General features: G+C 46.3%; 50 protein-coding genes. 22 read left to right on the forward strand and 28 right to left on the reverse strand.

The genetic code is table 11. The features are described from left to right. Window positions 1-192: 192 nt before the first annotated feature. Window positions 193-2,010 (reverse strand): ferrous iron transporter B, encoded by a 1,818-nt coding sequence (gene feoB / locus AWU56_RS09990; protein WP_286682425.1) that lies wholly within the window; start codon window positions 2,008-2,010, stop codon window positions 193-195. A 30-nt stretch (window positions 2,011-2,040) separates the two neighbouring features. After that, window positions 2,041-2,277 carry a FeoA family protein gene (locus tag AWU56_RS09995; RefSeq protein WP_286682426.1) on the reverse strand — a complete coding sequence of 79 codons (237 nt, stop codon included), beginning with the start codon at window positions 2,275-2,277 and terminating at the stop codon, window positions 2,041-2,043. Between the two features lie 171 nt (window positions 2,278-2,448). On the opposite strand from AWU56_RS09995, the gene AWU56_RS10000 reads away from it, so the two are divergent. Beyond that, on the forward strand, window positions 2,449-3,390 hold the full coding sequence (locus AWU56_RS10000) for a D-2-hydroxyacid dehydrogenase (protein ID WP_286682427.1): 942 nt from the start codon (window positions 2,449-2,451) through the stop codon (window positions 3,388-3,390). On the opposite strand, the gene AWU56_RS10005 is transcribed toward AWU56_RS10000, so the two are convergent. Further along, window positions 3,372-3,914: a DUF6436 domain-containing protein gene (locus tag AWU56_RS10005; protein ID WP_286682428.1), complete on the reverse strand. Its 543-nt coding sequence runs from the start codon at window positions 3,912-3,914 to the stop codon at window positions 3,372-3,374. The genes AWU56_RS10000 and AWU56_RS10005 overlap by 19 nt on opposite strands. Window positions 3,915-4,033: 119 nt before the next feature. Here AWU56_RS10005 and AWU56_RS10010 point away from each other — a divergent pair, with 119 nt between their 5' ends. Further along, on the forward strand, window positions 4,034-4,504 hold the full coding sequence (locus AWU56_RS10010) for a DUF4199 domain-containing protein (RefSeq protein WP_272977339.1): 471 nt from the start codon (window positions 4,034-4,036) through the stop codon (window positions 4,502-4,504). A gap of 129 nt (window positions 4,505-4,633) precedes the next feature. After that, the gene (locus AWU56_RS10015) at window positions 4,634-4,864 is read left to right on the forward strand and encodes a helix-turn-helix domain-containing protein (RefSeq protein WP_006955608.1); all 231 of its coding nucleotides are present in this window, start codon (window positions 4,634-4,636) and stop codon (window positions 4,862-4,864) included. Here the strand turns inward: AWU56_RS10015 and AWU56_RS10020 are convergent. Then, window positions 4,861-5,088 (reverse strand): YgaP family membrane protein, encoded by a 228-nt coding sequence (locus AWU56_RS10020; RefSeq protein WP_286682429.1) that lies wholly within the window; start codon window positions 5,086-5,088, stop codon window positions 4,861-4,863. The genes AWU56_RS10015 and AWU56_RS10020 overlap by 4 nt on opposite strands. A gap of 105 nt (window positions 5,089-5,193) precedes the next feature. On the opposite strand from AWU56_RS10020, the gene AWU56_RS10025 reads away from it, so the two are divergent. From AWU56_RS10025 to AWU56_RS10035, 3 genes are read left to right on the forward strand one after another with little or no spacing between them, the layout of a single operon-like run. Beyond that, window positions 5,194-5,445, forward strand: coding sequence for a YqaA family protein (locus tag AWU56_RS10025; protein ID WP_286682430.1), 252 nt, complete (start codon window positions 5,194-5,196; stop codon window positions 5,443-5,445). An 8-nt stretch (window positions 5,446-5,453) separates the two neighbouring features. Continuing rightward, the gene (locus tag AWU56_RS10030; protein ID WP_286682431.1) at window positions 5,454-6,035 is read left to right on the forward strand and encodes a heme NO-binding domain-containing protein; all 582 of its coding nucleotides are present in this window, start codon (window positions 5,454-5,456) and stop codon (window positions 6,033-6,035) included. Then, complete coding sequence (locus tag AWU56_RS10035; RefSeq protein WP_286682432.1) at window positions 6,028-7,899, forward strand: EAL domain-containing protein; 1,872 nt, start codon at window positions 6,028-6,030, stop codon at window positions 7,897-7,899. Before AWU56_RS10030 ends, AWU56_RS10035 begins: the two co-directional genes overlap by 8 nt. Here the strand turns inward: AWU56_RS10035 and AWU56_RS10040 are convergent. Both AWU56_RS10040 and AWU56_RS10045 read right to left on the reverse strand, forming a co-directional pair. Further along, on the reverse strand, window positions 7,896-9,689 hold the full coding sequence (locus tag AWU56_RS10040; protein WP_286682433.1) for a phytase: 1,794 nt from the start codon (window positions 9,687-9,689) through the stop codon (window positions 7,896-7,898). The genes AWU56_RS10035 and AWU56_RS10040 overlap by 4 nt on opposite strands. A 24-nt stretch (window positions 9,690-9,713) precedes the next feature. Beyond that, entirely contained in the window at window positions 9,714-12,137 is a 2,424-nt protein-coding gene (locus AWU56_RS10045; protein ID WP_286682465.1) for a TonB-dependent receptor, read from the reverse strand. A 313-nt stretch (window positions 12,138-12,450) separates the two neighbouring features. Between AWU56_RS10045 and AWU56_RS10050 the strand changes: the two genes are divergently transcribed. Both AWU56_RS10050 and AWU56_RS10055 read left to right on the forward strand, forming a co-directional pair. Continuing rightward, window positions 12,451-13,362 (forward strand): GGDEF domain-containing protein, encoded by a 912-nt coding sequence (locus AWU56_RS10050; RefSeq protein WP_286682434.1) that lies wholly within the window; start codon window positions 12,451-12,453, stop codon window positions 13,360-13,362. Then, on the forward strand, window positions 13,340-14,344 hold the full coding sequence (locus AWU56_RS10055) for a helix-turn-helix domain-containing protein (protein ID WP_286682435.1): 1,005 nt from the start codon (window positions 13,340-13,342) through the stop codon (window positions 14,342-14,344). Before AWU56_RS10050 ends, AWU56_RS10055 begins: the two co-directional genes overlap by 23 nt. A 4-nt stretch (window positions 14,345-14,348) precedes the next feature. Here the strand turns inward: AWU56_RS10055 and AWU56_RS10060 are convergent, their stop codons facing one another. From AWU56_RS10060 to AWU56_RS10080, 5 genes are all read right to left on the reverse strand, one after another. Next, window positions 14,349-15,197, reverse strand: a complete 849-nt coding sequence (locus AWU56_RS10060; protein WP_286682436.1) for a TraB/GumN family protein — start codon at window positions 15,195-15,197, stop codon at window positions 14,349-14,351. A gap of 31 nt (window positions 15,198-15,228) precedes the next feature. Further along, a complete protein-coding gene (locus AWU56_RS10065) occupies window positions 15,229-15,570 on the reverse strand; it encodes a helix-turn-helix domain-containing protein (RefSeq protein ID WP_272977256.1) in 342 nt (113 codons plus the stop codon). Window positions 15,571-15,573: 3 nt separating this feature from the next. After that, window positions 15,574-15,969, reverse strand: coding sequence for a hypothetical protein (locus tag AWU56_RS10070; RefSeq protein ID WP_272977257.1), 396 nt, complete (start codon window positions 15,967-15,969; stop codon window positions 15,574-15,576). A 110-nt stretch (window positions 15,970-16,079) separates the two neighbouring features. Next, window positions 16,080-17,156, reverse strand: a complete 1,077-nt coding sequence (locus AWU56_RS10075) for an MBL fold metallo-hydrolase (protein WP_272977258.1) — start codon at window positions 17,154-17,156, stop codon at window positions 16,080-16,082. Window positions 17,157-17,230: 74 nt separating this feature from the next. Further along, the gene (locus AWU56_RS10080) at window positions 17,231-18,427 is read right to left on the reverse strand and encodes a benzoate/H(+) symporter BenE family transporter (RefSeq protein ID WP_272977259.1); all 1,197 of its coding nucleotides are present in this window, start codon (window positions 18,425-18,427) and stop codon (window positions 17,231-17,233) included. A gap of 67 nt (window positions 18,428-18,494) precedes the next feature. On the opposite strand from AWU56_RS10080, the gene AWU56_RS10085 reads away from it, so the two are divergent. From AWU56_RS10085 to AWU56_RS10110, 6 genes are all read left to right on the forward strand, one after another. After that, window positions 18,495-19,019 carry a helix-turn-helix domain-containing protein gene (locus tag AWU56_RS10085; RefSeq protein ID WP_286682438.1) on the forward strand — a complete coding sequence of 175 codons (525 nt, stop codon included), beginning with the start codon at window positions 18,495-18,497 and terminating at the stop codon, window positions 19,017-19,019. A gap of 60 nt (window positions 19,020-19,079) precedes the next feature. Then, window positions 19,080-19,529: a MarR family winged helix-turn-helix transcriptional regulator gene (locus tag AWU56_RS10090; protein WP_286682439.1), complete on the forward strand. Its 450-nt coding sequence runs from the start codon at window positions 19,080-19,082 to the stop codon at window positions 19,527-19,529. Window positions 19,530-19,645: 116 nt separating this feature from the next. Then, window positions 19,646-20,065: an organic hydroperoxide resistance protein gene (locus tag AWU56_RS10095; protein WP_286682440.1), complete on the forward strand. Its 420-nt coding sequence runs from the start codon at window positions 19,646-19,648 to the stop codon at window positions 20,063-20,065. Between the two features lie 99 nt (window positions 20,066-20,164). Then, window positions 20,165-20,989: a DUF547 domain-containing protein gene (locus AWU56_RS10100; protein ID WP_286682441.1), complete on the forward strand. Its 825-nt coding sequence runs from the start codon at window positions 20,165-20,167 to the stop codon at window positions 20,987-20,989. Window positions 20,990-21,069: 80 nt separating this feature from the next. Continuing rightward, window positions 21,070-22,203, forward strand: coding sequence for an EAL domain-containing protein (locus tag AWU56_RS10105; protein ID WP_286682442.1), 1,134 nt, complete (start codon window positions 21,070-21,072; stop codon window positions 22,201-22,203). 77 nt (window positions 22,204-22,280) lie between these two features. Next, entirely contained in the window at window positions 22,281-23,198 is a 918-nt protein-coding gene (locus AWU56_RS10110) for an NAD-dependent epimerase/dehydratase family protein (RefSeq protein ID WP_286682443.1), read from the forward strand. A gap of 239 nt (window positions 23,199-23,437) precedes the next feature. Here AWU56_RS10110 and AWU56_RS10115 read toward each other — a convergent pair whose 3' ends face one another. The 4 genes from AWU56_RS10115 to AWU56_RS10130 form a co-directional block, all read right to left on the reverse strand. Continuing rightward, window positions 23,438-23,647, reverse strand: coding sequence for a cold-shock protein (locus AWU56_RS10115; RefSeq protein WP_006955633.1), 210 nt, complete (start codon window positions 23,645-23,647; stop codon window positions 23,438-23,440). 252 nt (window positions 23,648-23,899) lie between these two features. Next, entirely contained in the window at window positions 23,900-24,640 is a 741-nt protein-coding gene (locus AWU56_RS10120; protein WP_286682444.1) for a copper resistance protein B, read from the reverse strand. Between the two features lie 10 nt (window positions 24,641-24,650). After that, the gene (locus AWU56_RS10125) at window positions 24,651-26,384 is read right to left on the reverse strand and encodes a copper resistance system multicopper oxidase (protein WP_286682445.1); all 1,734 of its coding nucleotides are present in this window, start codon (window positions 26,382-26,384) and stop codon (window positions 24,651-24,653) included. Window positions 26,385-26,446: 62 nt separating this feature from the next. Next, window positions 26,447-26,770, reverse strand: a complete 324-nt coding sequence (locus AWU56_RS10130; RefSeq protein WP_006955639.1) for a hypothetical protein — start codon at window positions 26,768-26,770, stop codon at window positions 26,447-26,449. A gap of 180 nt (window positions 26,771-26,950) precedes the next feature. On the opposite strand from AWU56_RS10130, the gene AWU56_RS10135 reads away from it, so the two are divergent. Beyond that, window positions 26,951-28,270 carry a methyl-accepting chemotaxis protein gene (locus tag AWU56_RS10135; RefSeq protein ID WP_286682446.1) on the forward strand — a complete coding sequence of 440 codons (1,320 nt, stop codon included), beginning with the start codon at window positions 26,951-26,953 and terminating at the stop codon, window positions 28,268-28,270. On the opposite strand, the gene AWU56_RS10140 is transcribed toward AWU56_RS10135, so the two are convergent. The 3 genes from AWU56_RS10140 to AWU56_RS10150 form a co-directional block, all read right to left on the reverse strand. Next, window positions 28,267-28,965, reverse strand: coding sequence for a GOLPH3/VPS74 family protein (locus AWU56_RS10140; RefSeq protein WP_286682447.1), 699 nt, complete (start codon window positions 28,963-28,965; stop codon window positions 28,267-28,269). The two genes, AWU56_RS10135 and AWU56_RS10140, sit on opposite strands and share 4 nt — an antisense overlap. Before the next feature lie 74 nt (window positions 28,966-29,039). Next, window positions 29,040-29,450 (reverse strand): alternative ribosome rescue aminoacyl-tRNA hydrolase ArfB, encoded by a 411-nt coding sequence (arfB, locus tag AWU56_RS10145; protein ID WP_071462462.1) that lies wholly within the window; start codon window positions 29,448-29,450, stop codon window positions 29,040-29,042. 60 nt (window positions 29,451-29,510) lie between these two features. Further along, on the reverse strand, window positions 29,511-31,403 hold the full coding sequence (locus tag AWU56_RS10150) for a GGDEF domain-containing protein (protein ID WP_286682448.1): 1,893 nt from the start codon (window positions 31,401-31,403) through the stop codon (window positions 29,511-29,513). A 190-nt stretch (window positions 31,404-31,593) separates the two neighbouring features. Here AWU56_RS10150 and AWU56_RS10155 point away from each other — a divergent pair, with 190 nt between their 5' ends. Beyond that, complete coding sequence (locus AWU56_RS10155) at window positions 31,594-32,865, forward strand: DEAD/DEAH box helicase (protein WP_286682449.1); 1,272 nt, start codon at window positions 31,594-31,596, stop codon at window positions 32,863-32,865. Here the strand turns inward: AWU56_RS10155 and AWU56_RS10160 are convergent, their stop codons facing one another. Then, on the reverse strand, window positions 32,866-35,022 hold the full coding sequence (locus tag AWU56_RS10160; protein WP_286682450.1) for a TonB-dependent siderophore receptor: 2,157 nt from the start codon (window positions 35,020-35,022) through the stop codon (window positions 32,866-32,868). Window positions 35,023-35,185: 163 nt separating this feature from the next. On the opposite strand from AWU56_RS10160, the gene AWU56_RS10165 reads away from it, so the two are divergent. Then, window positions 35,186-35,794, forward strand: coding sequence for a DUF938 domain-containing protein (locus AWU56_RS10165; RefSeq protein ID WP_286682451.1), 609 nt, complete (start codon window positions 35,186-35,188; stop codon window positions 35,792-35,794). A gap of 114 nt (window positions 35,795-35,908) precedes the next feature. Then, window positions 35,909-38,038: a TonB-dependent siderophore receptor gene (locus tag AWU56_RS10170; RefSeq protein WP_286682452.1), complete on the forward strand. Its 2,130-nt coding sequence runs from the start codon at window positions 35,909-35,911 to the stop codon at window positions 38,036-38,038. 69 nt (window positions 38,039-38,107) lie between these two features. Here the strand turns inward: AWU56_RS10170 and AWU56_RS10175 are convergent, their stop codons facing one another. The 7 genes from AWU56_RS10175 to AWU56_RS10205 all read right to left on the reverse strand — a co-directional run bounded on the left by AWU56_RS10175 (window position 38,108) and on the right by AWU56_RS10205 (window position 43,019). Beyond that, the gene (locus AWU56_RS10175) at window positions 38,108-39,127 is read right to left on the reverse strand and encodes a zinc-dependent alcohol dehydrogenase family protein (protein WP_286682453.1); all 1,020 of its coding nucleotides are present in this window, start codon (window positions 39,125-39,127) and stop codon (window positions 38,108-38,110) included. 103 nt (window positions 39,128-39,230) lie between these two features. Then, the gene (locus tag AWU56_RS10180) at window positions 39,231-39,770 is read right to left on the reverse strand and encodes a DUF924 family protein (RefSeq protein WP_286682454.1); all 540 of its coding nucleotides are present in this window, start codon (window positions 39,768-39,770) and stop codon (window positions 39,231-39,233) included. Between the two features lie 11 nt (window positions 39,771-39,781). After that, on the reverse strand, window positions 39,782-40,648 hold the full coding sequence (locus tag AWU56_RS10185; protein WP_286682455.1) for an AraC family transcriptional regulator: 867 nt from the start codon (window positions 40,646-40,648) through the stop codon (window positions 39,782-39,784). 74 nt (window positions 40,649-40,722) lie between these two features. Further along, window positions 40,723-41,862 (reverse strand): TraB/GumN family protein, encoded by a 1,140-nt coding sequence (locus AWU56_RS10190; RefSeq protein ID WP_286682456.1) that lies wholly within the window; start codon window positions 41,860-41,862, stop codon window positions 40,723-40,725. A 50-nt stretch (window positions 41,863-41,912) separates the two neighbouring features. Further along, window positions 41,913-42,278 (reverse strand): cupin domain-containing protein, encoded by a 366-nt coding sequence (locus AWU56_RS10195; RefSeq protein ID WP_006955661.1) that lies wholly within the window; start codon window positions 42,276-42,278, stop codon window positions 41,913-41,915. A 29-nt stretch (window positions 42,279-42,307) separates the two neighbouring features. Then, entirely contained in the window at window positions 42,308-42,646 is a 339-nt protein-coding gene (locus AWU56_RS10200) for a tRNA-binding protein (RefSeq protein WP_286682457.1), read from the reverse strand. A gap of 49 nt (window positions 42,647-42,695) precedes the next feature. After that, a complete protein-coding gene (locus tag AWU56_RS10205; RefSeq protein WP_286682458.1) occupies window positions 42,696-43,019 on the reverse strand; it encodes a hypothetical protein in 324 nt (107 codons plus the stop codon). A gap of 231 nt (window positions 43,020-43,250) precedes the next feature. On the opposite strand from AWU56_RS10205, the gene AWU56_RS10210 reads away from it, so the two are divergent. Then, a complete protein-coding gene (locus tag AWU56_RS10210; protein ID WP_286682459.1) occupies window positions 43,251-43,610 on the forward strand; it encodes a hypothetical protein in 360 nt (119 codons plus the stop codon). A gap of 198 nt (window positions 43,611-43,808) precedes the next feature. After that, window positions 43,809-44,279 carry a hypothetical protein gene (locus tag AWU56_RS10215; protein WP_286682460.1) on the forward strand — a complete coding sequence of 157 codons (471 nt, stop codon included), beginning with the start codon at window positions 43,809-43,811 and terminating at the stop codon, window positions 44,277-44,279. Between the two features lie 326 nt (window positions 44,280-44,605). Here the strand turns inward: AWU56_RS10215 and AWU56_RS10220 are convergent, their stop codons facing one another. Next, the gene (locus AWU56_RS10220) at window positions 44,606-50,905 is read right to left on the reverse strand and encodes a DEAD/DEAH box helicase (RefSeq protein WP_286682461.1); all 6,300 of its coding nucleotides are present in this window, start codon (window positions 50,903-50,905) and stop codon (window positions 44,606-44,608) included. 9 nt (window positions 50,906-50,914) lie between these two features. Next, entirely contained in the window at window positions 50,915-54,256 is a 3,342-nt protein-coding gene (locus AWU56_RS10225; protein WP_286682462.1) for an STY4851/ECs_5259 family protein, read from the reverse strand. 260 nt (window positions 54,257-54,516) lie between these two features. Here AWU56_RS10225 and AWU56_RS10230 point away from each other — a divergent pair, with 260 nt between their 5' ends. Beyond that, on the forward strand, window positions 54,517-56,037 hold the full coding sequence (locus tag AWU56_RS10230) for a type I restriction-modification system subunit M (RefSeq protein WP_286682463.1): 1,521 nt from the start codon (window positions 54,517-54,519) through the stop codon (window positions 56,035-56,037). After that, the gene (locus tag AWU56_RS10235) at window positions 56,027-57,283 is read left to right on the forward strand and encodes a restriction endonuclease subunit S (protein ID WP_286682464.1); all 1,257 of its coding nucleotides are present in this window, start codon (window positions 56,027-56,029) and stop codon (window positions 57,281-57,283) included. Before AWU56_RS10230 ends, AWU56_RS10235 begins: the two co-directional genes overlap by 11 nt. The last annotated feature ends 178 nt before the right edge of the window (window positions 57,284-57,461 follow it).

Raw genomic sequence — 57,461 nt, forward strand, 5'->3', positions numbered from 1 at the left:
TTTTTTTGGTCGAAAAGTAAGACTACCACATGTGGGTAGCTGACCTCCTTCCGACCTATCCCATTACATGAGTGTTGCGGTTATTATCTGAATTCAGGATTACCAACTGTATTTTCGCTATCATTTCAACGGTGATGGGAACGCATTCAGACCGCCGAACCCACCATCGCGTTACGTTGATTTTTAATTTCATTAAAAAATGTGGGCTGCGATTACAGCAATGAGATAAGCTAAAATGCCGTAGCCTGCATATAACCCCCACGCGATTCGACTTTTACCCGTTTCAGCACGTAGCATCGCGACCGTTGCAACACATTGCAACGCAACAACATAAAATAGCAGCAAGCCAATGCCGGCACCTAAGGTCAATCCATCAGCCTGGATCTGCGCCGCTAAGCCGGCAATATTTTCCTCGGCACCCGACATACCAAACATCGTGCCCAGCGCACCGACAAACACTTCACGCGCTAAAAACGACATGATCATCGCCACGCCATAGCGCCAATCTAAACCCAGCGGTTCAAAGATAGGCTCAATAAAATGACCAATTTTACCCAGTAGTGAGTTTTCTAGACCTGCCCCTTGAGGAAAATAGCCCAACGTCCATAAGCATAAGGAAATAACAAAAATAACCGGCGCCGCGCGTTTGATGAATTGCAAGCCGCTGTTAATAACGCGTTGAAATAGCGGTTTCCAATGCGGTAAGCGATACGAAGGCAGTTCCAATATAAACGGCATGTCTTTGAGTTCTTTGCTTTTGCGCGTAAACACGTTCATCAAGGTACTCACGACGAGTGCCATCAGAATCCCGAAGAAATACAGCCCAAAAAAGGCAGCACCCTGCAGGTCAAACACGCCTAAAAACGTTGCATCTTTTGGAATAAGCACGGCTATCAGTAAGGCATATACTGGCAATCGCGCTGAGCACGACATCAGAGGAATGGTGAGCATCGTAATCAGGCGTTTGCGTGGCGACTCAATGGTACGTGCCGCCATAATTGCAGGGATAGCACACGCATGCCCCGTTAAATAGGGGATAAAGCTACGCCCAGACAAACCAAATAAACTCAATGGCTTATGGCATATGAGCGCGGCTCGCGCCAAATAGCCGCTATCCTCTAATACACCAATAATAAGCGTCAAAACCATGATTTGCGGAACAAACACTAAAAACGCGCCGACGCCGCCAAATATAGCATCATTTAAAAAGTCAGAAACGATACCTGGTCCTATCACTCCCGTTAGTGTGCTGGCGATCCAACCTATTGCCGCCTCGGTACCATCCATGAGTGGCTGCGCCCAAGTAAAAATACTTTGAAATAAGAAAAACATAATCGCTAGAAACGCAATACCACCCAGCACATTATTCAGCAGAAAGGTATCAATACGGTTCTGATTTTTTAGCACCACATCGGAGCGAATACCATACTCCGCGTTAATCTCACGCGCGCGCTCGATGAATTTTCTTTGCTCCCCAAGCTGAATGTTTAGCTCAGTAGGCGCTTGTGCTTGTTTCGCCAAGCTTGGCAAAGCCTCCTTAAAGGCGGCAACGCCCTTAAGCGTTTTTGCAGAGAGCGCGTAGACCGGCGCACCAAGTTCCTTTTGCAACGCTTTGATATCAATATTCAAACCATAACGCTCAACCTCATCGATCATATTCAGCACAAAAACGACGGCTTTGTTATTTTTACGCGCCAAAGCTTGAACTTGAAGTGCAAAGACTAAACTACGCTCAAGTCGCGCCGCGTCTAAGACACATACGACGAGTTGCGTATCATCATCGTCTACAGCGAGGTTTAACTTTTCGACAGCGATTTCTTCGTCTTTTGATAGGCTATGTAGTGAATAAGTACCAGGAAAGTCGACCACTTCAAACTGATCAAACTGACCCGTCTTCAGCTCGACGGTGACACCGGGAAAATTTGCGACCTTTTGTCGTAAGCCGGTTAATTGGTTGAACAACAAGCTCTTACCACAGTTGGGTTTCCCCACTAAGACAATGCGTTCCATATACGACCCAAGTTGTTTTAAATGATAGGCTTAACTGGCCAAGGCAAGATTAATTTTTTCAGCAACCGCTTGTTCGAGTGAGTAAACACAATCACCGACTTGCACCACCAAAGGACCTTTAAAGGGCGAGCGGCGGACGCACACGACTTGTTGTCCCTCACTGAATCCCATTTCTTGCAATCGGCTAATAACCGATACTGTCAGCTGCGAGTTAATTGTTTCAACGACAGCCGCTTGCTTAGCTTTTAATTCCCAAAGTGTTTTCATACGCCCTCCCGAATGAGAACTATTATCATAAATATTAAGATTATCTTCAATAGATTGCTTGATCCAAAGCAAGTTCCTACCTAATGTGGTAAAACGCAGTCTGGCAGGGCTTATTAGGCGAGTCGTAAAGCCAAACGTACAACTTAGCAAGCTAACTAATTGGAGTGTAGAATGAGAGGAGTCGTACTCGACGCAGCCAGCTTAGGTAACGATGTTGATTGGCAACCCATCGCTGCACAATTGGATGACTGGCAAGTATTCAATGAGACTACTGCTGGGCAAGTAGTTGAACGTATCCAGGGTGCCGATATCGTATTCAGCAATAAAGTCGTACTTGATAACGAAACGCTACGCTCTGCGACTCAACTCAAATGGATAGGCATTTTAGCCACGGGCACCAACAATATCGATCAGGACACGGCTAACGCACGCGGCATTAAGGTCGCTAATGTTGAAGCGTACGGAACCGCCAGTGTGGCTCAACACACGCTCACTTTAATGCTTAACCTTGCGACGCAAGCACAGCGATATCATCAGCTCGTTGCCCAAGGTGCGTGGCAAACGGCTTCTCGTTTCTGCTTAGATGACTTCCCGGTGGTTCAGTTAGCCGGCAAACACCTGGTTATAGTCGGTCATGGTGAGTTAGGAAAAGCCGTGGAATCCTTAGCAAAAGCTTTTGGCATGAAAGTATCGATAGCGGCTCGTCCCGGCAAGAAAAACGATCCACGTCCCAGCCTCGATCATTTATTGCCCGAAGCGGACGTCATTTCGTTTCATTGCCCATTAACCAATGATACGAGAGACCTATTAAACAGCAACAATTTAGCGCACTGCAAACCGGGATTACTCATCGTGAACGCCGCTCGGGGTGGGATCGTTAATGAACACGATGCGGTTGAGGCTTTAAGAAACGGTATCATTGCTGGTTTAGCAGTCGACGTACTGTCAGAGGAGCCACCCCGCAACGGCAATCCCCTGCTCGATGCGATTAACGAACCACTTAATTTAATCGTCACGCCTCACTCCGCGTGGTTAGCGCCAGAGGCACGCCAAGCAATTATCAATATTAGTGCCAATAACTTGCGTCAGTTTCTTCAGGATGATGGGCAATAACATCCGCGAGCCACGGTATTCACCCAACCAGAGTCGAGCGGCGCAGTCGCCGTTCCAACGCGCTTTATGAGCGGTTCAATAAAGCTGTTTTCGGTATTACAAAACGCGCCGTCTGCGTAGGGTCCTAAGTAAACTAACTCACTATTGGCATCGAAAATGATCACGGCAGGCGTTGCGGGCAAAAAGTGCCTAAGCATCGGCAACTCGTTAAGCGACAGTTCGACATTGGTGCCATTACTGTCATTCACTTTACGCTTAACGACTTGCTTGTGGGCTTCTGTTCGCCAATTACACATACAGTGGGTATCCATCACATGAAAGACGCGTGAGTCTGTTTTATATCCCTTCTGACGAAGCCACTGACCGAGGCGTTCGCCGACTTGTCCCTGCGCGACTTGTGCCTGCAACTGCCCAGATTGATCGAACCACATTAACGGCTGATACAGCAAATAACTACTCAACGCGATGACCAGCACCAGCGCGCTGACGGCTATGGCAGTGAGTTTAACTCGTGTTTTATTCAAACCTACACGCCCGACGATAAGAAATCGTTCTATTTTGGCATAATTTGTACTTATCACGAAGCCAAATAATGGCTTATAGTGTTGATGTAAATTACAAAAAATCAACAAGGGACTGAGTTATGAAAGAGCTCAAATGGGGTATTATTTTTAGTATCGCAATGCTGCTCTGGTTGACGGTTGAGCGACTCGCTGGCTTGCACCATCAAAATATCGAGTACCATTTCTTTCTCACCAATATCTTCGCAATTATCGCCATCGCCATTTACGTTCTCGCCCTACGCGATAAAAAGCAGAGTTTACCCGATCAGAAAATGACTTGGCTGACCGGCTTTATCAGCGGCGTTAAGCTTACCCTCGTAGTGGCTATCTTAGCGCCCTTAGTGCAGTTAATCTTTCATACCACGATATCGCCCGAGTTTTTTGACAATATGCGTCATCACGCGGTCGCCTCAGGCATGATGAGTGATATGAGAGCTGAAGAATATTTTACCCTCACCGCCTATATCTTCCAGTCTATTGTTGGTGCAATCGGCTTAGGGTTAATCACCAGTGCGATCGTTGCTTTCTTTTTACGTTCAAAAGACACGTAACGCACGCAACTAAACCTTCAAAAAAGCGTCTTACCTCTGACAAATAGTTTTGCCATCGTAATGCGCCTGTTGATCCTTTAGGACTCAGGCGCGTAACCATAGCTCAGTTGTATTGCAGTAGAGGTAAAGATGTCATCAATTAAGTCAAATTTCATCGCTAAAGATTTTGCGCGTCGCGTTAAACAACGCCGCAAGACACTGATGCTTCCAATGACTCAACTCGCTAAGAAGTTGGGCGTAAGCGAACCTGAATATACCCAAATCGAATCAGGAACACGTCCGCCTTCGCGCAAGCTACTAACGCAGATCTCGATAGAACTGCGCACCTCTGAGAAATGGCTTGTCGAGGGTGGTTATTAAACACCCTCTCGATTCAATTTTGCCAGTTCTCGTTCGGTTTTTAGTCCTAGCACGCGGTTAAAAAAGATCGCGGCAGGACAGAACCCGGTAAATGATTGCTGTAATAAATTAGCCCCGACAAACACCGTCAACCACACGAATCCTGAATGGACCCATACCGTTAGTGCCACAGATAATAAAATTATGATGCCAGCAAATGCTGTAACCGCTTTTTCAACACTCATGGTAACACCCCATAAATATACAATATGTTTTTATATATAATATCAATTGAGCCAGTTTACAAGTAAAATAAGCGCCATAAATCTTCTTATCCTAAGTGCGCTCGAATGCTCGCAGGCTATCTACTCCACCAAGGCTTTATGCAGACTCGCTTAAAAGTCTATAAAGCAAATCTGATAACGGCTGAAGCGATCTTTCGGAAATTCGACCGTTGGACCTTACTTTTTGCCTGGCTACCGATTATTGGTGATCCATTAACACTGTTTGCTGGTTTATCTAGGGTTAATTTTGGTTTATTTTTGCTGTTAGTGTCTGTGGGAAAAGTGGCGCGCTATGCCGTAATAGCCACCAGCGTTTAGGGATAAATATGATTGGAATCATTCAGCAAGTGCTGCTCGAGCTACTCGAAGAGAAAGGTGGCGAAGAACTTAAACAACGTGTTTTAAAAAGAGCCCACGTTGACCCATCGGTAAATTATCGTATTGACAAAAACTACAGTGATGACGAATGTCTTCGATTAATTGCAGCGTCTGTCGAAGAGACAGGTTTTACCGAAAACGAAGTCTATGCCCTTTACGCCTCGGCATTTCTTAAAAAGGTGCGGTCTTTGTTTCCTCGATTTTTTGAAATTGCAGACGATTCAGAAGGTTTCTTGCTACGGCAAGCGCGCATTCACGCTGTTATGGCTTCCGGATTAAAACAACAGGATGAACGACAGCATGTCAATGATAAGTTTTCTGCCTCGCCAATTGAGCCCGGTGTAGTCAGGGTCATTTACCGATCCCCTAATGGTCTCTGTCGATTGTATAAAGCCCTAGCATTTGAAGTCGCCTCACTGTATGGCGATGAAATTGAATTCAACGAACCCTGTTGCATGCATAAAGGCGCGGTACATTGTGAATTTATAATAACGTGGCCACATAAACGTCAGGAGGTGGCTCATGACTGATGCTGATCATCCGTCGCTACGCCAAGTCATTACTCAAATCGCCGACCAGTTATGCGACACCATCGATAACAACTTCGATATTCACGTAAGCGTTGATACGCAAGATACTGAAGGTCAAAAACTTGCGCTACTCGTCAACTTTTTATTGGAGAACGTACGCCGCTCGCTGACTGATATGCAGTCACTTAATGAGCAACTCGAAGACAAAGTGAAAGAACGTACCTCTTTACTTGACCTCATTTTAGCGGGCTCAAATGATGGTGTGTGGATTTGGGACATCGCGAAAGATGAACTGACATTGTCAGGTCGTTGGTACTCAATGCTCGAACTCCCCCACGACGCTAATACCCAATCGCCTGAGTTTTGGTATCAACAAATTCATCCTGCTGATCGCGAACGCTTCAGCAATGCTATTCGTGGCTTACGCAAAGGCGAATCTGAACATCTCAATGTCGAATATCGCGTCAAAACCACGCGCCACGGATATCGGTGGATGCTGTGCCGCGGCGTTTGTCAAAAAGATAATGAACAGCAATGTTCAATCGTCGCAGGCACACAGACAGATATATCCGCTATGCGTATCTTTGACCAAGAGTCTGGCATGCCCAATGAGCGCTATTTACGTGAACGTGTCGAAGATGCGCTTGATGAGCAACAACCACTGTTTTTGATTTATGTAACGGTTGAAAATATCGATGCGATACTCAATGCAAGCGAGCATGCCAGTAATGCTCGCTTGTATCCAGTAATTCAAGAACGACTGAACCAAGTCAATGGTGTACATCTCGTAGCAAGTAAACTCAGCGCCATCACCTTTGCTGTCATGGGCTTTGAATCGGAGTTGACCCAGAGCGGTTTAACCATTGAGGACGTATGTCAGCAGATACGTGATAACTGTGCCAATACTCACAATACGTTTAAAGAGGATGCTCGCTTTGAGGTGGCGGTCGGTGCGGTCGCTTCCTCCATGCTAAAAATTGACCAGTCACAGCAGCTCATCAACTATGCTTGGTCAGCATTGCGACGCGCACGCCAGTTAGGGCAAACGTGTATCTTTACTGAGACCCATATTACTCAGGATAGTCGCCGTATTCGCGTAGAGCAGGAGTTGCGACGTAGCCTAATGCAAAATGCACTGGCACCGGATTATCAAGCAATTTACGCAGGAAAAACCAAACAACTTATTGGGTTCGAGGCGCTTGCGCGATTTCGGCACCCCGAGCTCGGCATTGTATCACCGGGGGAGTTTATTCCCATCGCTGAAGACTCGGGACTGATGCGAGAATTGGGCTATGCAATCTTAGACCGCACCATCGAGACCATTCAAACATGGCAGAATAACGCACTGCGCAATCATCCGTTTTATATCGCCGTCAACGTCTCAGCGATACAGCTTGAAGATCCCTACTTCGCCGATAATGTATTAGCTAAACTTGAAGGTGCAGGTGTCGACCCGCAGCGATTAAAACTCGAAGTAACCGAATCAACGCTGGTCGAGAGTTTTAAAAGTGCTGCCTTGCAACTCGATAAACTCCGCCACAATGGCGTAAGAATTGCCTTGGATGATTTTGGTACCGGTTACTCATCATTGAGTTATTTACGTAGTTTATCCATCGACACGCTCAAAATTGATCGGAGTTTTGTCGCTAAGTTGCATGAAAATGAACAAAAAGCCGCAATCATAAAGACAGTCTATGAGTTAGCCACACAGCTCAGACTGTCCGTCGTCGCTGAAGGCGTTGAGGAAGTCGAAGAGCTCAACTTCCTCAATAATATCGGTGATATGGCGATTCAAGGCTTTTTACTTGCTCGCCCGATGCCCGCAAAGCAGGCTATCGCTCAAGTATCACAACATCGCAACTAGTCGAGTACCGTCTGCAGTGGGACTAACTTTAAGTTTTGTCCCGCTTCGGGCATCCGATTGCGCCCATCTTGAACAACTAACGCGCCCTGCTCAAACCCTTTTCCAAGAGACTGTGTGGTGACCTCAAGCCCATCCGTTTCAGACGCGCCGTCAACCCCTAACTCAACATTCGTTCGAATTCGGAAGTGATGACGCAACGTGTAAGGCGCTTCAGCATCAAAAATCACATAGCTATCACTGCCCTGGCTCGACACAAACAGCAGCGTCTCGTTATTGTATTGCGCAAACGCTAAACCTTCGATGTCAGGCACAATTTCGGCGACATCAGTGGCCTTGATGATTAACTCGCCCTGTTCAGCACTATTAATGGCCGCATCAAATAGCCAGATGCCAACATCCTCTTCCCCAACGAACAGCCGTTGTGTTTTATCGTCAACCACACACCCTTCCGGCTGAGAAGGAACAGACATTTCGCGGACCTTTTTAACGTCATCAGCGCCCTTGATCCAAAACTGTTGAATGCGACCTGACTTGCCGTTTACATAAACTGATAGTCTATCGGTGTGCTCTTCATAGCCCATACACAGACCGTATATCTCATCCAGATCAGTACTCACCTGTTGCGCCATGCTGACTTCGCCAGCTTGACTAATATCGAAGAACTGAAGACTGTTGTTGTCGCGCAGCGAAGCGACTGCCACGTTGCCTCTGACATCCACGTTATTCAAACGACCGACGGCTAAGTGCTGCACTATTTCACCGTTCATTGAATAAACGTAGAGTCCAGTCCGTTTATCGGTTGCTAAAATGAGACTTTCCTCGGCCGCACTAGGTGATACCCAAATGGCTGGGTCATCAATCGCGTCGCCACGACGCGGTGACGGTTCAGTTTCAAGCGTTGCTGCCACTTGCGCGATGGGTTTCACCGGGGTATGCCGTTCGGCATCGCCTTGCACGACTCCAACTTCAACCATATGGTCGCCCGCCTCTCGTGTCAGCAATACACGTGCATCCGGCAACAGAGAAATATCCTGATATTCGTGCGTGGTAGAAATGAGCTGTGCCTCGGTTTCGCCTAGCGTATCTTCTTGAGTCGAAATCTTAAGTAACCGCGCAGGTGCCTCCTCCAGCGCCAGTAAACGGCCATCCTGCATAACGCTGAGTGCTTTTATTTCACCTTGAATATGTCCAAAAGGGGCACGTACCGCTTTTAGGTGACGTTTTTCCTCTGCTTCGGGTTCAGCATTATAAGCCCAAACCGACTGATCGGATTCAGCGACATAGAGCACTCCACGCTGCGAGTCGACCGCACAGGCAGTTGAATCGTAGGGCACGTTTAAATCACGAATCGTAATCGGCTCTTTCAACCAAGTTTCATCTTGTCTTAACAAACGTTGTTCTGCGCCACCGCGGCCTCCAATCAAGAACAGCGATAACTGACTGTTCTCGGCACTGTCATAGAAGCACAGATCTTCGACCACTCGTGTTTCAATCTCACCTTTATATAAAGGCAGTAAACGTCCCTGATGATAACGCCATACAAACAGCTCTTGGGTATCGCCTTCCATCGCTGCCAATATCGACTCACGCTCACCTAAGACATAATGTTTCAAATGATAAAAATCGCCTGCAATCAGCTGTTGTTCGCCGCGAGTAATGCCCTTACTGGTCACCTTTAAAACCGAGTTGTCGGGTAAAATCTCACGGTGTCGTTCGTTAGCTTTAGCGCTGCCAGTGTGAAAAGCCAATAACATGGATGCACTGAGTACTGCTACTTTAAATAAATTCATTTTTAATCTCTCTAATCTGGTTGCTTACCAATTAACCCACTGCACACCCAAGGTGTAACTGCGACCATAAGATTCATACTGCGCGTTGTAGCGCTTGTCGCCGGTGTAAACAAAGTACGCTTCGTCAGTGATATTATTGACGGCAAAATTAATACTGATCTGGTCACTGATCAGCCATTTGCTCGAGAAGTCCAAAGTGAGATTGTCGTCTTCGTAAATGTCATAGCGGCTATCTTCAACATCGCCCAGTTCTGCGAGGTACTTCGATTTATAGTTCGCCGCCAACCGCAGACTCAGCTGTTGTGTTTCATAGCCAATCGCAACGTTTGCCGTGGTATCCGACTGACTCGGCAACGGAATATCACGCTCCATAAGTTCGCCATCATCCAGCCAATCAACCGTTGCTTCAGAATCGGTAAAAGTCAGGTTGGTATTAATCAGAAAGTTATCTAACCAGTTATTAAAACCGCTGAACTGGTGCACTAAGTTAAACTCTAAACCAGCGACGTAAGCGTCATCGCCATTAATGTAAGTCACCGCCTCGTCAAATGATTCATAACCAGGACGACCCGCAATATCCGCTTCATAAACAAAGTTTTTAATCGATTTATAAAACGCGGTGGCAGAGATAACACCCAAGGTTTCATCGTAGTGTTCAATCCCCAGATCGAGGTTGCGTGAAGTCAAGGGTTCGAGTGCAGGGTTACCAAATTCAGCTTTAATATCACCGTCGTCATTTTCAACAAAATAGCTCGGACGGATTTGTTCAAAGCTAGGACGCACCAAACCCGTGCTATAAGCCATGCGTACAATTGTCGAGTTGCTCAGCTCATAACGGCCAATTAAACTCGGTAGCCACTGAGCATCGCTGAATTCGGCATACTCTGGCGAGAACTCATTCAACTCATCATTATAACGAGTTCCGCGCGCATCACGTTGCTCGTGTTCATAGCGTGCTCCAGCGATCACCTGCCATGGACCCGAATTCACATCAGCCATAAAATACGCGGCATTAATATCTTCATCGATCTGATACTGTGCAATACGTGACTCCACCTCATCACGGAAGTCAGTCAACACTAACGTATTTAATGTTCCCCACAGCGCAGCCGCGGAAATACCCGGACCAAATCGGTCAAAGCCATAGTCAACGTTGCTAGTTGCATAATCTGCAAGGGTAAGTGCCGAAACCCCTAAATCATCAAAATCTTCAACAATGAAGATATCCTCACGAGCGGTTTTCTCGCGCCGACTGATACGCATACCGCCTTTGAACGTGACTTGGTAACTCGGTTGTAGCCAGTCGTAAGCCAAATCAACTTTCAGGCTATCTGCATTCTCTTCGGTATACGCATCACTGACTTCAACTTCATCGATGTTATACCCCTCAGCTTGATAAGCCCTATCAGGGGCGAGTAATTGTAGTTGTTCAACACCTCGATAGCCCAAGCCGTCATCAAACGATTGCACAAACTGAGCCCCACCAATCGCAAACGGTTGCGATTCACTCGCTTCACTGGTACCGAGCTCTATTGTCAATTGCCAATCTTGCCACGTTTGCTCAGTACCTATCATGTAGGCCTGTATTTCCTGCGTCTCTTTGCGATCTTTAAGCTCACGGGTGACTTCACCAGCGCTTGCAGTATTCTCAGCGAGCGGATCTTCAAACTCAGTGATAATCCCTTGGCGAATTTCAGTATCTGCAAACTTGCTATACAGCGAACGTAGGTAATATTGCGACGTATCACTTGGTCGGTAATCAAGATTTAATGCCAAGCCCGTTCGCTCTCGTGTAACTTGATAAGCACGCTGTTCGAACTCTTCTAAACCGGGCTCATCAAAATCCCAATTGCCACCTGTTTCAACATTATCCGTGCTAAATGAACGATCTTGATAGCTACCTGCGATAGCGATACCCAAACTGTCTTGTTTGTCGCCGATGTCAAAGGTATTACTGGCTACTGCTGAGAATTTCGGGTTGGTCTCGCTCGCTTGTGCGTTATAACCCAGCTCCGATGAAAGCGAGTAAAAAGCACCCTCGCGATCAAACGCCGTCATACTCTTAAGTTCAATATTTCCACCTAAGCTACCTGCAGGAATATCCGGCGTCAGCGTTTTACTGACAACAACCGATTCAAGCAAGTCAGATGGGATCACATCCAGCGCAACTGCGCGACGGCCCGCTTCGGGTGCCGCTAATGAGGTGCCATTGTAAGACACAGAGTTCAGATCCGGCGCCAAACCACGAATACGGATAAACCGCCCTTCACCCTGGTCGCGCTCTACCGACAAACCCGGCATACGCTGCAGAGCGTCACTCACGCTGTCGTCTTGCAATTTGCCCATATCATCTTTTTTTAGAACGTTGATGATACCGCCTGCATCACGTTGTTGCTGAACGGCCTGTTTAACGGACTCGCGGTAGCCAATCGTGAGTACCTCTTCAATGGGTGCGTCTTGTGCTTGCTGTTTTGATGTATTGGATTCCGTCTGCTGAGTTTGTGCAGCTGCATAAGTACCACTAAGCGCAGCAGCGACACAATAAACGAGGTAAGTTTTTTCATCATGTTCATGCCCTGGTGGTGAATGGTCGGCACATACTCTAGGTGGCTAACATGTCATTTTATGTGCCACGAACAGGTTGCGATGAGCTGTTCGGATTGCAGTCCGAACAGCTCAATTAAGTGACGTTTCTGTCATGTAAATGTCATGCTGCTCCTGTAACTTAAACATGTGCATAGGCACTGCATGGAGCTCAGGTATGTCGCGCAATACGCTTTTATCTCGCATGGTTTATGACTGGCGCCTGCCTTTCATGATGTGCATACTCGCGGTCTCACTGTTGCTTGCCAGTCAAGTCGGCTCCCTCAAACCCCGTTCCGCTATCGATCCGCTTGACATTATCGGTGAGTTTTCGACCTTATTGATTGTCTTGGTCGGCTTGGTTCTGATTGTGACGCAGCGACTCGATGGGGCTGTCACCCGACTGTTTTTTTGGGGCGGCTGTGTACTGACTTTTTCACTATCACTGGATCTGCTGGATGAGTTTTTCAGCTATCCAGAAGCGCTGCGGCTCATGAGTTGGCTAGAATCATTACCACAACCTTTCGGTTTAGTGATTCTCGGATTTGGTGCCGCTGAGTGGATAAAAGAGCAGCGCCAAGTGCGTCGTCAACTCAGTGTCCGAGAGAAACACTTACGTGCCCATGAGTGGGTTGACCCACTCACGACGTTATACACACTCCCCTACTTTGAAAAAGTGCTTGAGCGTGAGCTTGCACTGCACAAACACAATCGCCAACACGTGGTGATGGCGAGTATCAACTTACAGGCATTCGCTCGTTACAATGAAGAGATGGGCATGCAGGCCGGCGACCTTCTACTGAACAAAGTGAGTGAGCTGACCGCTTTGTACTTGCGTCCCGGCGACTGCCTATGTCGCTACCACAGTGATCAGTTTCTTATACTATTACCGGCAACCGACTGTCCTGAAGCGCTCAGCCTGATTCGACTATTGGCAGAAATGCTGCGGGAACAACTTGCCTTACCCCATTATATGGCGATAAAAACACGTGTAAGACGTGTTAATGAGGTGTCTCCGAAACACGCGATGAAACAATTATTGCAGCAACCAGAAGCGATTATTGCCGATGCGTCGCGAGCCCATCATTAAATCACGCGAGCTCATTGCTCGACCGCTGCTTAAAGCACTACTGCCTATCGCCGAGCGGCGCGGTGTGAGTCCTCATCAACTGCTTAAAGGCACGCACGTGTTTGATGCTGAAATCAAGCCTTCAGCAGGACGCTGTAGTGAGCAGGATCTGGCGTATATTATTACAGCGGCAGAACAGCTGATCGGCGATGCGCAGCTCTGGCCCCTAGTCGTTCAATCCCTGCACCAGCAAAGGCTGTGTCCCGCGTTTGATTGCATTCGCTACGCCAACACATTTAGCGCTGCACTACTATACTCTCTGCGCTATCAAACGTTGTTGCACCCTTTTATACTGGTACGCCCTAAGCGGTTACAGCAACGCCTTCACATAGACTGGCTTCCCGTTTCGGGGCTGTCCGGTAAACACAATAAAACATTCCGTGACGCATGCGACAAATTGATGTTGGCGTTGGTAATACATATAGCTCGGAATTGCCAAGTTAATTTGTCCGATTGGCGAATCGGCGTACATAATCCCGATAGCCTCCCCGTCAGCTGGCAAACGTGGATAGGCACTATCGACTCGCGCCCTATTCCATGTCTTTCGTTGCCCATGCATCACTTACCGACAAATAATCCAACAGCCTCTGCCAATAACTTTCAACAGGCGCGATCATTTGCCGAACTGCAACATGAAACCCTAAACACCCAGGCCCCCCTAACTGAAGCGCTCTCCTGGATGTTAAAGAAAGCAAAGCAGGGGGATGAATCATCACTGGAGGAACTGTCCAGCGCCCTCAACATGAGTGCTTCGACGTGTAAGCGACTACTCGCCTCACAAGGCATGAACTTTAAACGACTAGCAGACTATGCGCGGCTGAAATATTTCCTCTACCACTCAGAGGCTAAACCGCACACGCAAGCGGAACTCGCCGCTAAACTTGGCTACAGCCACGCAAACAACCTCAGGCGAGCCCGCCGACGCTGGCTCGCCAGTTTTTAAGCGTTTAGTCCACCTCACTGACACGGTATCCGGTTTCCTCAAGCAGCGTCAGTACGCCCTCATCACCCACTAGATGACCCGCACCGACCGCGATAAACGCGCTATCGCTTTGGTTATCTGTGGCGAGTTTAGCGATCCATTCGCGGTTACGTTTATAGAGCAGTTCTTCAGCCATTTGCGGAGGCATTGAGTCGTTTAATAGCTTGCCGAGTGCGGTTAAGTCGCCCTGCTGCCAACTAGCGATAATGCCATCTAGAACCTCATTAACCTGGTCAATTTCAGTCAACGTTTGCTCAATAATCTCTTGCTCACCTACATCACTTTGCGCCTGCACCAACGCATTGATCTGACGCTCAACTGTTTCCAAACTTTTAATAGGCACGCTGTTGGCATCTGCAAATTGCTCAATTTTACTTTCGACGCCCGCCTCTTGCGCATAGCCTGCGTGGTTAACTGCAGTAGCAACTAACACAATTTGTGCGAACCAGGCATTGAGTGGGTTGAGGTTTTGCTCTGGGATGCCATATTGTTGAGCGACCTGTGTAAACGCCTGCCAAGTTTCACTATCAACGTTCTCTTCTAGCGTGCCTTGTGAGCGCATCGCATGAGCCATAAACGCCGCTTGTGCATTCTTTAATTTTTCTGGTGCTACTTCCATCCAGATCACTTCACTTTGAGCCAGTGCATCTTGTGCCTGGTCAGAAAGTGCAAAACCGTCTCCCTTCGCGGCATGCACCGTACCCATGATCCAAAGTGTCTTGTCGCCCTGCACGGCCTTATAAAAGACCTCCGCCGAGCTGAGCGTACTCCAGAGCAATGCTAATAACGTAACGATGACGATTTTTAATTTCATGATATGTATCCTTTATTTTTATTCTTTGCGATCAGCGTTGGGTAATGAATAAGATTAATGCCACACCAATAAACATTCCCACCACCAAAGTCACCAAGAGTGGCAGCGCATCGAGCCAGGTTGGTCGCTGTGTATGATTGGTTTGTTCGGTGGAAGGTTCACTCCGCACACTGTTGTCGGCATCCTCGACCAACTCCTCGCGTGCGAGTTGGCATACCGCACACAGTGCCTGCACGGTGTCTTTTGAGCCAATACCGTCGCGCTCGACCCGCTGGATTGTACGCAAGCTGACACCACATGCGTCGGCGAGTTGTTGTTGCGTCCAGTCCCATTGTGAGCGACAGGCGATTACTTTGTCTTGATTGATACGCATAACCTACCCCAGCAACCAAAGCGCCAGCTTTGCGCTCAAAAAGCCAGCCGCCAAACCAATCACAAAGAACGATAAAATCAGTTTCCATGAGCCTTTTTGGCCCTTTAACGACGATTGCGACTCGGTTCGAACCACATCGTCACCCAACAATAAGTCGCAACGAATGGTTGATAATAAAAAGCCACCTACATCAAAATGTACTTTAAATGTCTCGTCCTCAATCAAAAATTCGTGAGTGCTTGATAAGCCAAAATTGCGTCGACTACTTACGCACTCGCCATCAACAAATACTTCTTCTTTCGCTGAAATCCCACTGGCACGTGCTTCAATAACATGCCCTTCGTACTCAAACTTAAATTCAAAATTTAAGTGTAATTTTTTTAGTAATGACCCTTTCATGTGAAATATCCTTTAATCGCCTTATTGCAGGAAGAACACTAGCAGTCGAATGCAGAAGTGCCTACGCCAGGCGCGTGGCAGTCATATGTCAGGCATACGACAGGCCACTGTCACCTTGCTGACACATGCTCATCAAGCACGATGACTTTGGCTTTGAGCGGCATCACTTCAAGCATATTCAAGAAGCGTGTTAGCGCTGAATGAGAAGACACATCGCCCATTCCCCAACTGGCATTACCATAGCCCCACGGAATCATAACTTGGCACTCGAGTTCATTGGCAGCAGTAATGGCATCCTCAGGCGTCATATGCACATAGCGATACCACTTAGGGCTGGTCGGCGAATAATAGGAAGCAATCGGGAGTAAGCAAACGTCGATTGCACCATAGCGCTCGTGGATATCACGAAAGTGCTCAGAATAGCCGGTGTCACCCGCATAAAATAATGTTTTACCTTGACTCTCGATCAACCAACCATTCCATGAAACGCGCTCATTATCTTCATATATAAATGGAACGTAGGTACGACTACTAAAATGATGAGCGGGTAACGCGGTAATAGTCGTACCCCGCGTTTGATTACTCAATGTGTCCTCAGAAAACCAACCCATTTCGGTAATGTGTGCCCCTATTGCAGGGAATTTTTCCCCCATACGCAATGGCACACGATAGCTAGGATGGTCACCTATGGACTCGACATCCGATTTATTAAAATGATCATAATGCAGGTGGGAGTATAAAACAGCGTCGGCTTGACTTACCTGTTCAACCGATAAATTCGGCAGATGAGAACGGTACTGACCATTAAACCAAGCGTGCAACCAATTAATGGGCCAATCAAATTCATCAAAAACTGGATCGGTGATTATCGTCGCATCACTCGGTGTTTCAATTTGAAAAAGCGCATGCCCGAACCACGTTACCTTGAAGGCTTCATCATATGAAGATTGTAAATAAGGTCCCGTGTAACGGCAGGCTTCATCAGTGCATTGAATATCGGCACGCTCACGGTAGCAGTCCGTTTCACACGTAGCAGGATACTGTTTTTCACCGGGATCTAGGTTTTCAAAACGATGGTCATTCGGATGCTCTATTTGTTGTTCCGAATTAATCACTTGAATAGTATTCGAGGTACACCCGGTAACGAATAAAACAATAAAAGAAAAAACAAATAAAACGCGGCTCATAGCTGATTATCTGATGATTATTATGCGTTGTATCATCGCACATCACATAATGTTGAGTCATTGTTAAAATGTAACTAAATACGATGTGTACGTTCAGATAGAAAGGCCACGACACAGCCCACTAGCAAACCCCAAAACGCACTACTGATACTAAAAAATGACACATCAGCCACAGTAACAATGAACGCGATTGCCGCCGCATAAGCACCTGATGTACTGCTAAAGGCGCGTTGCAGATTCTGCGTAATCACCGGCAATAATGCTAAGCCAGCCAGCGTGGCCGTTGCCGCTTGCGGCATCATCATGAATAGGCTCACGATAAGTGATCCTGCAAGCCCCATCAGAATATAAAATCCTCCGGCAGCCACTGCCGCTTTATAGCGCTGCGCCGGATCGGGGTCTGCATCCTCTGTTTGGCAAATCGCCGCGGTAATTGCCGCGAGGTTTATCGCAAAAGCGCCCAGCGGCGCCAGTAGCAACCCCGCTAAACCGGTGGTTGTGATAAGTGGCGATGTCGGCGGTGCGTAACCATTGGCACGCAGCATCATCACGCCGGGAACGTTTTGTGAAACCATCGTGACGACAAATAACGGAATGCCAACGCCAATGAGCGCAGGCCAGCTGAAGTCGGGCCACACCCAAATCCACTGCGGTGCTTCCACCATTAGCGATTGCTCATTAAGCTTGCCCGTAAAAAACGGTAATGTGATAGCCGCCAGCAGTAACCACAAAAAGACCCATCGCGGTGTATACGCACGGCAGATAAAGTAAATGATGATGAGACCACCCGCGATAATGGGAAACGAAATAAGCGCCGGCAGAATTGCACTCACAAACTTAAGTAGTATGCCTGCCAAAATAGCCGCCGCAACATGACTAGGCACCCATTTCATCATCCGGTCAGCAAGACCACTAACTCCAAACACAACAATCAAACTAGAGGAAAAAACAAAAACCCCGACCGCCTCAGCCACCGTTAAACCACTGAGTGAGCCAATCAGCAGCGCGATGCCCGGTGTTGACCAAGCCGTCAGTACGGGAGCTTTGTAATATAACGACAAAGCGATCGTTGAAATGCCCATCGCCAGCCCAACGGCTAGCAACCAGGCACTTTGTAGTGCGGGCGATGAGTCCAGTTGCGATGCTGCTTCGAGTATGAGTACAACAGCACTGCTATAACCTACAAAGACAGCAGTCGCGCCTGCTGATACTTGGCTCAGTAAACGAATCATGGTGTTTCTTAATGCCCCATAGTGCGTTATAACGTACAAAGTTAATCATAAGATAACAGCGTGCGTTATAGCGCACAAACACTAAACCATAAACATTTGATAAATCATGCAAAATAATCATCACACTGTGGCGCGCCGATTAAAAAAACTGCGCAAAGATAAGGGTTGGAGCTTAACAGCCTGCGCCGAACACACCGGTGTCAGCAAGGCCATGCTCGGACAAATCGAGCGGCAAGAATCCTCGCCCACACTCGCGACGCTTTGGAAGTTGGCTACTGGTTTCAATGTATCTCTGTCATGGTTACTCAACGATGAGCAGCAGCCCATGACATTTGATTTTGCGCATGAGCGTATTCAAGTCGAGCGTCTGCTAGCATTTGATCCTCAGACCCAGCAAGAGGTGTACAAATTGTGCATGGCTGAGGGCGCACAGAGCCATTCCGATGCACACCGACGCGGTACCTTCGAAATGTTGTATGTACAGTCAGGCGTACTCGATATTGTAGTAGGCGAAACACAGGTAACCATCAAAGCAGGTGACGCGTATCGCTTTGACGCCGCCCAACCGCACAGTTACATCAATCGTTATTCGGGTAAAACTGAGTTTGTGGCGGTCATAAATTATAGATAGTCGGCTTGCCTCAACCCTGGCATGCCGTATGATAACGAGAGAAAGAACAAGGAGTGATTTATGCCCAAGGCACCGGATGATGCATCGTTAAAATTAGATAACCAACTGTGCTTTGCGCTTTACTCCACGTCCCTAGCCATGAATAAGCTGTATAAGCCGCTGCTCGATAAAGTCGATCTGACGTACGTCCAGTATCTCATTATGCTGCTGTTGTGGGAGCAAGATGGCATCACCGTGACCCAAGTGAGCCGCAAGCTGTTTCAAGAAAAAGGTGCTCTGAGTCCAGTCGTCAAACGCCTTGAACAGCGTGGGTTATTAACTCGACAAGCGAGTGACTCCGATGAACGTCAAAAACACCTCTACCTCACGACAGAGGGTAAACAACTGAAAGATAAAGTTCAGGGGATTCCTGAGCAAGTTTTTTGCGCATCGCGTTTAGATGCTGATGACGCCCTAACACTCAAACAAACCCTCGAATCATTGCGCAAGCAACTTCATAAGCTTACTTAGTCACGCAATCGATAAGTTAGATTACTACGTTCTAATTATTATGTTATCGCAATAACTGTTACTGCGATAACATAATCCTGCAGTCACAGTTAAGCCAACAATAAGAGGGTTTCATTATGGATATTCTTTACACAGCACGTGCTTCATCGACAGGTGGCCGCGACGGTCAATCAAAATCAGATGATGGACGCTTAGCCGTTAAGCTTTCTACACCTAAAGCGCTAGGCGGCGCAGGTGGCGAAGGCACTAATCCAGAGCAACTGTTTGCAGCCGGTTACTCTGCTTGCTTTATCGGTGCATTAAAATTTGTGAGTGGCCAAGAAAAGGTCAAACTTCCCGAGGACACACAAGTGGATGCCGAAGTCGGTATTGGTCAAATCGAGGGGGGTTTTGGTATCGCGGTGACCCTTAATGTCGACTTACCGGGACTTGAGCTCGCGCAAGCCGAGCGCATCGTAGAAAAAGCGCATCAAGTCTGTCCTTACTCTAATGCAACACGCGGCAATATCAGCGTTGATTTAAATGTAACAGTCTAAAATACACAGCTCAGGTCACACTCAATGACCTGAGCTGTTTAAACTTTCCCGCCAAAAACACGTAAGAGAGTACAAGACTCTTTTGTGCGTGCGAGCATCATGAAAACTCAACTATTTACTGGTTATCTGCGATGTATCATCGGACTACTCTTAATCACGCTGTCCATGAGTACCAAGGCTATCTCATCAACCTTTGACCATAGCCACGCGCTACTCAATCAAGTGTTAAATCGCCACGTTGTCGTATTCGATAATCAACGTAAATCGGCGGTTGATTACCAAGCCATTGCTAAACAACCGAAACGCCTTGATGACTATTTAGCCCAGTTATCGGCGGTCACGCCAACGCAGTACGCATCTTGGGATTCCGATCAACAATTGGCGTTTTTAATTAATGCCTACAACGCGTTTACCATAAAATTAATTACCGACAATATGCAGGCGTTTAATCGGGGGGAAGCACAGTCTATCCGTGATTTGGGTAGCTTTTTTACGAGTCCGTGGGAGCAGTCGTTTTTTAAATTACTCGGCAAACAACGTAGCTTGGATTGGCTAGAGCACGAAAAAATTCGCGTCGATTTCAATGAGCCACGCATTCATTTTGCGCTCGTCTGCGCGGCTGTCAGTTGTCCCAAGTTACGCAGTGAGGCCTATCAGGCTAGTCAATTAAACGAGCAACTCGAAAACCAAACCCGACTGTTTTTAAGTGATCGCGATAAAAATGGTATTGATGAAGCAGGGATCTATTTGTCCAAAATATTCAAATGGTACGGGGATGACATCAACGGTATACACACGTTTTTACGTCATTATTCTGATGCACTCACGGACTCTGCGTCTGATGCGAAATCATTGGCGCATTCAAAATTACCGATTCGGTATACCGACTACAATTGGACGTTGAACACAACCGGTGTCAATTGACGTCACAAACTTGGTATCACTTTATCTTTTATGATAAAACATACAGTTATAGAATGGTCATTATAATTTAAGAGCAAGCAATGTATTTTATTTTTTCAGATTCGGCGTCCGACAGGTTTGAGCGTCTTTGCAACCATACCCTTAACCTGACAGTTAAACCGCTGCAGCTTGACTCTGTTGAAAGTCAGCCAAATGCGTGTTTGATCCTCGAACTGAAAAACTCCATGACTCTTTTGCTCGATATTTGTGAACACCTCAAGGAGCAGAAATTTCAAGGCTTAGTTTATGTTCTCTCAGAGGCTTTCGACAAACGACAAGATACTCTGATGCACAAAGTATTGACCTCCTATGGGCTCGATGCCTACATCGTGAACGGGCGCGAGAGTACCGAACAAGCACTTGAATGGGTTTGTCGACATAGTACAGACTCACGTCAGCGCTCCAATAAGCCAGATGCTTGTTATGATCAAGATTTGATAGAGGAGCTCGTCACTTCGGGAAAAATGACCGTCTATTATCAAGCTCAGTTTCGAAGTGACTCACTTGAACTGGTTGCCTTTGAAGCATTAGCCCGATTAATTCACGACGATAAGCCCATTCCACTCAACGAAGTGTTCGACGTGATTCATGAACGTGGGCTTTGGACGCATTTAACCCGCTCAACCTTAAGCAACTCATTACAAAATCATCATGCGCTTTTTGCTCGTTACTCCGAGGCTAACCTCGCAGTCAACTTGTCAGCAAAGGAGCTTAGCGAAGCCAGTTTTTCTGAGCAATTTAAGGCATTCATGAACGACGCCCCTATCGCTCATCCAAGGCTGATGTTTGAACTTACCGAAAATGAGCTCTATTCGACTCGCTCGAGTGTTTCAAGAAACCTACTACTCATTAAGGGTAAAGGTGCGCGACTTTCGATAGACGATTATGGAACAGGACTCTCTAATGCTGCGAGGCTCACCACTGCGCCTTTTGATGAGGTAAAACTCGACAAATCATTTATTCAGAATATTCACGATATCAGCGAACATTCATTTGCTAAGTCGACCGCTGAAATAGCCCGTACTTTACACATGAAAACGGTTGCTGAAGGTGTTGAAGATCAACGCACACTCGACTGTATTCGTGAGTTAGGTATCGATCAAGTTCAAGGCTTTTTGTTACACAAACCACAGAGCTTTGAACAGCTTATGGAGACCGATATACGCCTTGCCTAATGATTAAGCAAGACGTGTTCGAAACCTTTTGATAGGCTAGTCCCATAATTTAAAACACGCAGCGGTAACTCTTTCGTATGCAAACAATTTTGGGCGCCAGTGGTCAAATCGGTATTGAGTTGGCACGAGCACTTCATCGTGATTACACCACTGATATTCGTATCGTCAGTCGCAATCCAAGTAAAGTGAATCGAACCGATAGCATCATGAGCGCAAATCTGTTGAATGCAGAGCAGACTGCCCATGCCGTCAAGGGCTCAGATATCGTCTATCTCACAGTCGGTTTGCCAATGGACACGGAACGTTGGGCGCAAGAGTGGCCGGTAATCATGCGCAACGTCATTGATGCTTGTAAGGTGCACAACGCGAAACTGGTGTTTTTTGACAATACTTATATGTATCCGCAAACGGCCGAGCCCCAAACTGAGGACATCCTCTTTGAGCCTCACGGTAGAAAGGGTCAAGTACGCACAGACATCGCCCAAGAGTTGATCTGTGCGCAAACAGAGAAAGATATCGTTGCGCTGATTGCACGCGCACCGGAATTCTACGGACCCGAGAAAACTCAAAGTATCACTCAGTCGACTCTAATTGAGCCGCTCAAACGCGGTAAAAAAGCACGGGTCTTTTTAAGGGATGACACACAACGCACCCTTATCTACACGCCAGACGCCAGTCGCGCCTTGGCACTACTGGGAAACACCCCCGATGCCTTTGATCAAACCTGGCACTTACCTTGTGACGATAACCGCTTAACCTATCGCGGCATGGTTGAAACGATTGAAACGATCACACAAAAGCCCTCCCGCTACTCAATAGTGAAACCTTGGCAACTAAAATTGGCGAGCGTTTTTAGCAAAACGCTGCGCGACGCACAAGAATTAATGCCGCGCTATCAAGTCGATAACGTTTTTATATCCGATAAATTCAAGGCGCGATTTCCGGAGTTTTCAGTCACCTCTTATCAGGAGGGTCTTAAAGCTTGTTTCGACTAACTCGCCACTAAAATGGCAAAGGTAGTTTTGCCGTTCGCCCTCCATCCACACGATGCGTCAAATGACTCAGGAAGAGAAAAATTCCCCAGCACTTGGCTGGGGAGAACATTAGCCAGGGAGAGAGTTTAGGCCAATGCCGCCATGTTAATGCAAATGATTTTTATTTGCAAATTTAATTTGGACACAAAAAAAGGAGCTCGAAAGCTCCCTTTTGGATAATAGGTACTACTCAGCAGTCGTTACAGTGCAACGATGTTTTCTGCTTGAGGACCTTTAGGGCCTTGAGTGATCGCGAACGATACACGTTGACCTTCATTAAGTGTTTTGAAGCCATCGCCAGTGATTGCACTGAAATGAGCAAACACGTCAGCGCCGCCTTGCTGCTCGATGAAACCAAAACCTTTTGCTTCGTTAAACCATTTAACTGTGCCGTTTACTGTATTAGACATAATCGTAATCCTGATAAAAATAATATATTAAGCCGCCACGACCAATGCCATGAGCGGATGGTGCGGGTAAAAACGGAAATTTAAAACTACAGGACGAAGATTGACTACAAGTAATGCGACGTAGAGGAGGTTTAACTAACTTTCTTATCCAACGCCGCCTACAATACGCGAGTTTAAATATTAGTCAACGATTATTTTTAATTTATTTTTAATGAGCAAGAACGGCAATGTCCGTCCTTGCTCACTAGCGTATTAAAACCAAACTCTAGCACCTACAACGATGCCCGTTTCATGGGTTTGCCGCCCTTCTCGCTGTAATCGATCTGCGGTGTTACCGAGCGCTTGATTCCAATAGACGCCGATATACGGCGCAAATTCTCGACTGATTTCTTGTCGATAGCGCAACCCCACTCTTAGGTTACTTAGCCCCGATTCACGCCGGTATTTTTCCGAGTCGGTGACATTGGCGGTGATTTCTACTCGTGGTTGCAAATAGGCGGTTTGACTTAATCTCCACTCATACTCCGTTTCCGAGCGCAACTGTATATCACCTTCCTCATTCACCATGAGTGAGTTATCCATTTCAAACCAGTAAGGTGCCAAGCCCGAAAAACTTAACACGGCATAATGCTCAAACGAGCTATCGGATGAAAGCTCGCCACGGGCACCAACTCCCGCCTGAATGGACCAAAATGGAGACACTAAATAGCCATAGAGTAGTTCTGCTTTTTCGATATCGGTCGGTGCGCCATCATTTTGTACATTTTCACCCTCGGTTTTAAACACAAGTCGATGATAGTCTCCACCATACCAAGCCATCATATCCCAAACAGCTGATTGTTCATGCTGATTGGTTCGCGCGATTTCCAATCGGTCAAAAAGAACGCGTCCAGTATAGTGCTCGCTTACAGGCTCTGGCCAATCATCCTTGGCATGTCCTGCTGACGCAATAAGAGGAAAAAGACCGCCTAACAATAATAGAAAGTTTTTCATCATCCGCTCCTTAAGAAACATTTACTACGCGAAACATACCCGCCTTCATGTGATAAAGAAGGTGACAATGAAAGGCCCAACTGCCGTGAGCATCCGCTGAGATGAGCAGTGATACCTTTTCGCTTGGCTTTACGCTGATGGTGTGCTTACGCGGGCGAGGATAATGACCATTTTCTAACTCCATCCACATACCATGCAGATGAATCGGGTGGTCCATCATCGTGTCATTAACCAACACGAGACGAAGCCTTTCCCCCTCATTAAACTGAATGGGTCCGTCTACTTCAGTAAACTTTTTCCCATCAAAAGACCACATGTAACGTTCCATGTTACCGGTCAAATGCAACTGTATGGTGCGCTCAGGTTCACGCGTGTCAGGCCATTCGTGAGCTCCTTTTAAGTCCGAATAAACGAGAACACGATGATCGACATTCTCAAGCCCGAGCCCCGGTTCGTCCAAGCGACTTACTGGATTTTTAGCAATCATAGCAGCACCGGGTCCGTGGCCACCATTAGCATGGCCAATTTGTATACTGTCGACAGGTAATGGTTGCTTAGTGGACATATCAGATTTCATGGAAGACATAGACCCTTCCGTCATGCCTTCCATCTTCATGTTAGCCATTCCCATAGCCGCCATACCACGTTCAGGTACGGCCCGTAACTCCGGTATGGGCGCTTCAAGTCCTAATTCGGGCGTTAATGTACCGCGCACAAACCCACTTCTATCGAAGCTCTCAGCAAACAGCGTGTACGCTTTACTTTCCCTGGGTTGTACAATGACATCGTACGCTTCGGCGACACCAATGCGGAACTCATCTATTGTGACAGGCTGAACAGGTTGGCCATCGGCGGCAACCACCGTCATCTCCAAGCCAGGAATTCGGACATCGAAAAAGCTCATCGCTGAACCGTTTATAATACGAAGGCGCACTTTTTCTCCGGGCTTAAAAAGCCCAGACCAGTTCATCCGCGAATCGCGGCCATTCATCAAATACGTGTAAGTACTACCAGTAACATCGGCTATGTCGCGAGGACTCATGCGCATCCGCCCCCACATTTCACGCTCTTGCCAGGTTTTTTCCAACCCTTGCTGACGAATATCATCAAAGGTGTCAAAGAGTGTGCGCTTATGGTAATTATAATAGCCTTCAGCGACTTTCAGCTTGCGAAAAACATCATTAGGATCAGAAAAGGTCCAGTCGGTTAGAATCACCGTATGCTCTCGATCGGCACCGATATCACCATCTTTGGAGTCAATAATAAGCGGACCTAGGTGACCGAGCTGCTCTTGCAACCCCGAGTGACTGTGATACCAATAGGTACCGCTTTGCTGCACATCATAGCGATATTTAAATGTTCGACCTGGTTTTATGCCCTCATATGATACGCCAGGAACGCCATCCATATTTTCAGGCAAAATGATTCCATGCCAATGAACAGACGTATCCTCCATCAGTTTATTGGTGACATTTAGCTTTGCGGGTTGGCCCTCTCGTAGACGGATCAAGGGTCCGGGCATTTGTCCATTTATGGTAATCGGACGACCCACCTTCTGACCGATGAGTAGCGGTTTTCGTGCAATCGTTAAGTTCACCTCGTCGGTGGCTAAAACGGAATCTTTAAAATGTCTACCCTGCGGGGACGCCCAGACGGGTGCCACTTTGGCAAGCGCAAGAGCGGAAGCCGCTGTCAGTGCTGATTTAACAAACTGTCGACGCGACGGATCAATAGAATTATTCATACAAAACTCCACAAAAATAAATTGTGTATTAATAACTGTGTGGCATTGCTGCCATGTAGAAATTAGCAGTAGAGTTTTGTGTAAATCGGAGGGCGAAATAGCTCGCTACCATGCTTTGGTCGAGTTTCTGTAACCGCACGGCTTTTTGCGCTTTCGGCTAAAACCGTTGCCGGAGTTTCAATCGAAGCATCACACTCAACATAGGCAATAGAGAGCCCTGTACAGTGAACTCTTAGAAGGTCATCGCAACAGTCATGCATCACCGAGTTATCGTGTTCACACGCATGAGCATTTTCTTGCTGGCACACACGCTCTGCGCTTGCCCATTGAGGCAACAGTAAAGTCGATGAAAAAATAACTAAAACGAAAAATGCTCTAAGTGACATTTGATATCCATACAGCATGTCGATTGCGACCTATCCACATTGGAATACCTCTAACTTTTTGTCAAATACCAACGAAAAGTGTCGAGAAACACAGTGTAAAGATAATATTGAAAATATATTCAACTTTTCGAATTTTATGTTACTTTCCCTTCAAGCACTTCGTTCTTTAGGGGGAACACCATGCTAGGATTCAACAACAGGCTAGAGCAATTGAGTCAACAGCAAGCCAGTGAAATCGTTGCATATAAAGCGATGCGGGAAGCGATGAAAGATGCCATGATTTATTTTGCGCTGGATGATCATGGTCGAATTGTAGAGGCTGACGAGTCATTCAAAGCATGTTTAGGACTCGATAGTTCTAAATTATTGAATCAACCGTTATCAGCTTTTATTGCACCAACGGCTAAAAATAAGCCCCACATTCAGCAAATGACGCGTGCCATTAAAACGCAGTCACATTGGCACGGTGCTATTCAATTTATTCATGATCAAGGCCACGAGATCTGGATACGCGTGATTCTAGAGCCCGAAAAACTAGGAAACGACTCGCAATTAGCATTTGCGGCCTACGGTTGTGAGCTCACGAATACCATTACAAAGTCGCGCGAGACAGAGGATTTACTCAAAGCCCTCAACCGCTCATCGGCTGTCATCGAGTTTACGCTTGATGGTCATGTCATCGCCGCAAATGAAAACTTTCTTGATGCTTTGAATTATCGGCTAGACGATATCGTTGATCAGCACCACCGTGTCTTTTGCAGTGAAGAAGAAGTTCAATCTAAGGATTACAGTCGATTCTGGCAAAAGCTAGCGGCTGGTGAGTTTTTCTCTGGACGTTTCCAGCGTATTGATAGCTTTGGTAATCCCGTTTGGTTAGAGGCAACCTACAACCCCGTGCATAACGAGGCAGGTGAACTCTACAAAGTGGTTAAGTTCGCGTCGGTGATCACCGATCAAGTTAAGCGCGAACAAGCCATCGTCGAAACATCCGATATTGCTCATGACGTCTCGACTCAAACAGATAAGCATGCGCAACAAGGTATGGCTGTTATTCGAGAAACCATTGACGCTATGCGCGTGTTAGCACAAAAAATTGAGCAAACCAGTCACCACATCGCTGAACTTAACACTCAATCAACGAAAGTCACTGAGTTAGTCGACAGTATCCAAGGCATTGCCGCCCAAACCAACCTCTTGGCACTCAACGCAGCCATTGAAGCAGCACGCGCCGGAGAGCAAGGACGCGGTTTCGCTGTAGTAGCCGACGAAGTACGTTCATTGGCATCACGCACCAGCACGACCAGCGAAAAAATTATTGATGTGGTGGGTAAAAATAAAAACCTAACTGAAACGGCCGTCCAGCAAATACAACAAAGTCTGGATGAAGTCGAAAACTCGCTGAGCCTATCGACTCAAGCGAGTAAAGTGATGGAAGATATTCAATCAGGTGCCAAACACGTACTCGATGCCGTCAGTCAATTTAAGAGCAAAGTTACTTAGCACGAGGTTGATGAACACGAAGCGGTGCTCGCGGCGGTGATGGCTGGCATAATAGCAGCCACCATGACCGCAGCCTCAATAGCGGCCACCGCTTGTTTTGCCGCGGCCGACACCATTTCACCCTTTTCTAGCTGCTCAATGCGCTTTTTGCGCTGTTTCAGTTCTTGCTTGGTGAACACTTGCGGCAACAGCTTAGCGCTGTTGGCTAAAGCGACTAAAATCGCCACACGCGGTTCAACCTCATCATCACTCATCACAGCACTGCGCATTGCTTCACGTATTTGCTGTTCGGGTTCTGGGTTAAGCTCGGGATAAACGCGTCGCTCAAACAGCCATAAAACCTTTTCCTTTTCTGCTGCAACGATATGAGCATCCGCCAAACTCTGGGCAACTTTGTGTTTTAAATCTTTAAGTTGGCCTAGCTTTTGTACCCAATCCTGTAGCTTGCGTTGTCGCTTAGCTACTTTAATTTGGTCCAGCGCTTCATCTAATAACGCATCATCGGTACTGGAATCATCCATAACCAACACTTTATTTTTATTATCCGTTTCAATCGCAATACGCTCATGCATCAAAAGCTCTGACAAAAGCGCGGCTGCGGTTGCATATTCTACATAGGCACCGTTCATGGTGCCGCGCTCTTCACTCAACGCGAGTAACATAACGGCTTGGTACAGACGAATTGTATTTGCCATAAGCGACCTTAATAATTTTTGTTATTGATAATAGCCCCATAAATTCACATTGAGCAAATTTCGACTCGTGTCGACTAAAACTCTTTCTTGCGCAGCGCCTTCTTTTGTCCCTGTTGCTTTTTACTTTTCAGGCGTTTCTCTTTTGCCGATCGACTCGGTTTAGTCGCGATACGCTTTTTCTGCACATATGACACACTGCGGATTAAGCCAATCAGTTGCTCAAGCGCCAGTTCTCTGTTGCGCGCTTGGCTGCGCGTTTCCTGCGACTTGATGATCACTTTCCCACTTTGGGTAATGCGATGATCGGACAACTTAAGTAAACGCTGCTTATAAAAATCCGGCAGTGAAGATGCCTGAATATCAAAGATCAACTGTGCCGCGGTAGCGACTTTATTGACATTTTGGCCACCTGCACCGCTTGAGCGAATAAATTGCCACTCGATTTCATGGTCAGGGATTTCAACCCGTTGAGATATCTTTATCATTAACTTCTTCAGTGTTTTGTCAGAAGTATAAGGTTAAGCGTCTTAAACCGTAGGCACAAGTTAAGCGGTAACGACACAGTTTTTACCCGCTCTTTTAGCCGCGTAGAGTTGTTTATCAGCACGTCGAATCGCACTGCGGCTATCGTCATCGCACTGGATAGGCGCAGCTCCCATGCTTAAACTCAAACATGAACGATCCGTCTTGGTGTACTGATGTGGAATATTCAACTCAATCACCTTTTCACGCAACTCATTAAGTTTGCTTTCGAGGTCACACGCAGAAGGAACAATCATTGCCAGCTCTTCGCCACCATAGCGATACACTTTGAGCGGTGTATTACTGCGTAGGCACTCTGCTATCTCCTTGATTGCGCTATCGCCCGCCTCATGACCGTAGTTATCGTTATAGGCTTTAAACTCATCAATATCTGCAATCATCAAATGATACGGCTTACCGGATGAGATAGCCGCGTCCAAATCACGATCAAACGCCCGGCGATTAAATAGCCCCGTTAAACCATCCATATGGGCTAAGGCATCAAGCTTTCGATTCGCTTCAGCTAACTCCGCTGTGCGCGATTCCACTTCACGTTCCAGTTCGTCTTGCGCGGCAATAAAGCGTGATGCCATGGTTTGAAATGCCTTCAACGCCTGTTTTACTTCGCCTCGCGCCTTAATTTTAGTCGTTTTATGGGTTTGTGCTTCTCGGTAATTGCGCTGCCCCATCAAAGAAGCGACTTTGGCAACTTCTTGCAACGGTCGGCTGACTTCGCGTTGAATGAGCCAGTAACTCATCAGTAAAATCAGAATCACCAGCCCCACGCCGGCACCAACAAGCTGTAACGGCAACACGATCGCCTGGTTACGCACCTCCGCGAGCGGGTACGTGGTAATGTGCCACCAGCCTGGGCCCGGCAGCTTATTGACGAATAGTAACTGACCTTCCACTTCGCCACTCAAAATAGTGGGTGTCTCTGAAAAGCCTCTATCAACCACCAGCTGACTCAACTGCTGATACAAAGGTTCGCTGTAGGTTTCTGAGGTGAGTGTCGAACGCGAAATAATAGCGTCTTGCGTGACATTAGATGCAGCAATCAAGTCGCCATTATCATTTAAGACCACATGCTCTGCGTTAGGCCGTTTCTTTTTCGTTAAATCGCTCACTAAACTACTGAGCACCACATCAAAACTCGCATTTGCGAGGTGTTTACCTGCCAGATCGACAGGCTTTTGATACGTAATGGTCAGTACATCGGCTGAAATATCATAATAAAGCCCGGTCCAGTTAGGTTTTCGCTCGGGGTTATTGACCTGCAATGTCGACCGCACCACCGAATAATCCGTCATCACCAAGTCTTTGTCTGCAAGCAGTCCCCACGGTGATTCAGTTGAATACATTAATAAAATATTTTCGGGCATCGAAAAGTGTGAATTCGACACCTCATTTTGCCAAGCGGGCCCGAGTTCATTAAGTGTATATTGAGCCGCAATCACGCGTGACTTGAGTTCGTCATCTAACGCAACGTCACGCTTACCTAAAAAAGCGCTCAAGTGTTCAAAGTACCTACCGCCCGCGGTAACGCCCCGGTCAAAACTCGGTTTAAGCCTCAAGACGCCGGGCGAGGTTTCTTCATACCAATCGTTAAACTGCTCAATAGGGCGCGACTCATTACGCATCAGTTTGTAATTCGATAGAAACTGCTGTGCCAGAATGTCACCGTTTTCTTCTACGTGATTAAAAAAAGCTTCGTTACGCTCAAGCGCAGGTGCCAAATCTTGCTCCAACAGTCCAATGACACGTTGTCTTGCATCATCATAAGCGACTTGAAATGTAATTGCCGACGCAATAACAACAATCGAAATTGCCCAAATACTGATTTTAAACAGCAAGGCATTGGTGAGTTTTTCGCGTTTTTTGATACGTCGATGTTTTGTTCTTCTTTCCAAAATCATTCGCTTTTTTAATTATAATTGGGCGTGCATGTTTAAACTTTATAATATTTTTTAAGAGCGTTTACTACTGTATCCGTCTGTCTATTTTTGTTCACCCATTCATTATTGAATCATCAAATACAATGCGTTGTTGGTCTCAGTGATGTAGAATGCGTCCTTCTTATCCCTTGTTTAGGTTGCCAATTTATACATGACTTTTTCTGATCTCGGACTTTGCCCTGAAATTCTTAACGCCCTTACACGCCAGGGTTATACTGAACCCACTCCTATACAAGCACAAGCAATCCCAGCCGTCATGGCCGGTAATGATGTGATGGCAGCGGCTCAAACGGGCACCGGCAAAACTGCAGGCTTTACCTTACCGATTTTAGAAATGCTCAAAGGCAATGAGCGTGCAAAAGCCAATACCGCGCGCGTGTTGATCCTCACGCCCACCCGCGAATTGGCCGCGCAAGTGGGTGAAAGCGTTGCCAACTACGGTAAAGACTTACCGTTAAGTTACGCCGTTGTCTTTGGGGGAGTAAAAATCAACCCGCAAATGATGAAGCTACGTAAAGGTGTGGATATTCTCGTCGCAACGCCTGGGCGTTTGCTCGACCTTTACCAGCAAAATGCGATTCGCTTTCCGCAGCTCGAAACGTTGGTATTAGATGAAGCCGACCGTATGCTCGATATGGGCTTCATCCATGACATCAAGAAAATCATCAAGTTACTCCCCGCAAAGCGCCAAAACTTGATGTTCTCTGCAACATTTTCGGATGAGATTCGTAAACTCGCCAAAAGCTTAGTGAACAACCCCGTAGAAATTTCGGTCGCAGCGCCGAATGCCACCGCTGAACGGATTGAACAAACCCTATATGCTGCCGAGAAAACGCATAAACCGCGTATGCTGATGCAGATCTTACGCAATCTCAACTTGCCACAAGTGATTGTATTCTCGCGCACCAAACATGGCGCCAACCGGCTGGTTAAACAACTCGATAAAGACGGCTTTTTAGCTGCCGCGATACACGGCAACAAGAGCCAAGGCGCGCGTACCAAGGCATTAAGCGATTTTAAATCAGGTGCGGTGCAAGTATTGGTGGCAACCGATATCGCCGCGCGTGGTTTAGATATCGAAAAGCTACCCTATGTCATTAACTACGACTTGCCTCAAGTGGCAGAGGATTACGTTCATCGTATCGGTCGAACAGGCCGCGCGGGACAAGTCGGTCACGCCATTTCCTTGGTGATGGACGAAGAATTTAGAACACTCAAAGCCATCGAAAAACTGATCGGTCAGCCCATTGAGCGTCGCACGCTTGACGGGTTTGATGAAGTCGAACTGACCGGCAAAACACCTCCACCGAAGCGCGAGCAGCGTCCACCACGTAAGTCACGTAGTGCGCCGAGTGGCAAACAAAAAAGCCCTGGCCGTGCTAAGCACCGACGCCAGGGCTCGAACAAGTCGAGTCAACGCTAGTTAGAATTGATAACTGACCGATGCCGAGTAGTTAGCCGGTGCGCCGTAGAAACCCTGCGCCCAGTACAAGCTATTTAAATACTTCTCATCGGTCACGTTATAACCGTTGACACGCACAGCAAGTTTATCCGTCACCTGCCAGCTTGCCATCAACCCAAGTAAGCCATAAGACGGCTGGTGCGTCACGATAGTCTCACCTGCATTGTCATAGGCAGGACCGACAGTGCCTTGCACACGTGAGGTCGCATCTTTCCACTGATAAGTCGCGCCAACACGCACGTCTGGCAAGCTTTGGAACTGATAGGTCAGCGACGTTCTGAACATCTTTTCAGCCGTGTAATCCTCAACCAATTGATCGCCATCAACATCAAATACGGTTGCCGACACTTGACCTTGCAGACCCGTGAAAAGTTCGCCAGCGAGTTCAAGCTCCACACCTTCGCTGGTAATACCCTCAGCCGCACGATAGACCGGTTCAAGTACGCCTGTCGACGGGTTTTCAGCGTCACCATCACCCACCGCGAGGTTCTCTTGTTTAACGTGGAAATAAGCGGCACTCAGGAGTGCTTTACCACCAAACAGGTCGGCTTTAATACCAATTTCTGAGTTCTTACCTGTCAGCGGTTCCAAACGTTCGAAGTTACGATCCACTTCAGACTGTGCGAGGAACGTTTCGGTGTAAGAGGCATAGGTTGTAATGGAGTCATTCACTGCATACGTCACCCCGACATACGGAATAAACTGCGCGTCATCACGCGACTGGTCGACGCCATAGCCAACACCATCGGTCTGAAAGTCATTATAGCGACCGCCGAGCAGTACTTTTAAGTCGCTCGTCAACGCCAATCGTGCCTGCGCGTAAACGGCTTTTTGTGTGTTATCGATAACACTTCCATCCCGTCCATCAGTAAACTCAGGGAACGGTGTATTACCATCCCAGTCGGCAAGTGAAGGCATCGCAGGGAAGCCATTACCGGTGTGGAAGTCGTACAGAGAAACATCAACATAATCTAAGCGCGAGTAGTTAACGCCAACAACGACCTCGTGCAATTGGCCCCAAGCCTCAAAAGTACCATTGGCGTAAACATCAAAGGTATCTTGCTTGTCGTCTAAGTCGTACTCACTGCCATACCCGACGAGACCAAGCCCCGTTTCAGGATCCAACCCGAGCTCAGCATCGCCAAGATAGGTGTAAAACAACAGGCTATCTTCATCGGTACGAACGCGGTTATACACTGCACGCAAGTTCCAGTTGTCGGATAATGCTGTTTCAACATCAACAAAGCTGCGGCTTTCGCTTACTTTCCACTGCGACCAATCCGCCGCAACGTTGGTAGATTCATCATAATTTGTCGGCGTGCCATCACCGTAATAAAGCGTCAATGCGCCCCACATGTTGCCATCGGTATGGCTCTTATGCTCGCTATGACCCACGGTCAACATGGTGTCGTCGGTTAGAGCAAAATCAAAAACACCGTAAAAGACCTTGGTGTCGTTTTCGTAACGGTCAAGATACGACTCGCCATTATCCGCCGCTGCAACCACACGACCACGCACACGATCCGACAACTTGCCAGACGCGTCGATTTCTAAACGTTTGTTACTCCAAGAGCCCAGGCTACCCTCGACACTAATTTGTGTTTCCGAAGTTGGGCGTTTGCGCACCATGTTGACGGTGGCTGCGGGGCTACCGACACCGGTCATAATCCCGTTCGCGCCATGGATCACTTCAACGCGCTCGTATAAAGCCGTATCAATTCGTCCATGGGTGTTACTGTTCACGAGCGGCAAGCCAACGCCATCAATCTGAAAGTTATTCAGTTCAAAACCACGCGAGGTGTAGTAAATACGATCGGTTTCGACATTCTCAACGTTAACCGCTGAAGCACTGTTCAATACGGAGTTGATATCATTCAGACCAAAATCTTTGATTTGCTGCTGGTTAATAACCGTAATCGACTGCGGTGTTTCTTTTATCGTCAAACCGAGCTTAGTCGCACCTTCCGCTGAAGAAGACTTATAGCCCTCCTGCTTTTCACCAGTGATCTTTAGACGCTCAATCACCTGTTCAGTCTGTTGCGGTTCTTCCGCTACGGCATAGGCGCTTGTTAATGCACTCATCACGCACACAGCTAACAAAGATTTTTGCATTTTCATGGGGTTCCTCAAAATCAGCCTCGTTTAAGTGCGCACATCATAAATGAAAACGATTCGCGTTTAAAGTTTAATTTAAGTCTTATGCTGTAACGCTTTAAATAGCCAGGTTCCGCCTCAAAATGCTATCGTTAGACCAAAATCACATTTGAATCACGCCTGCTATATGACAATCGATGACTTGCCTTACTCACAAGCATGTGAAAACAACAAACAGCCTATTCTTGAGATATTGAACAGTGCTTTAGCCAACAGCCAGCGCGTTCTTGAAGTCGGCAGCGGCACGGGTCAACACGCGGTGTACTTTGCCCAACACCTGCCCCACTGCACTTGGCAGCCGACGGATCAAGCGCATTATCTGACAGGACTGAATCAACGGCTCGATAAACAAGCCCCTTCTAATGTTTTGCCCCCGCAAGTCTTTAATGTATTTGAGGATCTGCCAACCGGTGAGTTTGACGCCCTGTTTACTGCGAACACCTGCCATATTATGCCCGCGGCCGGCGTAGAGCGTTTATTTGCATTGCTTAGTGCTGAGTTAAGCAGTATTCAAACCGTCTGTATTTACGGCCCATTCAACGAAGGTGGCGAGTTTACTTCACAGAGCAATCGCGCATTTGATGAAAAGCTAAGGACGCGCGACCCCGAGATGGGCATTCGTGACAAAGAATGGATTCAAGATCTAGCTAGGCAGGCGGGCTTTACCCATGCGCAAAGCCACACCATGCCTGCTAATAATCAACTTTTGGAATTTCACAGAGGTAACCTAAACTAATTAACCATTAAATATTTTACTTTGCCCATTGAAAATAAGAATGATTATCAAATACAATACAAAGCATAATCATTCTTATTTACCGCTTATTTAACTAGTAGGGCAAAATATCTAATGAACATGTTTACTAAAAGCAGTATCGCTTTAGCCATTGCGAGCATGACACTCTCCTCTACTGCTTTCGCGCAACAAGACACTGAAACGAAAAACTCAGATCCATCAGAAGACGTTTCTGAACATATTGAAATTACGGGTAGCCCGCTTGATCGCGCAACCACTGCAACCGGTTTACCACTCACATTGCGACAAACGCCTCAGTCAATCTCAATTATCGATCGCACCTTTATCGATGGTTTTGCGTTAGACACCGTAGCCGATGTCATGCAGTTTGCACCGGGCATACAAGCACAGCAGGCCGAGACTGATCGCTTTTTCTTCCGCTCGCGAGGCCGTGATGTAACTAACTTCCAGTTTGATGGTGTGCCTATCGCTTATAACAGCTTCTTTAGCGAAGCGCTCGCAGACTCGGTTATTTTCGAACGTGTTGAAATCGTTCGTGGAGCAACCGGTCTACTGACTGGTGCAGGCGAACCCTCCGCGGCTATCAACCTGATTCGTAAGCGTCCAAAAGCTGAAGATGGCGGCTATGCCAGCTTGGGGATTGGTTCATGGAGCAATTACCGCTTTGAGGCCGATCATTCGCAGACCTTGTCAGAAACGGGTAATGTCAAAGCGCGTGTCGCGATGGCTTACGAGGAAGGCGACAGCTATGTTGACCTATCAGAAAAAGAAAACGCACAAATTTATGCGGTAGTAACCGCTGATTTAACCACTCAAACACGTTTAACCGCCGGTGCAGATTATAGTGAACGCAACCCGAAAGGTAGTATGTGGGGCGCACTACCTTTATTTTATTCGGATGGCACCCAAGCGGACGATCTGCCAGTAAGCACCACCACAGCATCCCCTTGGAACCGTTGGGATCGTCAAAGCACAAACGCGTTCGTACAAGTCGAACACGCCTTTGATAACGGCTGGGATGTTCAGTTTGATGTTGAGCGTCGAGAAGGAGAAATGGATGGCTACCTGCTCTACTTCTCGGGTTTTCCCGACAAAGAAGCCGGCACAGGTTTAGGTACCTCGCCTAACCACTATGTCGCCGACCGTGAACAAACATCTGTACGCTTCTTAGTATCGGGGCCATTTGAGCTGTTTGGACGTGAACACCAGCTCACTGCCGGCGCCTTGCACTCAAAACAAACCGTTGATTCAGTATCATACGGCACTAATGACCCTATTACGGTGCCGAGTATCTTTGACTGGGGTAACGGTGTAGAGCCCGTTGACTTTAACCAAACACCGAATTACAGCACCTTTGAGTCGTACAAGCAGCAGGGTATCTACGCGGCTGCACAACTGAGTCTGACTGATGAACTCACGACCATCATTGGCAATCGTTTAACGACTTACGAAACAACCGTAGAGTCACCCTTCTCACCGAGTGACTTTAAGAACTCGGGCGTGAACACCCCGTACTTCGGCATCGTTTATGATATCTCGGATATTATTTCGACTTACGCAAGTTATACGGAGATCTTTAAGCCTCAAAGCGCCATTGATGCAAACTTTGAGCTGGTCGGCCCCGTCGAGGGCTCCAACACAGAAATCGGTATAAAGGGTGACTTCTTTAACGAAGCACTTACCGCTAGTTTCGCAGTCTACAAGGTTAAAGAGGATAACTTAGCCATCACTGATCCCGATGCTGCAGAACCATTACCGGGCACCAACATTTATCCGTCAATAGGTGTTGCTGGTGCAGAAAGTGAAGGTTATGAGCTTGAACTAAACGGTAAACCCAATGACGCGTTAAACATCTTTGTAAGCTATACGCACAATGAGTCAACGGATCGTGACGGTTCGGACTATGCCCCGTTCTTGCCCGAAAACATGGTCAAAACCAGCGTGCTATTTCAAGCGTCTGATGCGTTAAAAGTGGGTGTTAACGCGAATTGGCAAAGTGATATCTCGAACCCTGGCATTGGTCCTAATGGTGAAACATTTACTCAAGACAGCTACACCGTGGTTAATGCAATGGCAAGCTACCAACTGACACCTCAGTGGGACTTGAGCTTCAACGTCAATAATCTCTTTGACGAAAAATATTACTCAAGCATCGATTTTTATAATCAAGGCTTCTTCGGTGCGGAACGTAATTTTGAACTATCTGTGAAGTACGCTTGGTAAATTGTCGCTAACGTAAACACCGCGCAGTGCGCATGGGCACTGCACGGTGTTGGATTAGTCAGCAACGAGTTAAAACGCTAAACAAATCTTGCCAAAGTGCTTGCCCGACTCTTCGTAACGGAATGCGTCAGCCAATTCTTCAAGACCAAAGGTCTTATCGATAACAGGTTTCACGCCATTGGCTTCGAGCGCGCGCACAAAGTCTTTTTGATCATCGCAACTGCCCACGATAAGTCCTTGTAAACGCGCTTGCTTGGCCATCAACTTAGCCGTTGGGACTTCCCCCGCACTACCGGTTAACACGCCAATCAACGCGATATGGCCGGCAATGGCAACGGCGTTAATTGACTGCGGTAACGTACCGGGGCCGCCCACCTCAATAACGTGGTCAACACCGCGTCCATCCGTCAGCTTGCGCACCGTTTTACCCCAGTCAGGATCGTCTTTGTAGTTAATAAGATGATCGGCACCTAATGCTTTATATTTCTCGAGTTTCTCGTTCGATGATGAGGTCGCAAACACCGTCGCGCCCAGGCTCTTCGCGAGCTGGCACGCAAATACCGAAACACCGCCACTACCCAGTACCAACACCGAGTTGCCTAGTTTAATGCCGCCGTCGACGACCAACGCGCGCCAGGCGGTAAGACCCGCCGTAGTTAGCGTTGCCGATTCAGCATGGCTATAGCCTTTAGGTTGGTGAGTAAAAAAATGAGCCGGGCGCACGACCACTTCACGGGCATACCCATCGATACCATCACCGGGCGTTTGCTTAAAGTCGCCCACAGGCGCTGGACCACTTTGCCAGTAGGGAAAGAACGTTGAAACCACAGGGTCACCCACAGCAAACTCTTCAACACCCTCGCCCACGGCCTCGACAACGCCCGCACCATCTGACATCGGAATGCGACCATCTTCGGTAGGAATGAAGCCAGCGGCGACACCGTAGTCATGAAAGTTCAATGAGCTGGCTTTAACCCGCACACGGATTTCTCCCGCCGCAGGCTGACCGGGATCATCCAATTCCGTCACTTCGATATTATCTAAACCAAAAGGGTCTTTGAGTTTTAGCGCCTTAATCTTGTCTGTCATGTTCGTGATCCTTTAACTGGGAGTCGTTCTCCATTGTAGTTTTCATCAACTGTATTGGATCACGAAAAATCGCTCAAGCGAGTGACAAATACGTTGTTCGGATTTAGAAGCTCGAACCCGGCTGCTGAAGAAATACCAACTCCTCAGCGGTTGAAGAACGTCCGAGCACCTCATTGCGATGCGGATACCGGCCAAACCTATCAATGATTTCTTTATGTTTTAACTCAAATTTGTAGTTGTTTTCTAATCCTGGCTGGTCAAACAACGCCACGGCTTGTTCGTGAATTAGCGGAGATTCGCTGTGCATATAAGGCATATACAAAAACGCTTTTTGATCATTAGTTAACAGATCATCAGCTCCTTGAGCGACCGCCTCTTGGGCTAAAACCAGCGCCATTGCATCTTGACTAAATGCCCGCGCCGAATCACGAAAAATATTACGTGAAAACTGATCCAACATAATAATCTCGGCGAGGCGCCCTTCTGCGCTCTCGCGCCAGCGCCAGCATTCTCCCTGTGCTGCGGCTTTTAGCGTATCGCCAAAGCGTTGCTTGATAGTATTGTCCAACGTATCACTTTTAGTGAACCAGTCTTTAGGCGTCAGTTCCGAAAACCAAAAGTCGATGACGGTCTGTGGGCTCATGGTTAAGCTCCTCATTTAATGGGCAAATACACGTCGGTGATCATTTCACTCTCTGGGACGTCAGGGAAAAAACTTATCCGTTCAAAGTAAATCGGAAAATCTCTGATTTCATAACCTGAATCCGCTAGCCATTGCGTGTACAAAAAATTCACCACAATACCTATCGCGTCATCGCTACCCGTATGTCTCACTCGCGCACATTTGCCTGCAGGAATAACACTATCGACAACACCATAGTCATTGGGGTCAGCGGACTGCTCTGCGGAGCAACACAGATCAAATCGGTAGTCTTCCGGCGCCGTCGTATTGGGGTCATCATACACCAAGTTGAACGTTCGACTCTTACTCGGTGGAAGTCGATTCAGCTTGCGCCACTCAATAAACTTTTGAATCGTTTGTCCCAACCGATTTGGGGCGCCACGATGTGGCATCACAGCAATTGCAATTTCATCAACCTCAACCACATCGACATTAAAGTTATCGGTGTTACTCATTATGTTGTTCCTTAGCATTAATATGGGGTCGTATTGAGCGTGCCAAGGAGCCCAGTTCGGTGTGTCCCGAAAATCGGATGGGCTTTTGTCAAAATACTTTTTAAACGCCCGCGAAAATGCCTCGTGACTCTCGTAGCCGTTCGCCAGTGCGATATCCAAAATACTGCCATGATCTCTATAAGCGAGCTGATAAGCCGCCCGTTTAAGTCGCAGTAGCCGCACGAGCTTAATCACAGACATCCCAAAGAATGCCGAGCACTGGCGATGAAAATGGTATTTAGACAAATAGGCGTGCTGACATAACGCATTAACGTCAAGATCGGTATCAAGGTGTGTTTCTATGTAGTTGATCACTTCCAAAAACCGACGTTGATAGTTCGTCATACCGCACATTCCCCCTCAGCAGGTCATCATTAAAACCCAACTGAGGTTGTCAGGCTTGATTAAAATTGCTCAATTCACAACGTTCGATTAACACGCTGTTGCCACAGAAGGTTGCCATCTAAATCGTGCAGCGTGACACGGTATTCACCCTCATCAAGGTACAGTGGTCTTTTCTTATTGGCTTCCGATAAGACTCGATCAGCCACCACATCAGTACCCGCATAATAGGCTTGTAAAATGACGGCCGTACTCGGCGGCCAGCTATCCGTATCTGGGAGAAATGCCTCGCCTAGCAATCGGCGAAAGTAACTCGGGTTATCAGCGGGTGCCATAGGTACGCGGATTTGGCTATCGACCGGTTGCACGCTGCCAACATTCAGTACGTTACCATCATTTAAATACGTGTAGGTTGTGGTCGGGCTTTCATCAACCGGTTCAAAAGCACAAGCGGTGGTATCAACGCTAAAGGTTTCATAGCCATAGGTGTTATTCAAAAAATCACCCAGCACACGATAAGTTGTTGAGTCAGGTCCTCGCAGCGGCGCTTCCCCGACATGCCCCCAGCCAGCAAACAGCACAAACTTAGCATCCTTGGGCGCTTTCTTAATTTCAGCGACAACATGCTCGGCTTGTTGCTTATCCCTAAACTCAAAACGCTCTACAAAGCCGGCATCTTCAGGGACTGACTTCTCTGCCTCATAACCGAACACCTCAAAACCCAATTTCTGGGCAGTTTTAATCAAGTTAGACATCATCGGCTCTTGAGAATAAAAGCCGTCTTTACTCCTCTCGTTAGGCTCTAACGCCTCAAAACCAATATGAGTGAAACCTTGTGCTTTGAGCCACGGTAACCATGTCATCGTAAGCGTTCGTGATGCTGGATTAAAGTGGTTCTCGTTGATCATAAAAATCGATTCGTCAGCGAGCATCGACTTTACCCTCGCTTCGCCGGAGATTTTTTCATAACCGCCAACGTCATTACAAAATGGCGCGTTAGAAAAACGCTGTATCAAGTCATAGGCTTTATCAGGACGTCCCATAATCGAGTAGACCTGCGCCAACATTTGAGGTTGCTCAGAAAACTGCGACAAGATGCCGTTCACCTCACCCTTTCTTAACTGCTCAGGAAATTGGTCGAGCGACACCTCGTTGGCGTTTATTGATGCCGTTAATAAAAAAGGTATGAGAGCCAGAAGTAGCGCTAATTTATTCATGGTAAAGCCTAGTTTTTTGTTCTAATCACTATAAACGTATCACGTATCAACTAAACCCAAACATCATTCGCCGCCGTTTTACTATCCTCTTCGTCGCCAGTATTTACCACGCCACGAGGTTCAATTAATAACACGTGAGCTTCATGCTCAGCATAGGGTTTGTGCTCGACGCCTTTGGGTACGACGTACATTTCACCCTCGGATAACTCAACATGACCATCTCTAAAGTCAATACGCAGCTTACCCGCAAGCACAATAAAAGTCTCATCAGTATCTTTATGATCATGCCAAACAAAGTCGCCCTGCAGCTTGACCACTTTAAATTGATAGTCGTTCATCTCTGCAATGACCTTAGGCGACCACTGTTCGTTAAACAGACCTAGTTTTTCTTTAAAGTTGATAGCGTTGTGTGGCATTTGATTTCCTTATTAGTGTGCTTCATTGACTATGCCAGCCGAGACCCATTGGGTACATCCCTATCCACGGTCGACAGAACGACAAAGCCATCAGCTCGATGCAGTCCGGTCACTAAACACTCCGACATAAACGGACCGATTTGCTTTGGTGGAAAGTTGACGACCACTAACACCTGCTTACCGAGTAGCTCATCCGGTGTGTATAAGTCAGTGATTTGCGCGCTCGACTTTTTAATGCCAATTTTGTCACCGAGGTCGACCTGTAACTTATAAGCAGGTCTACGCGCCTCCGGAAAAGCTTGAACATCGACAATCGTACCAACACGAATATCGACTTTTTCAAAATCAGCCCAATTAATAGGTTCCATAAGTCGCCCTCAGTGATTTTTCCAATTACGCATTAATGAGTAGAGTTAATTACGCATCATTCTCTGCATTTACCAAATATAGCTTTAAACCACCCGTGTATTTAACAACGTAGTTGTACAGCAAAAACACGACTGCAAATGATAGGTAGGCGAGAATAAACATCAGTATCGGGGATAACAGCAGTAGGCCGATTTTCCAAACTAAACCTTGCACGGAAATTGAAATGATATAATCAAAAGAGACGGTCGTCTGAATGCCAAACACGAGAGCAATAAAACCAAATACTGATATAAATAAATTGATTATAAATGCGACAGCAGCAAGTACTTTTGCGTTTTGTTTAACGTCGATTTTTTTGAGCTCATACTCCATTATAATAAACCTTTATATTAATGACCTGCTTTCCAAACTATCTGTTTATGCATACTTTGACCAGTTAAAAATCGATAGCTCCTTCCTCGCGCCAAAGGCGCGAGCTACCTCTATGGGGCAGTCACAAGATTGACACACTCGCTTTATGGCTACATAATTTACTCATCCGATATATGGAATATAAAAATGTAAATTTTTTTGATCGGACTTTCAACTTAATAGGGATATAAAATGAAAAAACTAGCTTTAACCGCCACACTATTAGCTACTCTCGCCATGACAGGATGTGCTCAACGAATCGCTGACTTTACCTTGGCATCGACTAAAAACGTCGATCTCAATAACGGCCAATTTGCTAAAGGCGAGCGTGTAGAAGGGATCGACACAAAGTATATTGTTCTCGTTCCTTTAGGTGTACCAAGCGTGAAAGAAGCAGCCGACAGAGCAATTGAAACCAACCCTTGTGCTGTCGCATTGACTGATGTCACCGCGGACTCCGAAGCATTTGCATTTCTTTTCGGTTATGTGCAGTACAAAGTCGAAGGCGATCTCGTAATTGATACGAGCCGCAATGGTTGTAACGTTAATTAAAAGCAGCTCGTTCCTTGAGAGCCATCTTATTTACGATGGCTCTATTAGTTAACCTGTTCGTCACTGGCTTCCAAAAAGCCCAGTAATTACGCCAGCTTTAAGCACCTGCCTTGTGAAGTTTTCTGAGACAACCCTAAGTACTAGGGTACTTTATAGTCAATGCTGTAAGTGCAGCTGCACCCAAAAGGTCTCTCGTACATGCTAAAAATTATTTTATTAGTTATTGCTCTTTCACCGTTAACTGCGATGGGCTGCTCGTGTGTCAGCACAGCAAAAAGTATTAACGATGTCATTAACGAACATGATGCCATTTTCATGGGTGTTGCGCTTAAAACCGAAAAAACACCAGGTGACTGGCATACCTCATTTTACAAGACAAAAATAAAAGTAGAACAAATCTGGAAAGGTAATGGCATGCCTGCATCTGTTTTCATCAAAACTAACATCGAGACGTACTCGTGCGGCGGGCCTGCTCCTCAGGTTGGCAACCGATTTCTGATTTTTGCCCACAAAACTCAAGATAACTTGTATTTAACAGGAGGTTGCTCAACATTTATGGATCTCAACCAAGTCGAAAAAGATCTCGATTCTCTCAGTTCAGAACAACTGGCTGAGTGGCAATCGATGTTCTCAGAAATGTTTATAGCAATGGCGAGTGCAGAGAAATAAACAAGCAATGCCACGAGCTATAAATGTTGAATCCATCCTGGCGCCTAAGGCGCGAGCTACCCAAAATACTGAGGCAAAACGCCAATACCCAGCTCCTTGTGCACGGCCTTGTGACGTTGCGCGATTTTCATCACTAAAAAAGCGTCCTTATACAGTTACTGGGACCTCCAATCTGACGCGATAAAGGCGCCAGCGACAATTATCTTGGTCGCTCGCGCAGTTTACAGGACGCTTACGAATTTAGCTCCGCGAATCAGTCCAAGTATTCGGCAAGCTGCTTGGGCGTTTTTAAAGTTAATGCTGATAGGCGTCCGTTCGTCCCCCTTCTAGTTTTGTAACACCTCATTCAATGTAATAATTGTAAGCCAATTGCCCGAATGCCGCATTTCTAAGTGTTCGTTTACTTTCATAGAGGTATCTACTTGCAATGTAGAATCGCCTTCGAAAGGGAACTGACGCGCTGCATAACTTGTGCTGAAAGCTTTCCAGTAGCCAAAACCTTGATCAAATATCACTTCGATGGTTCGCCCGGAAGCCCATTTCAATTCAAGTTTGCGAGAATGTTGCAGCTCCTGCGGATTATCTTTCAGTGTAATTGTTGTGCAATTTGCACTTGGGCAAGTTCTGCTGATTAGCTGTTCCATAAATTCTCGCTGCTCGTAATCAAGGCTCCAGTCGTGGAATACCAAATGACCTACTATGTTCGCTTCAGATTTTAATGCTGTAATAGAAATTGATTTCGGCTCGCACCTATTGAACAACTTAATAAAACTCATAAGCATCATCACTGCCCATGGGCTTTTCAAATAGCGATCGGAATAGCTTATAGAAAGCAATGTGTCGTTTTTTATTAACTCTAATAATAACGGGAACTCGCGTTGAAGTAAGCCAACCATGCGGAGTGGCAACTGCAATAAAGCGCCATCAAGCTCCTGCTTAACATATACGATTTTCGTAGTAACTGCGCCTTCGTAATTACCCCAATCAGATGTATTACAAGGTGCTAGCTGTAATGTTGGAAACTCACTTGAACTAACCCAAACTGCATCATCATCGGTTAACCAATCGCCATTAATTTCAGTTGTACATTCCGAGTTACTTAACAAGCTGAATGTTTTGTCGCCTGCTATTAACTGAAAACCCAGGGCGACGCCTTTGGACAGACCAGTTTTCTCTCCATAACTTATTTCTACACCTAAATACTCAAGGTTTTTTAAAGTGCGTTTCAAATCATTAGCCAATACCTGCCTGCCATTCAAAGCTAAAGTTACACTAACCTTATCGATGGTAATTAGATTTAAAATAAAGGAACGAAACGTATCTGCACTGAGATCCCAGCGCTCAGTATCGCCATTCATTGGTAAAATGACGCGAATGGATTCGTTCGTGTGTTTGGCGCGATTTTTCAACATATGGAACGCACGTAAGACACCAGATGAGCAAAACGCTGCATCAGGAATTTGCTTAAATTCTTGTGGTAACTCAAGGTGTTCAAGAATTTGACTCTCGTCAAGCCAAGCGATAGCTGCCCGACGGTCTAGTTCAAAACGCTCGACACTTGAGTCATTGCCGGCTAAACAATGAGAACAGACCGTGTCACACTGGCTTGGACATTCAAGCTGCTTTTGGGTTGCGCGTAATAAGCCGACCAAGTCATCTATGGCAGTAATGACGAAACCAGCACCACCGCTTGCTTCATCAAACAATTGAATTACCATTCGTGGCGCACCATTCTCTAAATCCAGTTCTTCGCGCGTAGAAAAGCCAATTTCTGTTGGCGAAATACCTAATTGCTCAGCCAGCACCTCGCGCATTGCAATCGCCAACGTATCGGCCACCACATGGTGCTCATCACTCGTTGTTAACCACTGTTGTTGAAGCGGATTACGCAAGCATACTTCAAGCACGTCGGTGCGTACTTGATACCCAAGCGCAATATTTGATTTAACATGCCCACCCGAGCAAGATTCCTTAAAATCACCGGCAACAGCCCCACCTAATGGACGGTGATCTTTCAACACATCCAGTTCACTAGGAATCGTATCTGCCGCGGTCATTGATGCTGCACGACCACATGCTAAACATACTGCAAAGCCATAGCCATATTCACCTTTGGTGTGATGGAAAATTTGCCCATTGTGGCCGAACCTTACAAAGCCGCAATCTTTGTTAGGCAACGTAACCTGTTCGCCTACTAGGCTAACTCGAGGTTCAGCCACCGGAATAAACTTCTGAGTAAGAATATCGTTGCTTGTTGGCTTCCAAAAGTCGGTTAAAAACCCTGTGGGACGTAGGGTGCTCACCTTTTCACGCTCGGGAATTAGCGCGCGACATTGCGGATTCGAACAGCACAGATCGCGACTATTGGCATAAGCATTTTCACGAACACCTGTAGTACCGCACTTTTCACAACGCCAAGCTACCGCAAAATGAATGTCATCATTATTACCTGGATTCGTGAAATCTTTTATCACAATACCCTCTGAACGATAAGCGCGCCCATCAATAACTAACGTTGCGCCAGGTGCATATTCACGTAACGCAATATTGAGGCTGCGCGAAGGTTTTTCTTTGTTTACAAACACATTGTCTTCGCGTTCTTTGAATTCTTTTTGTCGTTTGCTTTCTTTAAAGTCTTCAATGTTTTTGTGATCCAGTTCGACCACATTCGTTGGGAACCCATGTCCGGGTAAAAACGTGCTGCTAATCAGCCCCTTCAATAAAAACTGACTGTTATGTGCGCTTAATTCAAACGCTAGTGCCCGCTTGTAGGGCTCATCCGTCGCGGTGTCATGCAAGGCTTGAATGCGCTGCCGCTCCTCCAACCATTCGGTTTGAATATCAGCTAATTTGTCTTTCGAGGCTAGAATTAATTGATTTAATGATTCACCTGCTAGGCTAGTTTGATTAATCACCGACTTAACGGCATCGGTAAACTCGTCGCGCGAATCATCCATCCATGCCAACATCGTTTCACATGCTGATGGTTCGCCACCAAAAAATGATTCTGCCGATAACCGCGTACGATCACCCTCATCAGGTAACGTTCTTAAGAACGCCGCTAACAGCACCGCATTAACGTGGCGCTGAACAATTGAGCGCGAACTCAGAATCACTTTTGGGGCAGGAATAGCTGTCACAAAAGGCCACATTGGGTTACGGAAAGCACGTTGGTTATGCGGGTCGGCTTTACACAAAGTATAAGCAATTGCCCGCGACTCTTTGCGTCGACCAGCACGGCCTGCTCGCTGCAAATAATTGGCTGGGTGCGGCGGCAAATTGTTCATCACAACGGCTGATACACCTCCAATATCGACGCCCATTTCCATGGTTGTTGAACAGTTTAAAACGTTGATATCACCTAACTTGAATAAATTTTCATAGTTTGACAATGTTTTTGCCGACTGCTGTGCCGAGTGTTCAGCTGTACGATAGTAGAAGCCCCCTTCTACAATACGATCACTTAGATTATTCCATACCCCTTTCACGCGCAATTCGCGCACTGTCGGATGAGTATGTAACTTCTCGCGTACTTCCCTAATTTTCGCAATACCAGACTCAAGAGAAGATAGCTCGGTAAAGTCGGGCATCGTAACCAGTTCACAGCGGTAATCAGCATCCGTAAGCTTGCGCGGGAGGTACGGCGTTAATCCTCTAAACGTGGTATCGATAAGCCTATATGTATTCGGACACAACCAAGCTTTACGTGGCAACGAAAAATTTAACGAAGATAATTCCAACTGGAACCCGTTACTGCCAGATTGCTTGAGTATTTGATGCTGCGTTAAATCCTTCCACGCCCGCATCAGCCATAAGTTAATTTTATCCTTGTCTTCAGCGCGATCGGCCGAAAGACCAGTTGCCAATTCAAGTAGTTTGACCAAGCGATTTTTATTCGCCGTTCGCACCTGCGGCCATTTTCTTATACGCGGGTTTTCTTGAATATCAGCGTTAGGCGAAAACAGAAACTTTTGCGTCGACAAGCTGCCCATCCAGTTCTGTAGATCATCGTCCATACGCATCATGCGGTTTTCTCGCACATAGAAATCCAATGCAACTTTTAGAAAGTTCTTCCAGTCATCGAGCGTAAGCTTGGAGCGCTCTCTCAAATTATCGGTTGCATTATGCGCATAGGTTTCTTCCCAGAATTGGGGGCAGCTGCGAACCTGCTCAAGACCCTCATAACCAACAGCAACTAACCCTAAGGTTTCGGTACTGATTTGCTTTTTTGGACGACGAGAAAATTCACGCATCATCAGCAACTGAGTAAGACGACGTGGTCCACCTTCATCCCCAAATAATCGCGGGTTTGCATACTTATTGTATTTTAACATGGCACTTTTAATGTCATGCTGCTCTATAAAGCGATTCTCCAAATCGGTATATAAAACATTTACCGTCTGAGGCTCTTGCTGTTCGTTAAGTAGTCGCTCGAGCTCTTGCTCTTTTTTACTTGCTTTGTCATGCTGCTTTGATTGCTTTGCGTACGCAATAACCATGCGAAGATCTTCAATTTTTTCGTTCACTTCAGCAGCTTTTTGTCCACCTATTAACTCTAGGTTCTTTTGTTGAAGTAATTGAAATACTAGACCACGAATACGCGAGCGTTCAGCCTCATGCTGCATGCGCACAGCCATTCGTGCTGTCCCTTGACGACTGTCAGTAAATGTAATGAGCTTCCTACCACGGCCTGGCAGCTCTTCTGGGCTGCGCTTGTTTGAATCTTTTTTGTCCGCATCAGGGCAAAACTCAAGAACGGTCGGCACCGCATTGGTTATGTAAAACGGTGCACCTAAATGTGCGCCACGATAAAAGTCACCTTTTGAATCCGTCTCACTAGCGCAAGCCGAACAGTTATCTATCTCGCCTACCCCTATTTTTATAGAAATGTACTCATCGTCAATAACAGCGAACTCGCTTGTTTGTCTATTAAGGCTTTGCAAACAATAATGTTCGTTTTCAGAGGTCACAGCACCAATCACAACATTGGAGCTTACGCCGCGTAAAATGCTTTCTTTTTCATCGTCGGCAGGAGTGTCATCACCATCATCTTGCTCAATGTTCAATGAAAACTCATCTACACCCCGAGAAACTCGATGAGTTAATTTTCCGCGTTGATCTGCTGCTAATAAATGCGGTTCACTGCACTCGTTACAAAATACGACTTCAAAAACTGGCGCTCCACAATCACAATGTGAGCGCTCTGTTACGTAAACGGTTCCAAACGGAAAACTATTGAGCTCGGCTGGCTTGACATTGCAGCTATGGTCAACGCAAGCCCATAAGCCATGCAGCATCCGTTGAAAAAAGTGTGCTCGAACCTTCAAAAACGGATCGCCTTGCTTATCGCCCTTCGTGCCTGTCATCACGTCTAACCAACTCAGAACTTCGACTTGTTGCTGTTGCAACGTTTTTCCTTCCAATAAAGGCGCTACACTCGCCACTAAGTCATCTAGTCGCTGAGGCTTGTCAGTATCAAGAATTGTCGCACGTAATTTACTCGCGATAGCGCTCGACGATAGAGCTTTGAAACGCGACGCAGATACCTCCTCAGCGCTGTCAATTGCATTGACGTCATCAAGTGTATACGGGGTTGACTGCTCTAGCCACCCACCGCTTAATTGAGGGGTAATTCGACGACCCGTAATGACCGAAACCTGCTCAATAGGAACACCGGCCAAGTCGGCCAAATAATGCTGAAGCTTTTCCTCTGCATTAGCATCAGCAATAGTTGCCGACGTCGCCACAAAGCGAATATCTTTCGACTGACGCCCAAACGCATTCACCACCCGCTTCAATAGCAGTGATAGCTCCGCTGCTTGCGAACCAACATAGGTGTGAGCTTCGTCCAATACAATCCAGCGTAGCGACTGCTGCTGCTTTGAAATTTCCAAAATAGGACTATCAACTTGACGTACCAGCATGTACTCAAGCATGGTAGAGTTAGTCATTAGAATCGGAGCAGGCTCTTTTCGTAGTAATTCACGCGATAGTATTTGGTTCTTCAATATCGCTTGGCGTTTACGCACTTCAGATTTGCTGGCCTTGTGCTCAGTTTTACCATTATATAAGCAAAAGCGAATATCGCCTTCAAACTGGCGTGTCCACGCATCGAGTCGCTCTTGCTGTGAGTTAATCAGCGCATTTAACGGATAAAGAAACAGTGCTCGAACACCAATTAATGCGCTCTGTGTTGCTTTTTGTTCGCGAATCAAGTCATCGAGAATGGGTACCATAAAGCATTCGGTTTTACCTGAGCCTGTCCCCGTAGTAATTACCGCTGAACGCGGTTTTTTATCGGTTAACACCTGCCAAGCTTCAACTTGGTGTTTATATGGTTTGATTGATTTATCGAACTCGTATTTAGGTGCTTCGTGCAACGTTTTAATTAATTGCGGATGCAATAATTCGGGGCTCAATTCGGCAAAACTCTTCTTTCCAGGCGTCCAGCCAAATGTATGTTCAAATACAGGATTGGCCAAAAAACTACCTTCTGCACCTAAACAATCGCTAAATTGCTTTTCAATATGCCGGCGAAGGCCTTCATTACGTATACCTAATACGCCCAACGTCGCTTCTTTAATCCGATTTTGAGATTGTTCAATTAATGCCTGGAAAAAATTCATGATTTACTCTTAATTTGGGTTATTATTATTAGCGATTAAATAAGCGGTGGTAGCTGCATGTACTGGCCTAAACCACATTTCACGACCAAAATCAGACAGATTTGTCACTGCAAATTTCAATTGCGATGTTGGCACACCTAAACTTTTCGGACTAGCTAGACCGGCTGTAATACAGGCAACAAACATCGGCAAATAAACCACCGCATCGGTGTAACCAATACTAGATACTTGCTTGAAGCCATCACCTAAACTCGACGCCATCACAAATGCTTTTAACTCATGTGACAAATCAATCGGCCAATTATCGTTTTCAGCAAAAAAACGCCGCAGTTCTTGATACCAGCATGGAATAATCCTCTCGTACGGATATTGACGAACGGCTTGTACATCACCGGTCTGTATATAGTCAGTCAAGTACTCAAACGCCGAGACGATATCTTTAAGTGCAACTTCGCGCTCTCGGACCGTAATGTCCGCGTAACTTTCAGGAACGCCTAACTTCATTATCGCATTAGCAAATAACGTTCGCGCTGATCGCCAAGTATCCACAGGAATAAATTCCCAGACAACCGCCAGCTCATCGCTAATGCGTTCACAAAACATTGAATCAAGTTCAAGCCGGAATACAGCTAAAGCAAGCGCATCACTATTGCACCCTAACGCGCGCCAGGCTTCGAAACTTGAGAGCGGAAGATGGCCGTATTTCCGCTTTAAAATACTTAAATAGTTCCAACCTGAGTGATTATAATCCACTGCCATTTTTTCGATCTGTTCGCGAATAAGGTTCGGGCGCTCTATTGGGTGAAAGAAATTACAAGCTGAGTGTAATGATGTTAAAGCGCCTAAATCAGCCGATTCCACCAAGGTTTCCACCTCGTCGCCCGGCTGAACATAGGGCCGAACTTTCAATTCAGCATCGGCATCTGAATGAACGATCCATGTTGTATTCGAACTGATCAGTTTATCCATTGCATAACGTCCAGTGGGTGTTTCAGCCGATAAAATTGGCTCAATAATTAGCGGATGCTGTTCAGGGTTAATTATATTAATTGCTCGTAAATTAATGGGAGCACGAATGTCATTACATTCATAGTCTTTAATAACAAGGTCATAGCCATCACGTTCCAAATACGCGTTATAACGCTGTATGATTACCCGCTTTAAAACCGTTTGACCTAGCTGAATAACTAACTGCACAGCCGCATCTTGATCGCTTAAATTACCAAGCAACTTGGTAATTTCTCGATGCATGCCAAACAAACTAATTTCAATCGGCAAATGATCAACAAATACGACATCATCTTTGACGTACTTAACCTGCCCTCTCGACATAACGTTTAAGGCAATATTAAAACGCTGTCTTTTGTCACTACTATTGGTTAATTGAATCCGATGCCCTAACAAGCCATCAAGCAGCAGTGATGTCCCCTCAAACGCGTCACCCATGGGGGTAATAATTCGTGCTCCAGCGACCGGAAATGGCACACGAAGTGTTACTGGTTTAGAACATTTGTCACTGCAAACATCCACGTTAAAAGAAACTGGAGCTTTGTTATCGCACGTGGTCAAACTGAATTTGCCGGCATCCAATTCATCAATGACAACATAGTTGGCTGCGCCATTGGCAACATTAGGCGTTACTTGGCAACGAGCCGAGGTCATAAACTGAATAAATGCTGGGGTTGCTGATCGAGCTGGCCGTGTACGAATCTTTAAATCGTGAGGAACGACACCGAAGGTCCGTCGAAATAGTGTTTTATCGAAATTGTCTTTTATAACCAACTGAACACGACCATAAATATTAGACAAATGGTTCAGGTTCAAAACACGCCTGTCATTGACGAATATGCGCAAATCTTCAAGTGCAAAGTTTGCGTCATCACTTAAGTTCAATTTAGGAAATTCAAAATAGGTGGTAATCGGTAAAGTCGACCAATTGGTTTCATGCCCTATCACTCGAATAAATGAACGTGGTTGCGCTTTACAAAGTTGGATCTCAAATTCATCATTATCGGCGTTTGTAATCAATGCATTCGACGACAATTCATACAATGTGCCGAAATCATAGACCTTAATCAAATTCGCAGCCGATTCACCTTTACCAAATTGGCACTGCTTCGGTAACCATAAACGGGCACTCGTTTCGGCGATAGAACAGGACTCAGAACCAGCGATGTACCAGCGATCAGCCTGCTCAGTAAGAACCAAAGGCGAAGCATCCAAATCAAGCAAACTATTTTCAATTGTGCGATTAAAAACAACACTACCATGTGAAACTAATTTAAAAGTAAGTGGCTCGGCACTGGCACTGCGCTTAACCTCAACTCGTGTTCGTTTGAAAGTTAACTGAATGCAGTCTTGCTTCTGATCGAGGCTAGCATATATCGGTGAGCCACGAAAAATAAGTCGGTTGCCTTCATAAATTAACGGCTCAAATCGAGTAGATATTATCTCTTGCTCACTGCGCTTAATTTTTAACTCCCGCGGGATAACCACTTCGGAAGTCACATCGACACCACGGTTTGATAATTGAAAATAATTGTCTGATGTGAATTCAGATAACAGCTCAGCTTGGCGCTTCTTCTCAAGTGCACTTTGATGACGGCTCTTCTCTGCTTGTATTAACCAATCGTTAATCAAGCGTCGCCCATTTTCAATATCTAACGGTATAGGAAAATCTTTATTCCACCCCTTAGCATGCTCATCCAAATATTCAGCTGGGTTTTTCACCTCTCGCAGCGGGTAAGCCTCAGTAAGCTTAGTTAAGCGTTCGACAATACCTGAGAGTAACTTAGCAGTATGAATAGTACGGAATACTTGCGGTAATTCTTCCTGATTATCTAACATCAATGACGTTAGCGACTTATCCATTGCGGCAATTTTATAATAAGCACCAATACCACGACGAATTGCCCGACCAAAACCATGAGTATCACTATTTAAGAGAGGCCATGGCAACCCTCCTTCAGCAAACAATGAACCTAAATACGATATCCGGTTCTCGGTTTTTATGGGCTCACGACGCCAAAAAGCTAATCCGCTTAGCGTGAGCTGAGCACGATTCTGTTGAGATATTTTCTGTGAAATCAAGTCTTCAATAGGCTTGGTTGAATATTCACCGGTGTACTGTCGACGATAATACTCCGCAACCAAAAGACAAAATGCTGCGCCCGTATAGTGTGGCAGTCCTTTCGGAGGGTGTTTAATGAGATTTGCATGAGTTAAAAGAGCGATAAGCTTCTGAAATTCGTCAGCTGTAACTTGGTAAGAATATAACGGATCGCCTTGCGGACCTTGAAATAGTTCTCGAGTAAAAAGGAACTCGTTCATCCATGCTTTGCAGTTATCCATGTTCTGATTATTATATTTTTGTAATTATGAAATAAATTTAAATTGAATCTTCTAGATGATCAACTCCAATTTATCACACATTATGTTTAAGTTATTATTTGAATTTAATTTCAATAAAGTACTCGCTTTCAACGAAGCTGGAGTTCGACCCATAAGTTCATACTGCTGGCAGTGACATTAGGTTTTTCCGTGGCATAATGACTGCAAATAATGGATAACAATAACGCTTACAATCAGGTTGTACGGGGACGTTAGAAAAAATGACAACGATTAGCCAGGACAGCATCAACAAAGCACTTTGGAACGCTTGTGACACCTTTCGCGGTACGATAAATGCCGGAACCTATCAAGACTTTCTTCTGACCATGCTTTTCCTTAAATACATCTCGGATGTGTGGCAGGACCATTACGACCAATACGTAGCCCAGCATGGTGATGAGCCTGAACTGATTGAAGAGATGATGAAGAGCGAACGCTTTGTGTTACCGCGTGATGCTAGCTTTTACGCGCTCTATGACCGTCGTTATGAGCCGGGTAATGGCGAGCGTATTGACCAGGCATTACACGCAATTGAAGAAGCCAACGGCACCAAGCTAAAAGACGCTGGTAAAAGTGTGTTCCAGGACATCAGCTTTAATACCGATAAGCTCGGTGAAGAAAAGCAGAAAAACGATATTCTGCGACACCTGCTCGAAGACTTCGCCAAGCCAGAGCTTAACTTAAAACCGAGCCGCGTTGGTTCACTGGATGTTATCGGTAACGCGTACGAGTATCTGATTAAACACTTTGCAGCCAGCGGTGGCCAAAAAGCCGGTGAGTTTTATACCCCACCCGAAATATCAGACTTAATTGCCGAGCTACTCGACCCGCAACCCGGAGACAGCATTTGTGACCCGGCTTGTGGCTCCGGCTCATTATTGATGAAGTGTGGTCGTAAAGTTGTCTCAAATCACGACAGTAAAGAGTATGCCCTGTTCGGTCAGGAAGCTATCGGCTCCACCTGGTCGTTAGCCAAAATGAACATGTTTCTGCATGGCGAGGACAACCACAAAATTGAATGGGGCGATACCATTCGCAATCCTAAGCTATTGGATAAAAACGGCGACCTGATGCTGTTTGATATCGTGACCGCCAACCCACCTTTTAGTCTGGATAAATGGGGTCATGATGACGCAGAGAACGACAAGTTCAGTCGCTTCCGTCGTGGCGTACCGCCAAAAACCAAGGGCGACTACGCGTTTATCCTGCACATGATAGAGACCCTAAAGCCCGGCAGTGGGCGTATGGGTGTCGTCGTACCACACGGTGTACTATTCCGAGGCTCCAAAGAAGGTAAAATTCGTCAGCAACTGATTGACGAAAATCTGTTAGACGCCGTTATCGGTCTACCGGAGAAGCTTTTCTACGGTACCGGCATCCCAGCCGCTATTCTGGTTTTCAAAAAATCAAAATCAGACGAGAGCGTCTTATTCATCGACGCTTCACGAGAATTCAAGTCAGGTAAAAACCAAAACCAGCTAAGCGACGACAACATTCAGAAAATCGTCGATACCTACCGCGACCGCGAAACCATCGACAAATACTCGTACCTGGCAACACTCGAAGAAATTCAGGAAAACGACTACAACCTGAATATCCCCCGCTACGTCGATACTTTCGAAGAGGAAGAAGAAATCGATTTGATGGCCGTGCGAGCTGAACGCCAAAATCTCAAAAGCGAACTTGATGAGTTGGAAAGCCAGATGGAGAAATATCTGGAGGAGTTGGGTTATGGTGCTTAAACCTTCTGACCTAGAAGAGTTACCAGAAGGCTGGAAAAATGTAGACTTAGGCTCGATTATGCAAGTCAGACAAGGTTTACAAATTCCAATATCTGAAAGGCTCAAAAAGCCTACGCCAACTGCTGTTGAGTATATAACGATTCAATCGATTAAAAATAAAAATCAAGAGCGCGAATACGTTGAGTCGCCCTCGAGAAGAGTTGTTTGTGAGGTCGATGACGTATTAATGACAAGAACAGGTAATACCGGAATAGTGATAACTGGTGTCGAAGGCGCTTTCCATAATAACTTTTTCTTGATGGACTTCGAACGCTCTCTAGTCAACCGGTTATTCCTAGTTAATTATCTGCGCTCTCCTAGGGTTCAGCATTTAATCTTAGTAAAAGCCGGAAGCAGTACGATTCCAGATTTAAATCACAGAGACTTCTACTCTATTCGTTTTCCTTTACCCCCGTTAGAAGAACAAAAGAAAATAGCCCAAATCCTCTCAACCTGGGATAAGGCCATCACCACCACCGAGCAACTGCTCGCCAACAGCCAGCAGCAGAAAAAAGCCCTTATGCAACAACTGCTCACCGGCAAAAAGCGCCTGCTGGATGAAAATGGTGTGCGTTTTAGTGGGGAGTGGAGTAGGTACAGGTTGAAGGACATTGGTAATACATTTTCTGGATTAGCCGGCAAATCAAAAGCAGACTTTGGAAAAGGTACGCCGTATATCCCTTACAAAAACATCTTCAAGAATTCCCGGGTCGACTTGAATGAGCTTGATTATGTTGAAGTGAATGAAGGAGAAAATCAGTCAGCCGTCAAATTTGGCGATATCTTCTTTACAACATCCTCTGAAATTATCGAAGAGGTAGGGATGTCTTCTGTACTTATAGACGATGTAGAAACTCTTTATCTAAACTCGTTCTGTTTCGGCTTTCGTTTAAATGACTTTGAAACACTAACCCCCCAGTTCGCACAACATTTATTTCGTAGCGAAAGCTCGAGGAGAAAAATTTCAAAGCTTGGTCAAGGGGCTACACGGTACAATTTATCCAAAAAGCAATTAACAACAAGATTCGAGTTCAAGGTGCCCCCAATCAATGAGCAAATTAAAATAGCATCAGTTCTATCAAACGCTGACAATGTGACAGCTCAATTAAGCAAACAGCTAGTGCGTCTTAAATATGAGAAGAAAGCTCTCATGCAACAATTGCTTACCGGAAAGCGCCGCGTAAAGTTAGATAAGGAGGCTACATGACAGTCACTCACGAACCAGAATTAACGTTCGAAGCAAGAGATGAATTTCGTCGTGAGCCCATCGCCTCACAGCTCATCAGGGGTTCTACCCCGTTTCTACGGACGGTTTAAAACGTTTGTAAACTTCCTGTCTTGATTCGCTACTCTACGTCGCATTCTTGGATTATGAAACCGCTCGA

The organism is Idiomarina sp. T82-3 (assembly GCF_001577655.1).
Taxonomy (GTDB): domain Bacteria; phylum Pseudomonadota; class Gammaproteobacteria; order Enterobacterales; family Alteromonadaceae; genus Idiomarina; species Idiomarina baltica.

What these genes read in the sequence shown, in the direction of transcription:
- feoB (WP_286682425.1), bottom strand. Translation starts at nt 2,010, where the DNA reads ATGGAACGCATTGTCTTAGTGGGGAAACCCAACTGTGGTAAGAGCTTG.
- AWU56_RS09995 (WP_286682426.1), bottom strand. Translation starts at nt 2,277, where the DNA reads ATGAAAACACTTTGGGAATTAAAAGCTAAGCAAGCGGCTGTCGTTGAA.
- AWU56_RS10000 (WP_286682427.1), top strand. Translation starts at nt 2,449, where the DNA reads ATGAGAGGAGTCGTACTCGACGCAGCCAGCTTAGGTAACGATGTTGAT.
- AWU56_RS10010 (WP_272977339.1), top strand. Translation starts at nt 4,034, where the DNA reads ATGAAAGAGCTCAAATGGGGTATTATTTTTAGTATCGCAATGCTGCTC.
- AWU56_RS10015 (WP_006955608.1), top strand. Translation starts at nt 4,634, where the DNA reads ATGTCATCAATTAAGTCAAATTTCATCGCTAAAGATTTTGCGCGTCGC.
- AWU56_RS10020 (WP_286682429.1), bottom strand. Translation starts at nt 5,088, where the DNA reads ATGAGTGTTGAAAAAGCGGTTACAGCATTTGCTGGCATCATAATTTTA.
- AWU56_RS10025 (WP_286682430.1), top strand. Translation starts at nt 5,194, where the DNA reads ATGCTCGCAGGCTATCTACTCCACCAAGGCTTTATGCAGACTCGCTTA.
- AWU56_RS10030 (WP_286682431.1), top strand. Translation starts at nt 5,454, where the DNA reads ATGATTGGAATCATTCAGCAAGTGCTGCTCGAGCTACTCGAAGAGAAA.
- AWU56_RS10035 (WP_286682432.1), top strand. Translation starts at nt 6,028, where the DNA reads ATGACTGATGCTGATCATCCGTCGCTACGCCAAGTCATTACTCAAATC.
- AWU56_RS10040 (WP_286682433.1), bottom strand. Translation starts at nt 9,689, where the DNA reads ATGAATTTATTTAAAGTAGCAGTACTCAGTGCATCCATGTTATTGGCT.
- AWU56_RS10050 (WP_286682434.1), top strand. Translation starts at nt 12,451, where the DNA reads ATGTCGCGCAATACGCTTTTATCTCGCATGGTTTATGACTGGCGCCTG.
- AWU56_RS10055 (WP_286682435.1), top strand. Translation starts at nt 13,340, where the DNA reads ATGCGTCGCGAGCCCATCATTAAATCACGCGAGCTCATTGCTCGACCG.
- AWU56_RS10060 (WP_286682436.1), bottom strand. Translation starts at nt 15,197, where the DNA reads ATGAAATTAAAAATCGTCATCGTTACGTTATTAGCATTGCTCTGGAGT.
- AWU56_RS10065 (WP_272977256.1), bottom strand. Translation starts at nt 15,570, where the DNA reads ATGCGTATCAATCAAGACAAAGTAATCGCCTGTCGCTCACAATGGGAC.
- AWU56_RS10070 (WP_272977257.1), bottom strand. Translation starts at nt 15,969, where the DNA reads ATGAAAGGGTCATTACTAAAAAAATTACACTTAAATTTTGAATTTAAG.
- AWU56_RS10075 (WP_272977258.1), bottom strand. Translation starts at nt 17,156, where the DNA reads ATGAGCCGCGTTTTATTTGTTTTTTCTTTTATTGTTTTATTCGTTACC.
- AWU56_RS10085 (WP_286682438.1), top strand. Translation starts at nt 18,495, where the DNA reads ATGCAAAATAATCATCACACTGTGGCGCGCCGATTAAAAAAACTGCGC.
- AWU56_RS10090 (WP_286682439.1), top strand. Translation starts at nt 19,080, where the DNA reads ATGCCCAAGGCACCGGATGATGCATCGTTAAAATTAGATAACCAACTG.
- AWU56_RS10095 (WP_286682440.1), top strand. Translation starts at nt 19,646, where the DNA reads ATGGATATTCTTTACACAGCACGTGCTTCATCGACAGGTGGCCGCGAC.
- AWU56_RS10100 (WP_286682441.1), top strand. Translation starts at nt 20,165, where the DNA reads ATGAAAACTCAACTATTTACTGGTTATCTGCGATGTATCATCGGACTA.
- AWU56_RS10105 (WP_286682442.1), top strand. Translation starts at nt 21,070, where the DNA reads ATGTATTTTATTTTTTCAGATTCGGCGTCCGACAGGTTTGAGCGTCTT.
- AWU56_RS10110 (WP_286682443.1), top strand. Translation starts at nt 22,281, where the DNA reads ATGCAAACAATTTTGGGCGCCAGTGGTCAAATCGGTATTGAGTTGGCA.
- AWU56_RS10115 (WP_006955633.1), bottom strand. Translation starts at nt 23,647, where the DNA reads ATGTCTAATACAGTAAACGGCACAGTTAAATGGTTTAACGAAGCAAAA.
- AWU56_RS10120 (WP_286682444.1), bottom strand. Translation starts at nt 24,640, where the DNA reads ATGAAAAACTTTCTATTATTGTTAGGCGGTCTTTTTCCTCTTATTGCG.
- AWU56_RS10125 (WP_286682445.1), bottom strand. Translation starts at nt 26,384, where the DNA reads ATGAATAATTCTATTGATCCGTCGCGTCGACAGTTTGTTAAATCAGCA.
- AWU56_RS10130 (WP_006955639.1), bottom strand. Translation starts at nt 26,770, where the DNA reads ATGTCACTTAGAGCATTTTTCGTTTTAGTTATTTTTTCATCGACTTTA.
- AWU56_RS10135 (WP_286682446.1), top strand. Translation starts at nt 26,951, where the DNA reads ATGCTAGGATTCAACAACAGGCTAGAGCAATTGAGTCAACAGCAAGCC.
- AWU56_RS10140 (WP_286682447.1), bottom strand. Translation starts at nt 28,965, where the DNA reads ATGGCAAATACAATTCGTCTGTACCAAGCCGTTATGTTACTCGCGTTG.
- arfB (WP_071462462.1), bottom strand. Translation starts at nt 29,450, where the DNA reads ATGATAAAGATATCTCAACGGGTTGAAATCCCTGACCATGAAATCGAG.
- AWU56_RS10150 (WP_286682448.1), bottom strand. Translation starts at nt 31,403, where the DNA reads ATGATTTTGGAAAGAAGAACAAAACATCGACGTATCAAAAAACGCGAA.
- AWU56_RS10155 (WP_286682449.1), top strand. Translation starts at nt 31,594, where the DNA reads ATGACTTTTTCTGATCTCGGACTTTGCCCTGAAATTCTTAACGCCCTT.
- AWU56_RS10160 (WP_286682450.1), bottom strand. Translation starts at nt 35,022, where the DNA reads ATGAAAATGCAAAAATCTTTGTTAGCTGTGTGCGTGATGAGTGCATTA.
- AWU56_RS10165 (WP_286682451.1), top strand. Translation starts at nt 35,186, where the DNA reads ATGACAATCGATGACTTGCCTTACTCACAAGCATGTGAAAACAACAAA.
- AWU56_RS10170 (WP_286682452.1), top strand. Translation starts at nt 35,909, where the DNA reads ATGAACATGTTTACTAAAAGCAGTATCGCTTTAGCCATTGCGAGCATG.
- AWU56_RS10175 (WP_286682453.1), bottom strand. Translation starts at nt 39,127, where the DNA reads ATGACAGACAAGATTAAGGCGCTAAAACTCAAAGACCCTTTTGGTTTA.
- AWU56_RS10180 (WP_286682454.1), bottom strand. Translation starts at nt 39,770, where the DNA reads ATGAGCCCACAGACCGTCATCGACTTTTGGTTTTCGGAACTGACGCCT.
- AWU56_RS10185 (WP_286682455.1), bottom strand. Translation starts at nt 40,648, where the DNA reads ATGACGAACTATCAACGTCGGTTTTTGGAAGTGATCAACTACATAGAA.
- AWU56_RS10190 (WP_286682456.1), bottom strand. Translation starts at nt 41,862, where the DNA reads ATGAATAAATTAGCGCTACTTCTGGCTCTCATACCTTTTTTATTAACG.
- AWU56_RS10195 (WP_006955661.1), bottom strand. Translation starts at nt 42,278, where the DNA reads ATGCCACACAACGCTATCAACTTTAAAGAAAAACTAGGTCTGTTTAAC.
- AWU56_RS10200 (WP_286682457.1), bottom strand. Translation starts at nt 42,646, where the DNA reads ATGGAACCTATTAATTGGGCTGATTTTGAAAAAGTCGATATTCGTGTT.
- AWU56_RS10205 (WP_286682458.1), bottom strand. Translation starts at nt 43,019, where the DNA reads ATGGAGTATGAGCTCAAAAAAATCGACGTTAAACAAAACGCAAAAGTA.
- AWU56_RS10210 (WP_286682459.1), top strand. Translation starts at nt 43,251, where the DNA reads ATGAAAAAACTAGCTTTAACCGCCACACTATTAGCTACTCTCGCCATG.
- AWU56_RS10215 (WP_286682460.1), top strand. Translation starts at nt 43,809, where the DNA reads ATGCTAAAAATTATTTTATTAGTTATTGCTCTTTCACCGTTAACTGCG.
- AWU56_RS10220 (WP_286682461.1), bottom strand. Translation starts at nt 50,905, where the DNA reads ATGAATTTTTTCCAGGCATTAATTGAACAATCTCAAAATCGGATTAAA.
- AWU56_RS10225 (WP_286682462.1), bottom strand. Translation starts at nt 54,256, where the DNA reads ATGGATAACTGCAAAGCATGGATGAACGAGTTCCTTTTTACTCGAGAA.
- AWU56_RS10230 (WP_286682463.1), top strand. Translation starts at nt 54,517, where the DNA reads ATGACAACGATTAGCCAGGACAGCATCAACAAAGCACTTTGGAACGCT.
- AWU56_RS10235 (WP_286682464.1), top strand. Translation starts at nt 56,027, where the DNA reads ATGGTGCTTAAACCTTCTGACCTAGAAGAGTTACCAGAAGGCTGGAAA.